45 protein-coding genes and 1 tRNA gene are annotated in these 53,493 nt (G+C 68.9%); 28 read left to right on the forward strand and 18 right to left on the reverse strand.

Annotation, left to right across the window (positions count from 1 at the left end; translation table 11 throughout):
• The coding region (locus F627_RS0113780) for a transposase (RefSeq protein WP_026332120.1) at positions 1-263 on the reverse strand (263 nt) is incomplete at its 3' end.
• A 149-nt stretch (positions 264-412) separates the two neighbouring features.
• On the opposite strand from F627_RS0113780, the gene F627_RS0113785 reads away from it, so the two are divergent.
• The gene (locus tag F627_RS0113785; protein WP_155987141.1) at positions 413-1,384 is read left to right on the forward strand and encodes a manganese-dependent inorganic pyrophosphatase; all 972 of its coding nucleotides are present in this window, start codon (positions 413-415) and stop codon (positions 1,382-1,384) included.
• Positions 1,385-1,715: 331 nt separating this feature from the next.
• Here the strand turns inward: F627_RS0113785 and guaA are convergent, their stop codons facing one another.
• Positions 1,716-3,293 (reverse strand): glutamine-hydrolyzing GMP synthase, encoded by a 1,578-nt coding sequence (gene guaA / locus F627_RS0113790; protein WP_018866383.1) that lies wholly within the window; start codon positions 3,291-3,293, stop codon positions 1,716-1,718.
• Between the two features lie 64 nt (positions 3,294-3,357).
• The gene (gene guaB, locus F627_RS0113795) at positions 3,358-4,818 is read right to left on the reverse strand and encodes an IMP dehydrogenase (RefSeq protein ID WP_018866382.1); all 1,461 of its coding nucleotides are present in this window, start codon (positions 4,816-4,818) and stop codon (positions 3,358-3,360) included.
• A 193-nt stretch (positions 4,819-5,011) separates the two neighbouring features.
• Between guaB and F627_RS0113800 the strand changes: the two genes are divergently transcribed.
• The gene (locus F627_RS0113800) at positions 5,012-5,785 is read left to right on the forward strand and encodes a DUF4197 domain-containing protein (protein WP_019584380.1); all 774 of its coding nucleotides are present in this window, start codon (positions 5,012-5,014) and stop codon (positions 5,783-5,785) included.
• 11 nt (positions 5,786-5,796) lie between these two features.
• Positions 5,797-7,206 (forward strand): exodeoxyribonuclease VII large subunit, encoded by a 1,410-nt coding sequence (gene xseA, locus F627_RS0113805; RefSeq protein WP_019584381.1) that lies wholly within the window; start codon positions 5,797-5,799, stop codon positions 7,204-7,206.
• 273 nt (positions 7,207-7,479) lie between these two features.
• Here xseA and proB read toward each other — a convergent pair whose 3' ends face one another.
• The 4 genes from proB to rplU form a co-directional block, all read right to left on the reverse strand.
• Positions 7,480-8,598, reverse strand: a complete 1,119-nt coding sequence (gene proB / locus F627_RS0113810) for a glutamate 5-kinase (RefSeq protein WP_038035280.1) — start codon at positions 8,596-8,598, stop codon at positions 7,480-7,482.
• Between the two features lie 11 nt (positions 8,599-8,609).
• On the reverse strand, positions 8,610-9,680 hold the full coding sequence (cgtA, locus tag F627_RS0113815; RefSeq protein WP_018881249.1) for an Obg family GTPase CgtA: 1,071 nt from the start codon (positions 9,678-9,680) through the stop codon (positions 8,610-8,612).
• A 362-nt stretch (positions 9,681-10,042) separates the two neighbouring features.
• Positions 10,043-10,303, reverse strand: a complete 261-nt coding sequence (rpmA, locus tag F627_RS0113820) for a 50S ribosomal protein L27 (RefSeq protein WP_018867867.1) — start codon at positions 10,301-10,303, stop codon at positions 10,043-10,045.
• Between the two features lie 29 nt (positions 10,304-10,332).
• On the reverse strand, positions 10,333-10,644 hold the full coding sequence (gene rplU / locus F627_RS0113825) for a 50S ribosomal protein L21 (RefSeq protein ID WP_017941885.1): 312 nt from the start codon (positions 10,642-10,644) through the stop codon (positions 10,333-10,335).
• Between the two features lie 275 nt (positions 10,645-10,919).
• Between rplU and ispB the strand changes: the two genes are divergently transcribed.
• From ispB to F627_RS0113860, 7 genes are all read left to right on the forward strand, one after another.
• Entirely contained in the window at positions 10,920-11,888 is a 969-nt protein-coding gene (gene ispB, locus F627_RS0113830) for an octaprenyl diphosphate synthase (RefSeq protein ID WP_018867868.1), read from the forward strand.
• A gap of 79 nt (positions 11,889-11,967) precedes the next feature.
• A tRNA-Pro gene (locus F627_RS0113835) sits at positions 11,968-12,044 on the forward strand.
• A 102-nt stretch (positions 12,045-12,146) separates the two neighbouring features.
• Positions 12,147-12,797, forward strand: coding sequence for a guanylate kinase (gmk, locus tag F627_RS0113840; RefSeq protein WP_018867869.1), 651 nt, complete (start codon positions 12,147-12,149; stop codon positions 12,795-12,797).
• A 61-nt stretch (positions 12,798-12,858) separates the two neighbouring features.
• Positions 12,859-13,134 carry a DNA-directed RNA polymerase subunit omega gene (gene rpoZ, locus F627_RS0113845; protein ID WP_018867870.1) on the forward strand — a complete coding sequence of 92 codons (276 nt, stop codon included), beginning with the start codon at positions 12,859-12,861 and terminating at the stop codon, positions 13,132-13,134.
• Positions 13,135-13,147: 13 nt separating this feature from the next.
• Positions 13,148-15,322, forward strand: coding sequence for a bifunctional GTP diphosphokinase/guanosine-3',5'-bis pyrophosphate 3'-pyrophosphohydrolase (gene spoT / locus F627_RS0113850; RefSeq protein ID WP_026280229.1), 2,175 nt, complete (start codon positions 13,148-13,150; stop codon positions 15,320-15,322).
• Positions 15,323-15,400: 78 nt separating this feature from the next.
• A complete protein-coding gene (locus F627_RS0113855) occupies positions 15,401-16,477 on the forward strand; it encodes an SO_0444 family Cu/Zn efflux transporter (RefSeq protein ID WP_019584382.1) in 1,077 nt (358 codons plus the stop codon).
• On the forward strand, positions 16,477-17,139 hold the full coding sequence (locus F627_RS0113860; RefSeq protein WP_019584383.1) for a class I SAM-dependent methyltransferase: 663 nt from the start codon (positions 16,477-16,479) through the stop codon (positions 17,137-17,139). Before F627_RS0113855 ends, F627_RS0113860 begins: the two co-directional genes overlap by 1 nt.
• A 631-nt stretch (positions 17,140-17,770) precedes the next feature.
• Here F627_RS0113860 and F627_RS17365 read toward each other — a convergent pair.
• Complete coding sequence (locus tag F627_RS17365) at positions 17,771-18,175, reverse strand: hypothetical protein (protein ID WP_369771500.1); 405 nt, start codon at positions 18,173-18,175, stop codon at positions 17,771-17,773.
• Positions 18,176-18,323: 148 nt separating this feature from the next.
• Here F627_RS17365 and F627_RS0113875 point away from each other — a divergent pair, with 148 nt between their 5' ends.
• The 3 genes from F627_RS0113875 to F627_RS0113885 all read left to right on the forward strand — a co-directional run bounded on the left by F627_RS0113875 (position 18,324) and on the right by F627_RS0113885 (position 21,700).
• Complete coding sequence (locus tag F627_RS0113875; protein ID WP_019584386.1) at positions 18,324-18,905, forward strand: hypothetical protein; 582 nt, start codon at positions 18,324-18,326, stop codon at positions 18,903-18,905.
• Positions 18,905-19,429 carry a cytochrome c gene (locus F627_RS0113880; RefSeq protein ID WP_018875592.1) on the forward strand — a complete coding sequence of 175 codons (525 nt, stop codon included), beginning with the start codon at positions 18,905-18,907 and terminating at the stop codon, positions 19,427-19,429. Before F627_RS0113875 ends, F627_RS0113880 begins: the two co-directional genes overlap by 1 nt.
• Positions 19,430-19,621: 192 nt before the next feature.
• The gene (locus tag F627_RS0113885) at positions 19,622-21,700 is read left to right on the forward strand and encodes a bifunctional diguanylate cyclase/phosphodiesterase (protein ID WP_196800288.1); all 2,079 of its coding nucleotides are present in this window, start codon (positions 19,622-19,624) and stop codon (positions 21,698-21,700) included.
• 46 nt (positions 21,701-21,746) lie between these two features.
• Here the strand turns inward: F627_RS0113885 and F627_RS0113890 are convergent, their stop codons facing one another.
• Positions 21,747-24,506: a cation-transporting P-type ATPase gene (locus tag F627_RS0113890; RefSeq protein ID WP_019584387.1), complete on the reverse strand. Its 2,760-nt coding sequence runs from the start codon at positions 24,504-24,506 to the stop codon at positions 21,747-21,749.
• Positions 24,507-24,594: 88 nt separating this feature from the next.
• Positions 24,595-25,137, reverse strand: coding sequence for an outer membrane beta-barrel protein (locus F627_RS0113895; protein WP_018875589.1), 543 nt, complete (start codon positions 25,135-25,137; stop codon positions 24,595-24,597).
• Between the two features lie 294 nt (positions 25,138-25,431).
• Between F627_RS0113895 and F627_RS0113900 the strand changes: the two genes are divergently transcribed.
• Both F627_RS0113900 and F627_RS0113905 read left to right on the forward strand, forming a co-directional pair.
• On the forward strand, positions 25,432-25,746 hold the full coding sequence (locus tag F627_RS0113900) for a high-potential iron-sulfur protein (RefSeq protein ID WP_018867881.1): 315 nt from the start codon (positions 25,432-25,434) through the stop codon (positions 25,744-25,746).
• A gap of 235 nt (positions 25,747-25,981) precedes the next feature.
• Positions 25,982-29,203, forward strand: coding sequence for an EAL domain-containing protein (locus tag F627_RS0113905; protein ID WP_019584388.1), 3,222 nt, complete (start codon positions 25,982-25,984; stop codon positions 29,201-29,203).
• A gap of 27 nt (positions 29,204-29,230) precedes the next feature.
• Here F627_RS0113905 and F627_RS0113910 read toward each other — a convergent pair whose 3' ends face one another.
• Entirely contained in the window at positions 29,231-29,944 is a 714-nt protein-coding gene (locus tag F627_RS0113910) for a hypothetical protein (protein ID WP_019584389.1), read from the reverse strand.
• Between the two features lie 84 nt (positions 29,945-30,028).
• Here F627_RS0113910 and F627_RS0113915 point away from each other — a divergent pair, with 84 nt between their 5' ends.
• The 3 genes from F627_RS0113915 (at position 30,029) to F627_RS0113925 (ending at position 32,400) form a co-directional block, all read left to right on the forward strand.
• Positions 30,029-30,670, forward strand: a complete 642-nt coding sequence (locus F627_RS0113915) for a TetR/AcrR family transcriptional regulator (RefSeq protein ID WP_019584390.1) — start codon at positions 30,029-30,031, stop codon at positions 30,668-30,670.
• Positions 30,660-31,220: a carboxymuconolactone decarboxylase family protein gene (locus F627_RS0113920; protein WP_019584391.1), complete on the forward strand. Its 561-nt coding sequence runs from the start codon at positions 30,660-30,662 to the stop codon at positions 31,218-31,220. The genes F627_RS0113915 and F627_RS0113920 overlap by 11 nt, the downstream gene beginning before the upstream one ends.
• Positions 31,221-31,308: 88 nt before the next feature.
• On the forward strand, positions 31,309-32,400 hold the full coding sequence (locus F627_RS0113925) for a DUF3524 domain-containing protein (RefSeq protein ID WP_019584392.1): 1,092 nt from the start codon (positions 31,309-31,311) through the stop codon (positions 32,398-32,400).
• On the opposite strand, the gene mltF is transcribed toward F627_RS0113925, so the two are convergent.
• On the reverse strand, positions 32,387-33,853 hold the full coding sequence (mltF, locus tag F627_RS0113930; protein ID WP_018878038.1) for a membrane-bound lytic murein transglycosylase MltF: 1,467 nt from the start codon (positions 33,851-33,853) through the stop codon (positions 32,387-32,389). The genes F627_RS0113925 and mltF overlap by 14 nt on opposite strands.
• Before the next feature lie 270 nt (positions 33,854-34,123).
• Here mltF and F627_RS0113935 point away from each other — a divergent pair, with 270 nt between their 5' ends.
• The 3 genes from F627_RS0113935 (at position 34,124) to F627_RS0113945 (ending at position 35,993) form a co-directional block, all read left to right on the forward strand.
• Positions 34,124-34,375 (forward strand): GlsB/YeaQ/YmgE family stress response membrane protein, encoded by a 252-nt coding sequence (locus F627_RS0113935; protein WP_018879795.1) that lies wholly within the window; start codon positions 34,124-34,126, stop codon positions 34,373-34,375.
• A 3-nt stretch (positions 34,376-34,378) separates the two neighbouring features.
• Positions 34,379-34,567 carry a DUF3185 family protein gene (locus F627_RS0113940; RefSeq protein ID WP_018867889.1) on the forward strand — a complete coding sequence of 63 codons (189 nt, stop codon included), beginning with the start codon at positions 34,379-34,381 and terminating at the stop codon, positions 34,565-34,567.
• 127 nt (positions 34,568-34,694) lie between these two features.
• Positions 34,695-35,993, forward strand: coding sequence for an OmpP1/FadL family transporter (locus F627_RS0113945; protein WP_018879794.1), 1,299 nt, complete (start codon positions 34,695-34,697; stop codon positions 35,991-35,993).
• Positions 35,994-36,032: 39 nt separating this feature from the next.
• Here the strand turns inward: F627_RS0113945 and F627_RS0113950 are convergent, their stop codons facing one another.
• Entirely contained in the window at positions 36,033-36,989 is a 957-nt protein-coding gene (locus F627_RS0113950; protein WP_042835279.1) for a matrixin family metalloprotease, read from the reverse strand.
• Positions 36,990-37,136: 147 nt separating this feature from the next.
• Between F627_RS0113950 and F627_RS0113955 the strand changes: the two genes are divergently transcribed.
• Positions 37,137-37,562, forward strand: coding sequence for a DUF3617 family protein (locus F627_RS0113955; protein ID WP_018867892.1), 426 nt, complete (start codon positions 37,137-37,139; stop codon positions 37,560-37,562).
• A gap of 347 nt (positions 37,563-37,909) precedes the next feature.
• Here F627_RS0113955 and F627_RS0113960 read toward each other — a convergent pair whose 3' ends face one another.
• Positions 37,910-38,509: a DUF938 domain-containing protein gene (locus tag F627_RS0113960; RefSeq protein ID WP_019584394.1), complete on the reverse strand. Its 600-nt coding sequence runs from the start codon at positions 38,507-38,509 to the stop codon at positions 37,910-37,912.
• A gap of 96 nt (positions 38,510-38,605) precedes the next feature.
• Between F627_RS0113960 and F627_RS0113965 the strand changes: the two genes are divergently transcribed.
• Complete coding sequence (locus F627_RS0113965) at positions 38,606-39,451, forward strand: bifunctional nuclease domain-containing protein (protein ID WP_018867894.1); 846 nt, start codon at positions 38,606-38,608, stop codon at positions 39,449-39,451.
• A 22-nt stretch (positions 39,452-39,473) separates the two neighbouring features.
• On the opposite strand, the gene pgi is transcribed toward F627_RS0113965, so the two are convergent.
• Complete coding sequence (gene pgi / locus F627_RS0113970; RefSeq protein ID WP_019584395.1) at positions 39,474-41,117, reverse strand: glucose-6-phosphate isomerase; 1,644 nt, start codon at positions 41,115-41,117, stop codon at positions 39,474-39,476.
• Positions 41,118-41,246: 129 nt separating this feature from the next.
• On the opposite strand from pgi, the gene glgA reads away from it, so the two are divergent.
• The 5 genes from glgA to F627_RS0113995 all read left to right on the forward strand — a co-directional run bounded on the left by glgA (position 41,247) and on the right by F627_RS0113995 (position 49,092).
• Positions 41,247-42,734, forward strand: a complete 1,488-nt coding sequence (glgA, locus tag F627_RS0113975; RefSeq protein ID WP_018875577.1) for a glycogen synthase GlgA — start codon at positions 41,247-41,249, stop codon at positions 42,732-42,734.
• A gap of 81 nt (positions 42,735-42,815) precedes the next feature.
• Complete coding sequence (gene ppc, locus F627_RS0113980) at positions 42,816-45,656, forward strand: phosphoenolpyruvate carboxylase (RefSeq protein WP_019584396.1); 2,841 nt, start codon at positions 42,816-42,818, stop codon at positions 45,654-45,656.
• A 108-nt stretch (positions 45,657-45,764) separates the two neighbouring features.
• Positions 45,765-46,037, forward strand: coding sequence for a PP0621 family protein (locus F627_RS0113985; RefSeq protein WP_018867898.1), 273 nt, complete (start codon positions 45,765-45,767; stop codon positions 46,035-46,037).
• Between the two features lie 11 nt (positions 46,038-46,048).
• Entirely contained in the window at positions 46,049-47,686 is a 1,638-nt protein-coding gene (locus F627_RS0113990; RefSeq protein ID WP_018867899.1) for a PAS domain-containing sensor histidine kinase, read from the forward strand.
• A complete protein-coding gene (locus F627_RS0113995) occupies positions 47,683-49,092 on the forward strand; it encodes a sigma-54 dependent transcriptional regulator (RefSeq protein ID WP_019584397.1) in 1,410 nt (469 codons plus the stop codon). The genes F627_RS0113990 and F627_RS0113995 overlap by 4 nt, the downstream gene beginning before the upstream one ends.
• Before the next feature lie 22 nt (positions 49,093-49,114).
• Here F627_RS0113995 and F627_RS0114000 read toward each other — a convergent pair whose 3' ends face one another.
• From F627_RS0114000 to F627_RS0114010, 3 genes are all read right to left on the reverse strand, one after another.
• A complete protein-coding gene (locus tag F627_RS0114000) occupies positions 49,115-49,336 on the reverse strand; it encodes a hypothetical protein (RefSeq protein ID WP_018867901.1) in 222 nt (73 codons plus the stop codon).
• Between the two features lie 162 nt (positions 49,337-49,498).
• Positions 49,499-52,012 (reverse strand): ATP-dependent helicase HrpB, encoded by a 2,514-nt coding sequence (gene hrpB, locus F627_RS0114005; protein ID WP_019584398.1) that lies wholly within the window; start codon positions 52,010-52,012, stop codon positions 49,499-49,501.
• Between the two features lie 9 nt (positions 52,013-52,021).
• Complete coding sequence (locus F627_RS0114010; protein WP_019584399.1) at positions 52,022-53,215, reverse strand: efflux RND transporter periplasmic adaptor subunit; 1,194 nt, start codon at positions 53,213-53,215, stop codon at positions 52,022-52,024.
• Positions 53,216-53,493 lie beyond the last annotated feature (278 nt).

Raw genomic sequence — 53,493 nt, forward strand, 5'->3', positions numbered from 1 at the left:
AACTGGCCGTTGCGGTCCCGGGGGACCCGCAACTCCAGCTTGCCCACGCGCGTGATCAGGGTGCGCGGGTAGTACCCGGCTCGGTAGCCCAGGCGGCCCTCGGTGCGCTCGCCCGGTGCCGCCTGGAGCTGGTCGCTCATCTCGGCTTCCAGAACCTGCTGGACCGCCTCGCGCACCAGCGTGCGCATCAGTTCCTCGTCTGTCCCCAAAAGCGCTCGCAGTGACGTGCGATCCGCAGTAGCCTGGCTCTTGTGAGTGGTCATGGTCTCGCCCTCCTTGAGGGGTTCAGGTGGTCGCTAACCAACCCGAATACCATGGCCGCTCACCTCCTGCCAGCTTCTGCACACAACTCAGCACACTACTATTAATCATTGTTTCCCTGGTGCAACCCGCTCGGATGTCGGGAGGTAACGTGGCATCGACAGTCCATGTGATAGGACATCGCAACCCGGATACGGACAGCGTGTGTTCGGCGATCGCCTATGCAGAGCTCAAGCAGCGCCTCGGCCATGCCAACGTGCGCCCGGCGCGGGCCGGCGAACTCAATGCCGAGACGCGCTTCGTCCTGCAGTCCTTTGACGTTCCCGTACCGGAGCAGCTGGCAGATGCGACCGGACAGGAACTGATCCTGGTCGACCACAACGAACGGGCCCAGGCGGTGCCGAACATCGAACACGCCACGATTCACGAGATCTGGGAACACCACCGCCTCGGGGATCTGCGGCCGCCCACCCCGATCGTGTTTCATTGCGAACCGGTCGGGGCGACGGCCACCCTGATTGGCGAACAGTACTTCCTGCACGGCCTTGAGCCGTCGCGTGCCATGGCGGGGATGCTGCTCGCGGCGATCTGGTCGGATACCGTCAACCTCCGCTCGCCCACTACCAGCGACAAGGACCGGCACATGGTCGCGCGTCTGGAGCCATTGGCCGGCGTCGATGCGGCCTTCGGGGAGGCGATGATTCGCCTGCGCTCCGAGTCGGTGGCCGCGCGCCCGGCGGCCGACCTGATCCGGGAAGACCACAAGGAGTTCGAGTTCGCGGCGGGCCGCGTCGGCGTCGGCCAGATCGAGGTCCTGGACCCCGGCATCCTGGCGCCCCGCAGCCACGAGATCCGGGAACAGATGCGCGCATTGCGCGAGAGCTCCGGACTCCTGCAGATCATCCTGATGGTCACCGATATCACGGCCGGCGCAAGCGAGCTATGGGTCGAGGGGGAGCGTCTGGATCTCTTCGAACGCGGTGTGGGTCCGCTGCGGGATGGCGCCCTGCACTTCCCCGGCTGCATGTCGCGCAAGAAGCAGGTCACCCCGTTGCTGGAACGGGCATTCAGCACGCCGGATGCGACCGCGAACCCGAATGCGCAACCCGCTCAGCGCCACTGAAGCCTCAGTGCTTCCCGGCGCAGCCAAACTCCAACAGTGCCAACAGGCAGAAACAGCACCTGCATCACCATTGAAGTCAGCCGCAACATCGCGGGTCAGGGGCAGGACACAGGAGCGGAGCGTCAAAGGTTTCCCAGGTAGCACAAGGACACCACGCAGGGCACCTGTTCGTTCAAGCGGTCAGATGGGCGGCGGCTGTTGTCGATGCAGGCGTCCGAGGATCAACTCCGAAGCCGGAACCTCCTTGTCTGAGATCGACCAGCGCCCGGCCACCGGTTAGAGGCGCCACCACGGTAGATCCGGCCGGGACGCGATGGCCAGGTCAGGCCCGTTATTCCCACTCGATGGTGGCCGGGGGCTTGCCGGAGATGTCGTAGGTCACGCGCGAGATACCGGGGATCTCGTTGATGATCCGGCGCGAGACGTGGTCGAGGAAGTCGTACGGCAGGTGCGCCCAGCGGGCGGTCATGAAGTCGATGGTCTCCACCGCACGCAGCGCGACCACGTAGTCGTAGCGCCGGCCGTCGCCCATCACCCCGACCGACTTCACCGGCAGGAACACCGCAAACGCCTGCGAGGTCTTGTCGTACAGATCGGCCTTGCGCAGTTCCTCGATGAAGATCGCATCCGCCCGGCGCAGCAGGTCCGCGTATTCCTTTTTCACCTCGCCGAGGATGCGCACGCCCAGGCCCGGCCCGGGGAACGGGTGGCGATAGACCATCTCGGTGGGCAGACCCAGCTCGACGCCGATCTTGCGCACCTCATCCTTGAACAGCTCGCGCAGCGGCTCCACCAGACCCAGCTTCATGTTCTCCGGCAGCCCGCCCACGTTGTGGTGCGACTTGATCACATGCGCCTTGCCGGTCTTGGAGTCGGCCGACTCGATCACGTCCGGGTAGATCGTGCCCTGGGCCAGCCATTGCACGTTGTTCAGCTTCGCGGCCTCCTCGTCGAACACGTCGATGAACAGCCCGCCGATGACCTTGCGCTTGGCCTCCGGGTCCTCGACCCCGGCGAGCGCACGCATGAAGCGGTCCTCGGCATCCACGCGGATCACGTTCACGCCCATGTGGCGGGCGAAGGTCGCCATCACGTGGTCGCCCTCGCCCTCGCGCAGCAGTCCGGTGTCCACGAACACGCAGGTCAGCTGGTCGCCGATCGCCTTGTGCAGCAGCGCACCGACCACCGAGGAGTCCACCCCGCCGGACAGGCCCAGCACCACGTGGTCGTCCCCGACCTGTTCGCGCACCCGCGCGGCCATGTCGTCGATGATGTTGTCGGCGGTCCACAGCGCCTCGCAGCCACAGATCTCGTGCAGGAAGCGTTCGATGATGCGCTGGCCCTGGGTCGTGTGCGTGACCTCGGGATGGAACTGCACGCCGTAGAAGCCGCGCTCCGGGTCGGCCATGCCGGCGATCGGCGCGGAGTCGGTGGAGGCCATCAGGCGAAAGCCCTCCGGCATTTCGGTCACGTGGTCGCCATGCGACATCCACACGTCCAGCAGGCCGTAGCCCTCCGGTGTGGTGTGATCCTCGATGTCGCGCAAAAGCGGGGTATGACCGCGGGCGCGCACCTGGGCGTAGCCGAACTCGCGACGCTCGGAGGGCTCGACCCGGCCGCCCAACTGCGCGGCCATGGTCTGCATGCCGTAGCAGATCCCCAGCACCGGCACGCCCAGCTCGAACACTGTGTCCTCGGCGCGCGGCGGCTGGTCGATATTCACCGACTCCGGGCCGCCGGACAGGATGATCCCGGTGGGATTGAACGCGCGGATGTCCGCCGCCGGCATGTCCCAGGCGTGCACCTCGGAGTAGACCCCGGCCTCGCGCACGCGGCGGGCGATCAGCTGGGTGTACTGGGAGCCGAAGTCCAGCACCAGAATGCGGTGGGCGTGAAGATCCTGGGTCATGAGGTCATCCGCTATACCGGCCGGACGGCCGGTGGGGTATCGGGACCGGGCCGTGACGGGCCGGTCAGTCCATTCGGTAGTTCGGGGCTTCCTTGGTGATCGCCACGTCGTGCACGTGGCTCTCGCGCATGCCGGCGGCGGTCACGCGGACGAAGTGCGGCTTGGTCCGCATCTCTTCGATGTTGTGCGCGCCGACATACCCCATGGACGAGCGCAGCCCACCCATCAGCTGGTAGATGATCGCGACGATCGAGCCCTTGTACGGCACGCGACCCTCGATGCCTTCGGGCACGAACTTGTCGGCCGATGCGTTCGGGTCCTGGAAATAGCGATCCGAGGAGCCCTGCTGCATCGCGCCCAGCGAGCCCATGCCGCGATAGATCTTGTAGGAGCGGCCCTGGTAGAGCTCGACCTCGCCCGGGGCCTCCTCGGTCCCGGCGAACATCGAACCCAGCATCACGCAGTCCGCGCCCGCGGCGATCGCCTTGGCCAGGTCCCCGGAGAAGCGCACGCCGCCGTCGGCGATCAGCGGCACGCCGGTGCCCTGGAGCGCCTCGGCCACATCCGAGATCGCGGTGATCTGCGGCACGCCCACGCCGGCCACAATGCGGGTGGTGCAGATCGAGCCCGGCCCGATCCCCACCTTCACGCCATCCGCCCCGGCCGCGACCAGGTCCTTCGCGGCGGCGGCGGTGGCGATGTTGCCGCCGACCACCTGCACGTCCGGGTAGTGCTTCTTCACCCAGGCAACGCGGTCGAGCACGCCCTGAGAATGACCGTGCGCGGTATCCACCACCAGCACATCCACCCCGGCCTCGACCAGCGCGGCCACGCGCTCGTCCGTGCCATCGCCCACGCCGACCGCCGCGCCCACGCGCAGGCGGCCGCGCTCGTCCTTGGAGGCATTGGGATGCTCGGTGGACTTCTGGATGTCCTTGACGGTGATCATCCCGCGCAGCTGGAAGTCGTCGTTGACCACCAGCACCTTCTCGATGCGATGCTTGTGCAACAGTTCCAGCACCATCTCGCGGTCGGCCCCCTCGGGCACGGTCACCAGTCGGTCGCGCGGGGTCATGATCTCGGTGACCGGCGCCTCCATCCGCGTCTCGAAGCGCAGGTCACGGGAGGTCACGATGCCGACCAGATCGTTGCCATCCACCACTGGCACGCCGGAGATGTGATTGGCCTCGGTGAGCTCCACCACCTGGCCGATAGTGGCGCCCGGGCCGATGGTGATCGGCTCGCTGATCACGCCGCTTTCGTATTTCTTGACCTGCCGGACCTCGGCCGCCTGGGCCTCCACCGACATGTTCTTGTGGACGATACCGAGCCCGCCCTCCTGAGCCATCGCGATCGCCAGGCTGGCCTCGGTGACCGTATCCATCGCCGCCGACACCACCGGGGCGGAGAGCGTGATCTCGCGGGTGATCCGGGTACTCAAATCGACATCGCGCGGAACGACATCCGAATGTCCCGGGATCAGCAGCACGTCATCAAAGGTAAGGGCTTCACCGAGTATCCGCATGCACCACTCCAGGACAGGCCCGCCGGGACGCAGGGGGAGGAAATCCCGGGGGTAGATAAATAGCCCTTCAGTATAGAATTCGCACTCTCCCGCGACAAGCGCACACAGGCCTGCGAAGGGCGGATCGCAGACGCTGCCGGAGCACCCTGATAGGATGCCGGTTCACTCCGGACCCTCCGCCAGGCGAGAACCCATGCCCGAACGCGCGCCCCCGGCCCGCATCACCCGCCGCTCCGCGCTGGCCCTGCTGCTGGCCCCCGGCCTCGGCCTGGCCACCGCGTCCAGCGCCCAAGCCGACTGGTGGCGCTTCGGCCAGGACATGTTCCGCTCGCTGATCACGCGTCCGCCGGAGTTCTCCGGGCTGTCCACCTCGGAGCTGATCGAGGCCGTCCACGAAGCACTGGTCATCGCGACCCACGCGGCCTCCGAGACCCTCAGCCGGCGCAACGGCTTCTACGGCAATCCCGACGTGCGCATCCCCCTGCCCGAGGTACTCGCGACCACCCGGCGCTCCCTGGGGCGCCTGGGTATGGCCGCGCCGCTGGACACCCTGGAGGAGCGCATGAACCGCGCAGCCGAGGACGCCGTCTGGCAGGCACGGGAGCCCTTCATCCGGGCCATCTTCGCCCTCGACCTGGACAATGCACGGAGCATCCTGCTGGGCGACGAGGACGCCGCCACCCGCCATCTGGAGGCCCACATGCGCCCGCGCCTGACCGATGCCATGCGCCCGGCCGTGGAGAACAGCCTGGACGCCGTGGAGGCCCTGACAACCTATCGCGAACTGGAGGCGCGCATGCGCGACATCCCGTTCCTCGCGAACGTGCGTCTGGACCTTGCCGAGCATGTACTGGAACACACGATGGACGGCCTGTTCCATGCCATGGCCGAGGAAGAGGCCCGACTGCGGGTCGACCCGGTCGGGCGCGGCACCGACGTGTTCCAGCGCGTCTTCAGCCGCCTGTAAGCGAGGGCCGCATGAGCGATACCCCGGTCTTTTCCGTCACCGAACTCAACCAGTGCGCCGACGGGCTGCTCCGCGACGGCCTCGGCGTGGTGCGCGTCGAGGGCGAAGTCTCCAACCTGCGCCAGTATGCCTCGGGCCACCAGTACTTCTCGCTGAAGGACGAGAACGCCTCGGTGAACTGCGTGCTGTTTCGCGGCAAGGCGCGCCAGGCGGCGCGTTTTGCCGACGGCGACGCGGTCCAGATCCGCGGGCGCGCCGGGATCTACGGCGCCCGTGGCCAGTTCCAGATCATCGTCGAGGCCCTGCAGCCGGCCGGCGAGGGGCGCCTGCTGGCCGCCTTCCAGCGGCTCAAGGAGAAACTCGCCGCCGAGGGCCTGTTCGACGCCGAGCGCAAGCAGCCGCTGCCCGCCTGGACCCACCGCCTGGGCGTGATCACCTCCACCCAGGGCGACGTGCGCCACGACATCGAGCGCACCCTGGCGCGGCGCTTCCCGCTGCTGCTGCCGGTCACGCTTTACCCCACCGCCGTCCAGGGCGCGCAGGCCGCCGGCCAGATCGTCGCGGCGCTGGAACAGGCTGCGGCCGAGGGCCGGGTCGACGTGATTATCCTCGCCCGTGGCGGCGGCTCGCTGGAGGACCTGCAGGCCTTCAACGAGGAGAGCGTCGCACGCGCGATCGCCGCCTGCCCCATCCCGATCGTCACCGGCGTGGGGCACGAGACCGACACCACCATCGCCGACTTCGTCGCCGATCTGCGCGCCTCCACGCCGACCGCCGCGGCGGAGGCCGTCAGCCCGGATGCCGCCACCCTGCGCCACCAGCTGGCGCGGGCCCGCGAACGCCTCACCGGCCTGCTAGGCCAGCGCATCGCGCGCCACCGGCAGACCCTCACCGCCCTGCACACCCGCCTGGAGCGCCGCCACCCCAGCCAGCTCCTGGAGCGCAATGCCCAGCGCCTGGACGACCAGCGCGAGCGCCTGAACCGCGCCTGGTCACGCCTCGAGGAACGCGCCCGATCGCGGCTGCAGCGCGCCCAGTTGCGCCTGGCCGGGGCCTCGCCCGGCAACCGCCTGACTGCCGCGCGCATGCGTCTGGAGCACCTGCGCCAGCGTCTGGCCCGGGTGCGCCCCGACCACGACATCACCCAGCGGCGGGAGGCCCTGGCGCGGCTCCAGCGGCAACTGGAGTGCGCCACCCGGCAGGCGCTCGCCACCCGCCAGCGCCACCTGGATGCCACCGCGCGCCAGCTCCGCTCCCTGGACCCGGAGGCGGTACTGGAACGCGGCTACGCGATCCTGCAGACCCCCGAGGGCGAGGTCCTGCGCCGCGCGGACCAGACCGCCCCCGGCCAGCACCTGCGCGCACGCCTGGCGCGCGGCCGCCTGGACCTCGACGTCACCGCCACCCAAACCGACGACTGAAGCGCGCGACCTCCTGGTCTTTAACCACGGAGGCCCTGAGCCCGTAGCAGGGCCCCGTGAGGCGCGGGGTCATCCCGGGCCGCAGCGCGGCGCAGAGCCGGGATGGCGATCGGCTCGGCACACGCAATACACCGTGGGAGCGTGCTTGCACGCGAAGCCCCTGCCCGCGTCCGACTCTGGCAGGGGCTTCGCGTGCAAGCACGCTCCCACAGGGGGTGCATGGAGCCCCGCCGAGGGCGGCTGGGTACGAACGCGTACGCGCTCGCAGGCGAATCAGGATAGCAGGACGAGATTGTCGCGGTGGATCAGCTCCGGCTCCAGCAGGTAGCCCAGCTCCGCCTCGATGCGGTCGGCGCGCTGGCCGCGGATGCGCTGGATCTCGCTGGCCCCGTAGTTGGTGAGCCCGCGCGCCACCGCGACCCCGTCCGGGTCCAGGCAGGTCACCACCTCGCCGCGGCGGAAATCGCCCTCGACTCCGACCACCCCCACCGGCAGCAGGCTGCTGCCCGACTCGCGCAACACGCGCGCGGCCCCGGCATCCAGCTGCAACTGCCCGCGCGAGTGCAGCTGATCCGCCAGCCAGCGCTTGCGCGCCGCCAGGGGTTCGCGGTCCGGCTTCAGCCAGGTCCCCAGCGGCTCGCCCTTCAGCACCCGCCCCATCACCTGCGCCTCGCGCCCGGAGGCGATCACGGTATGCGTACCGGAGCGCGCCGCGCGTTCGGCGGCCAGCAGCTTGGTCGCCATGCCGCCGCGCCCCAGGCGCCCGAAATCGGCGGCCACGTAGTGGTGCAGCTGGGCATCCGAGGCCCGGCCTTCGGCGATCAGGCGGGCGTCCGCATGCTTGCGCGGATCGCGATCGAACAAGCCATCCTGGTCGGTCAGGATCAGCAGCAGGTCGGCCACCACCAGGTTTGCGACCAGCGCCGCCAGGGTGTCGTTGTCCCCCAGCCGGATCTCCTCGTAGGCCACCGTGTCGTTCTCGTTGACCACCGGGATCGTGCCCATCTCCAGCAGCGCCTGCATGGTGCTGCGGGCATTCAGGTAGCGCGAGCGATCGGCCAGATCATCATGGGTCAGCAGGACCTGGGCCGCGTGCAGGTCGTGGCTGGCGAACTCGCGCTCGTAGGCCTGCACTAGCCCCATCTGGCCGACCGCCGCGGCCGCCTGCACGTGATGCAACTGGTGCGGCCGTTCGGTCATGCCCAGCCGCCGCATGCCCTCGGCCACCGCGCCACTGGAGACCAGGATCACCTCCAGGCCACGGCGGCGCAGCGCCGCGATCTGGTGCGCCCAGGACTCCAGCGCCGGGCGGTCGAGCCCGGCCCCATCCGCGGTGATCAGGGCACTCCCGATCTTGACCACCACCCGGCGGATCGCCGGGAGCGCACGCATGTCCCCCGCGGTCACGCGGGGTCCTCCGGGTTGGCGATCGCGTCGCGCCGGCCGGCCTCGGCCGCTGCCTGCGCGGTCTCTTCGACATGGCGCATCACGGCCTGGAGCAGGGCATCCACGCCCTCGCCGGTCGCGGCGGAAATGGCGAACACCGGACGTTCCGACCCCTGATCGGCGCGCACCCGCTCGACCAGGGCCGCCAGATCCTCGGGGTCCAGCAACTCCTTCTTGTTCAGCACGATCCAGCGCGGCAGTGACGCCAGCTGGTCGCTGTGGTGCTCCAGCTCGGTGATCGCGGTGCGCAGATCCACCAGCGGGTCGGCCTCCGGGTCGGGCGGCGCCACATCCACCACGTGCAGCAACAGCCGGGTGCGCGCCAGGTGCTTGAGGAACCGCGTGCCCAGGCCGGCCCCCTCGGCCGCGCCCTCGATCAGCCCGGGGATGTCGGCGATTACGAAGCTCTGGTTCACACCGATGCGCACCACGCCCAGCTGCGGGATCAGGGTAGTGAACGGATAGTCGGCGATCTTCGGGCGCGCGGCGGAGGCGCGCGCGAGCAGCGTGGACTTGCCCGCGTTCGGCAGCCCCAGCAGCCCGACATCCGCCAGCACCATCAGCTCCAGCGACAGCTTGCGCAGCTCGCCCGGCGTGCCCGGCTTGCTCTGGCGCGGCGCCTGGTTGGTGGAGGACTTGTAGCGCGTGTTGCCAAGCCCGTGGAAGCCCCCCTGCGCGACCAGCAGCCGCTGGCCCTCGTGGGTCACGTCGCCGAGGATCTCGTCGGTCTCGGCATCACGCACCTGGGTGCCGACCGGGACCGGGATCTCCAGGTCCTCGCCGGAGGCCCCGGTGCGCTGGCGCCCCATGCCGTTCTCGCCACGCTGGGCATCAAAGCGGCGCTGATAGCGGAAATCGGCCAGGGTGTTCAGACCCTCGTCACCGACCAGCCACACCGAGCCGCCATCGCCGCCGTCACCGCCATCTGGGCCGCCGAACGGGATGTATTTCTCGCGGCGAAAACTGACACAGCCGTTTCCGCCGTCACCGGCCTTCACCGTAATGGTGGCCTCATCGATGAACTTCATTGCTTGCTTCCCGCAGTACAGAACAAAAAAAGCCCCGTCGAACGGGGCTTTTCGCGAACGCTTCGCTAGGGAGACGCTGATTGAATCGCACGTCCGCGCTCGAGTCGCTTTTGCGTGCGAACAAGGCGCGGTGACCGCCGTGCAGTCATTCTGCACAAGGGAGCCGCAACGCCGTTCCCGCGCGAAAGCGGCCGAGCCCCTGCTTTCAATGGCTTGTGGGGTTGGTGCCCCCTGTTCCCCGATCCTGCGTTGCGCCGCTTGCGGGTAGAACCACTACCCGCTGCACGACGCGCCTTGTCTCGGAAAACAGGGGGCACCAACGCGGACGTGCGATTCAATCAGCGTCTCCCTAGCCGGCCGGCTTACTGCTGCGGCTGGACGCTCACGAAACGACGGTTGTGCGGACCACCCACCTTGAAGACGACCTGGCCGTCGACCTTGGCGAACAGCGTATGGTCCTTGCCGCAACCCACGCCCTCGCCGGGATGATACTGCGTCCCGCGCTGACGAACGAGGATGTTGCCGGCGCGCACGACCTGACCGCCAAAGCGCTTCACGCCAAGGCGTTTGCTCTCGGAATCGCGCCCGTTGCGGGTACTCCCGCCTGCCTTCTTATGTGCCATGGTTCAGTTCTCCTGAATGCCTGCGCCGATCAGCCGGCGATGCCGGTGATGCGCACGGTGGTGTAGTGCTGGCGGTGCCCCATCTGCTTCTGGGAATGCTTGCGCCGCCGGAATTTCATGATGTGGACCTTCTTGGCGCGGCCATGGTCTTCGACCTTGGCGGTGACCTTGCCACCGTCCACCAGCGGGGCCCCGACGCGGACATCGTCACCCGCACCGACCATCAGCACCTGGTCGAATTCGACCTCGGAACCGGCCTCGGCCTCGAGCTTTTCGATGCGAATCACGTCGCCTTCGGCGACGCGGTACTGTTTACCACCTGTTGCGATGATCGCGTACATTTCCCTGGGACTCCGTTGCGATACCTTGTGTGGACCAGCCGACGGGACTGGTCTCGCGAAAGGGCGGAAATGCTAGCAGCGCTTCGCTTGCGGGTCAATGCCGGGACCAGCCTGCCCCCGGCGCGCGCGAACGACGGGGACGCCGGGGGACGAGCCGCGCCCGCACCCGCACCCGCACCCGCACCCGCACCCGCGCGAGCTTGTACATTCGGTGGCGTTTCCCTAGCATGCCTGCGCCCCTCCCGACCACTCTCAGAGCCCGCTTGCCTACCCCCATGTCCATTGACGCGATCCGAGAACTGGCGGCCGACGACATGCAGGCCGTCGATCAGTGCATCCGCGAGCGCCTGAGCTCGCCGGTGGTGCTGATCAACCAGCTCGGGCACTACATCATCCACTCGGGCGGCAAGCGCCTGCGGCCGCTGCTGGCCACGCTGTCCGCGCGCGCCTGCCACGTGCAGGGCCAGGACCCCGTGACGCTGGCGGCGGTGGTGGAGTTCATCCATACCGCGACCCTGCTGCACGACGACGTGGTCGACGCCTCCGAGATGCGCCGCGGGAACGAGACCGCCAACCACATCTTCGGCAACGAGGCCGCGGTGCTGGTGGGGGACTTTCTCTACTCGCGGGCGTTCGAAATGATGGTCGAGGTCGGCTCCATGCGGGTGATGGAGATCCTCTCCCACGCGACCAACGTGATCGCCGAGGGCGAGGTGATGCAGCTGATGAACTGCCACGACGCCGACGTCGACGAGCAGCGCTACATGCACGTGATCCAGTCGAAGACCGCCAAGCTGTTCGAGGCGGCCTGCCAGCTGGGCGCAATCCTGGGCGAACGCCCGCAGGCCGACGAACAGGCGCTGGCGCGCTACGGCATGCACCTGGGCACCGCCTTCCAGCTGATCGACGATGTCCTCGACTACTCCTCGGATGACGAGGTCACCGGCAAGCGCATGGGGGACGACCTCGCCGAGGGCAAGCCCACCCTGCCGCTGATCCACGCCCTGCGCGTCGGCACACCGGAGCAGCAGGCGATCGTGCGCCAGGCCATCGAGGACGGAGGGCGCGACCGGGTCGACACGGTGCTGCAGGTGGTGCACGGGACGGACGGCCTGGCCTACACCCGGTCCCGCGCAGAGGCGGAAACCGACGCCGCGATCGAGGCCATCTCCACCCTGCCCGACTCGCCGCACCGCCAGGCCCTGATCGACCTTGCCCGCTTCGCCGTCGGGCGCAATCACTGACGACCGCGCCCGGCCTGATTTTCATCCTGCGGGGGCATGGACACGCCCGGAGAGGCTCGGCATAATAGCGGGCTCGGTTCGGAGTGTAGCTCAGCTTGGTAGAGCACTGCCTTCGGGAGGCAGGGGTCGAAGGTTCGAATCCTTTCACTCCGACCAACCTTCTTCTTTGACCCTGGCTACCCGCCTGTGGCTCGCCGCAAACGGCCCGCCCGGGAGACCGCCAGGTCCCGATCACGTTCAGGTTCCGCGGACACATCCATGACCGCCAGCACCCCGGCCGCTCGCGGCACCCTCTATATCGTTTCCGCCCCGTCCGGCGCCGGCAAGACCAGCCTGGTCGCGGCGCTCCTGGAGACGGTGGAGGCCGTGGAGGTCTCGGTCTCGCACACCACGCGCAAGCCGCGCGCCAGCGAGGTGGACGGGCAGCACTACCACTTCGTCTCCGCCGAGACCTTCCTCGGCATGATCGAGGACGGGCAGCTACTGGAACACGCCAAGGTGTTCGACAACTTCTACGGCACCGCGCGCGCCAGCGTCGACGAGCGCCTGGACGCTGGCGTCGACGTGATCCTGGAGATCGACTGGCAGGGCGCGCGCCAGGTGCGCGCGGCGGTACCGGACGCCCACTCCATCTTCATCCTGCCCCCCTCGCGCGACGAGCTGGAGCGCCGCCTGCGCGGCCGCGGCCAGGACGAGGAGGACGTGATCCAGCGCCGCCTGCGCGACGCCGAATCCGACTGCACGCATTTCCGCGAATACGACTACACCGTGGTCAATGCCGATTTCGACGAGGCCGTGCGCGATCTGGCCTGTATCTTCCGCGCCAATCGTCTGCGCACGGTGGAGCAGGAGACGCGGGCCGCACCCACGATCGGGAATCTGTTGGCGGCGGCGCCGGGGTCGGCGTAACATGCTAGTGAACTGCGGCTGTGCCGCATGGATTTCAAGAATTTACTGACCGGAGTATCCGATGGCACGCGTTACCGTCGAGGACTGCCTCGAAAATGTCGAAAACCGCTTTCAGCTGGTGCTGATGGCCGCCCGCCGGGCCCGCCACATCGCCCACGGCAAGGAAGCGCGGGTACCCGAGGACAACGACAAGCCCACGGTGATCGCCCTGCGCGAGATCGCCGCCGGCGTAGTCGGTCCGGAGGTGTTCGACGAACACGACGAACGGCCCCAGAACCAGATGCTGGACTTCAGCACCATCCGTCATCTGGAACAGCTGGAAGCCGACGAACGCTAGGCGAGGGTTTTCAATGGCCGCTGGGCAGCCAGCCGCGCCCGGGGCCGTTTCGGCGGCAACGGGTGATTCGACCCGATTCCTGATCAGCGATTTGTGTTCCGAGCTCGAGGCCTATCTCGAGCCGGAAGAGGTCGAGGAGGTCTATCGCGCCTATCTCCTGGGCGCGGAATCCCACGAAGGCCAGACCCGCAAGACCGGCGAACCCTACATCTATCACCCCCTGGCCGTGGCCCGCACCATGGCCGAGATGCGGATGGACCACCAGGCGATCTGCGCCGCCATCCTGCATGACGTGATGGAGGACACCGCTACCAGCAAGGACCGCATCCACGCCGAGTTCGGCGAAGAGGTCGCGGAGCTGGTGGACGGCGTCTCCAAGCTCACCCACCTGCAGTTCCAGTCCAAGGCCGAGGCGCAGGCGGAGAACTTCCGCAAGATGATGCTGGCGATCACCCGCGATATTCGGGTGATCCTGATCAAGCTGGCCGACCGCCTGCACAACATGCGCACCCTGGGCGTGATGCGCCCGGACAAGCGCCGGCGCATCGCCAAGGAAACCCTGGAGATCTACGCCCCCATCGCGCAGCGCCTGGGCATGAACGCCATGCGCCGCGAGCTGGAGGCCCTCGGCTTTTCCGCCAAACACCCGTGGCGCGCGGCCGTACTGGAACGCGCGGTGCACCGTGCCGGCGGCAACCGCCGCGAGCCCATGCGCAATATCGAGCAGGCGATCTGCTCGCGCATGGAGGCCGCCGGCATCGTCGGGCGCATCTCCGGACGCGAGAAGGGGCTGTACAGCATCTACCGCAAGATGCGCGACAAGCACCACTCGTTCGAGGAGGTGTTCGACGTCTTCGCCATCCGCATCATCGTCGACGACGTCGATACGTGCTACCGCTCCCTGGGCGTGGTGCACAACCTCTACAAGCCGGTACCGGGTCGCTTCAAGGACTACATCGCGATCCCCAAATCCAACGGCTACCAGTCGCTGCATACCATCCTGTTCGGCCCGCAGGGCGTGCCCATCGAGATCCAGATCCGTTCCACCGAGATGGATCGCGTGGCCGAGAGTGGTATCGCCGCGCACTGGCAGTACAAGGCCGGGGGCGAATCCACCCGGACCGCCCAGAGCCGCGCGCGCGAATGGCTGAAGGATGTCCTCGAGATCCAGAACAGCGTGGGCAACTCGATCGAGTTCCTGGAGAACGTGAAGGTCGACCTGTTCCCCGACGAGGTCTACACCTTTACCCCCGGTGGCGACATCATGGTCCTGCCGCGCGACGCGACCCCGATCGACTTCGCCTACGCGGTGCACTCCGACGTCGGCAACCGCTGTGTGGCGGCCAAGATCGACCGTCAGCTGGCGCCGCTGTCGGTGCGCCTGCAAAGCGGCCAGACGGTGGAGATCGTCACCTCCCCCGGCGCGCGCCCCAACCCGGCCTGGTTGTCCTTCGTGGTCACCGGCAAAGCCCGTACCGGCATCCGCCACTGCCTGAAGTCGATGCAGTCCGAGGAGGCCCGCACCCTGGGCGAACGCCTGCTGGAGAAGGCGCTGGAGTCGCTGGACACCAGCCTGCCGCGGATCTCGCCGGCACGCCTGGACCAGATGCTGGACGCGATGCAGCTGAAGGACCTGGACGCACTGCTGGTCGACATCGGCCTGGGCAACCGCATGGCCTCACTGGTCGCCCGCCAGATGGCCGGCAGGGACGCCCCCGAGCCCGCGGCCGACGAGGCACCCACCACCCTCGCGGTCAGCGGTACCGAGGGCCTGGTGCTGAACTACGCCCGGTGCTGTCACCCGATCCCGGGTGACCCGATCATCGGCCAGCTGAGCGCCGGCCGCGGCCTGGTGGTCCACCGGGAAAACTGCCGCAACGTCCTGCACGAAAGCCGCGACCGCAGCGACCGCACCATCACGCTGGAATGGTCGCACGAGCCATCCCTGCAGTTCACCGCCGCGGTGCGCACCCGCACGGCCAACCGCCGCGGGGCCCTGGCCGACATGGCTGCGGTCATCGCCGACCATGGCTCCAACATCGAGCACATCTCCTTCAACGAGCAGGATGGCCACTCCACCGCGATGACCTTCCTGCTGACCGTGCGCGATCGCCAGCACCTGGCCCAGATCATGCGCGGTCTGCGCCGCCTGCCCGACGTCCTGCGCATCTCGCGCCAGCGCGGCTGACGCCCGAGACCTCGGCCGAACCGTCCGCCCGCGGGCGGGCTTCTTGCAGTTGCCCCCGCCGCGACGGAACATCGGGCCATGATCCTCGACATCCTCAGGCAGACGCTGAGTGTCGCGTTGACGGCGGCGCCCTGGCTGCTGCTGGGCCTGCTCGCGGCCGGCGGCGTCAAGGCACTGATTCCGGAGGCTGCCCTGCAGCGCTGGCTGGGCGGCTCGGGAATTCCCGCCACCGCGCGGGCCGCCGTGGTCGGCGCCCCCCTGCCCCTTTGCTCCTGCGGGGCCATCCCGACCGCACTGGCCCTGCACCGCGGCGGGGCCGGGCGGGGCCCCACCACCGCCTTCCTGATCGGCACGCCGGGCGTCGGCGTCGACTCGCTCGCCATCAGCTATGCCCTGCTGGGCCCCATGATGGCCGTGGCCCGGGCCCTGGGCGCCATTGTCACGGCCATCACCACAGGCCTGCTGGTGGGCCGCACCCGCTCCGCGACCGAGCGTCCCGACCCAACCCGGGGCGAACCCGACAGCTGCGGCGGATGCTGCGGGACCGACGACGGCTGCGCCACACCCGAGGCCCCGGAGCGTTTGTCCGCACGGCTGCGAGCGGGCCTCGCCTATGCCTTTGACGACGTGCTCGACGATATCCGCCTGTGGCTGGTGATCGGCCTGCTGGTCGCCGGCGCCCTGCTCGCCCTGGTCCCGCCGGCCACGCTGGCCGCCTGGGGATCGGGCCTGCCGGCCATGCTCGTAATGGCCGTCATCGGCATCCCCATGTACCTCTGCGCGACCGCCGCGACACCGATCGCCGTGGGCCTGATCGCGGCCGGGGTCTCCCCCGGCACCGTGCTGGTGTTTCTGCTCGCCGCGCCGATCACCAGCCTGGCGACCCTGGGCGTATTCCGCCGCGAACTGGGCACGCCGGCGCTATTGGTCTACCTGACCGGAATCGCGGTCACCACCATCGCGCTGGGGCTCGCCCTGGACGCCGGCCTCGCCCGTACCGGGGTCGACGTCGCCACGCAGATGGGCACCGCCGGCGAGATGCTGCCCGCCTGGCTCGAGTGGAGCGCCCTGGTCATCCTGATCGTCCTGGCCACACCGGTCCTGCGCCGATGGCTGGACCGTCTGATCCCTCACCCACAACCCCGGAGCGCGTGATGTCCAATCGTTCCATCGGACTCGATGGCCCCCTGTATGACTACCTCCTGGAGCACTCGCTGCGCGAGCCGGAGATACTCGCCGAGCTGCGTGCCGAGACCGCGAACCTGCCCGAGGCCAACATGCAGATCGCCCCGGAGCAGGGGCAGTTCATGGCGCTACTGGCGCGGCTCATGGGGGCGCGGCGCTATCTGGAGATCGGGACCTTCACCGGCTACAGCGCGCTGGCCATCGCGCTGGCCCTGCCGGAGGACGGCGCGGTCGTCACCCTGGACAAGAGCGCGCAGTGGACCACCACGGCCCGGCGCTACTGGGAACGCGCCGGGGTCAGCGGTCGCATCCGACTCGAGCTGGGCGAGGCCCGCAACACGCTGCAGGCGCTGGAGGCCGACGGCGAGACCGGCCGCTTCGACCTGGCCTTCATCGACGCGGACAAGACCGGCTACCCCGACTACTTCGAGCACTGCCTGCGCCTGGTCCGTGCCGGCGGCCTGATCCTGGTCGACAACACCTTGTGGCATGGCAGCGTCGCCGACCCGGACGACACGCGCGAAGACACCCGCGCGATCCGCGCCTTCAACGATGCCCTGCACCACGACGAACGCATCGACCTCTCGCTGGCCCCCATCGGCGACGGCCTGACCCTCGCCCGCCGCCGCTGAACCAGCCGCAAGTCTCGATTCACCACAGAGCGCACGGAGTACACAGAGGGGGCTTCAAGGCTGAAATCAAGGGCCTGTTGATTCACCACGAAGCGCACGAAGGCACGAAGAAAATCCTTTTGATGTAAGCGTTCCTGGTGGCGAACGGCTTTGTTCCAGCCCGCAGGTCATCCTTAAGGAAACACTGATTAATGCACGCGCTCGCGCTCGAGTCGCTTTTGCGTGCGAACAAGGCGCGGTGACTGCCGTGCAGTCATTCTGCACAAGGGAACCGCAACGCCGTGCGCGCGCCCGTTTTTGATCAACAACGGGCGGCCGATCCCCGTCTTTCAATAGCTTGTGGGGGTTGGCACCGCAGGTTCCCCGATCCTGCGTTGCGCCCCGAATCCATCGAAAACGGGCGGGTAGAACCACTACCCGCTGCGCGACGCGCCTTGTCTCGGAAAACCTGGGGTGCCAACGCGAGCGTGTGCATTAATCAGTGTTTCCTTAACAATCACCCCAAACCCATGTCCTTCTCCGGGATCTCTGCGCCCCCTGTGGTCGACCCGCTGTTGCCCTCGCCCTTCTTCGTGCCTTCGTGCACTTCGTGGTGAATATTCTTTTCCCTGCGCATATCCTCCACGAAGCGTTACAGGCAGAGGCCGCTGTCGGCGAGGCCGCGGCGGCAGATGGCGCGGCGCTCCACCGCGCGCACCACCCAGCCGGCCTCCGCCTGCTCCAGCTCCAGGCGGAATTCGTAGGCCTCGACGGCATCATCACGCAGCCCGGTCAGGCGGACCTCCGCGCGTTCCGGGCGCGGCTGGTCGATCTCCAGCCCCGCGTAGTCGACGGCCAGGCCGGATTTCCAGCCACTGGCCGCGAACCACTCCATCACCGCGGCACCCGGCATCACCCTCGGCTCAAGCGATGGCACCGCCTGGGCCTCGAAGGCCGTCGGCGCGGGTTCCCATCCTTCGGGCAACCCCGCGGACGTGCCGTCATCGCCCGGATCCGGGGTCGACGTGGCGCAACCCGCCAGAAGCAGCGCCAGCACACCCCCTGCAACCTGCCTTCTCCAGTACATCACGTGGACTGCCTCGCAAATCATCCGCTCCCTGGAAACATACCGGAGCGCGAAACGTCCTACCATGAGAGATCAACATCATTGGTCAGCCGCCCCGCGGCACCCCGGAGGACCCGACATGAACCTGCTCGAAGTGCGCCCCATCCTGCTCGCCGGGCTGTGCGGTCTGATGCTGGCCGCAAGCCCCCTGTATGCCGCCGATCACGACACCCACGCAGGGGACGAACCCACGGCCACCGACGAATCGGATGCCGCCCTGGAGGACGATGCCACCGCCAGCGAGATGGAGGAACTGCGCGAGTCCTGGGCCGAGACCCGCGAGGAACTCCAGGAGGAAGGCGAGGAGGCCGGCGAGGCCACCCGCTCCCGTACCCGCGAGACCCTGGACGCGATGGACCGCGAACTGAGCCGCCTGGGCAACAACATCCGCGAGGGCTGGGACGACCTGAGCGACGCCACCCGCGAGCGCCGCGAACGCGCCTATGACGGCCTGGTCGAGGAACGGGACCGCCTGGCCGAATGGTCGGGCGAGATGCGCGAGCGCTCCTCCGGCGCCTGGGGCGGGATCCGCGATGGCGCCCGCGACGCCTGGGGCGGCATCCGTGACGGCTCGCGCAAGGCCTGGGGCTCGGTACGCGACGCCTTCCGCGGGGACGACGCGCCGGCCGACGGCACCGGCGAGCCGGACGTTCAGGACTGATGCCGGACCCGCGTACCCTCCGCGCCGGTTTCGCCGGTGCGGTGCTGCTCCTGTCCGCTGCCACGCTGGCGGGCTGCGACGGCTTCGGCGGGGCCTCCGGCACCCCCGACCACCTCGAACGCACCACCGACCCGGAGATCCTGCAGCGCGGGGAACGGCTCTATCAGGAGCACTGCATCGCCTGCCACGGGGCCCAGCGCGAGGGCGCCGAGAACTGGCGCCAGCGCAACCCGGACGGTACCCTGCCGCCGCCCCCGCTGGATGGCAGCGCCCACACCTGGCACCACCCCTATTGGCAGCTGAAGGACATGATCCGTTATGGCGCCGAGGCGCGCGGCGGCGCCATGCCCAGCTTCGAGGACACCCTGTCGGAGGCGGACGTCGAGGCGATCATCGCCTGGCTGCAGTCACACTGGCCGGACGAGATCTTCGAGGCCTGGAAACGCTACGACCGCAACCATCCCACCCAGGCGGACTGGGAGGAGGCCATGGGCGAACCCTGGGTCACCCATCCCGACGAATGATGCGGCGCGCATGCCGGGGCCCTACAATGCGCACGGAATGGCACGGGCCACGGAGGCGTCTTTCGGATGAGACGCCACCGCGCATACCGGCTGGCAAGGGACGCAGCGCAATCATGACGGCCGGGAGTGGCCCATGCAGTACACCCAGACGCGCAGGCCTCGGACGCGCACAATTTGCCTCGCCCACGGGGGGTGCGCGTGAACCGACGCGCGCGCGACTTCGCGACGGATAGCGAACGCGACCGCCTGCAGACCCTGGTCGAGCAGGAACGCGCGGCTCGCCGCCGCGCCGAGACGCTGGCCGAGACCCGGCTGCAGGACGTCTACGCGAAGCAGCAGCAGATCGAGCTGCTCAACACCATTGCCTCCACCGCGAACCAGTCCGACTCCATCGCGCATGTACTGCGCGCGGCGCTGGCCGCGATCGGACGCTACCTGGACTGGCCGGTGGGGCATGCCTACCTGGCCCGACCGAACCAACACAGTGGCCACAGCCAGCTAGACCCCACCGGCATCTGGCATCTCGCCTCTGCTGAGCCCTTCACCGCCTTTCGCGACAGCACCGAGAACACGAGCTTCGGCCCCGGCGAGGGGCTGCCCGGCCGTGTGCTGGACCACGGCGAGCCCGCGTGGATCGAGGATCTCGCGGCGGACGACAACTTCCCGCGCGCGCCTCAGGCGACGGCCAGCGGCCTGCACTCCGGCTTCGCCTTCCCGGTCATGGTCGGCCACGAGGTGGCCTGTGTCCTCGAATTTTTCGCCACCGAGCCCACCACCACCGACCCCGACCTGCTCTGGCTGATGTGGCAGATCGGCGTGCAGCTCGGCCGCGTGATCGAGCGCAACCGCCACGAGGAACGCCTGCTCCACAACGCCTCCCACGACCAGCTGACCGGCCTCCCCAACCGGCGCTTGTTCCACGACCGGCTGGCGCACGCGATCGCCCGTGCCACGCGAGAGCCCTTCAACCTGTTCGCGGTGCTGTTCGTGGACATCGACCGCTTCAAGGTCGTCAACGACAGCCTGGGCCATCCGGCCGGCGACGAGCTGCTGGTACGCGTGGGCCAGCGCCTGCTGACCGCGCTGCGCCAGAACGACACCGTCTCGCGCCCCAAGGGGGACGAGACCAATCGCCCGGACGATACCCTTGCGCGGCTGGGTGGCGACGAGTTCACCATCCTGCTGGAGGGCCTGCACGAGCCGGTGGATGCCCTGCGCGTGGCCGAGCGCCTGCAGGCCGTGCTGCACGAGCCGTTCTCCCTCGCCGGGCAGGACGTCTACGTCACCGTCAGCATCGGCATCGCGACCCGGCCCTACGGCCAGAGCTGCCCGGTCCAGGGGCCCGGCGAACCCGACGACCCGGCCCGTCCGGCCACCCCGGATGACCTGATGCGCGAGGCGGACATGGCGATGTACCGCGCGAAGTCACTTGGCAAGGCCCGGTGCGAGTTCTGCGACCCGGGCATGCAGACGCAGGCCCTGCAAAGCCTGGCGCTGGAGACCGACCTGCGCCTGGCGGTGGAACGCGGCGACTTCCGCGTCCACTTCCAGCCCATCATGTCGCTCGGCGAGGAGCGGATCACCGGCTTCGAGGCCCTGGTACGCTGGGAGCGCAACGGGGAACTGGTGCCGCCCGATCATTTCATCCCGATCGCGGAGGACACCGGGCAGGTGCACCTGATCGACATGCAGGTCCTCTACACTGCCTGCCGCCAGCTGGTGGAGTGGAACGCGGACGGGGCGAGAACGCCCCTGACCATCAGCACCAACCTCTCCGCCCGTCAGCTCACCCGCCCGGAACTCGTGGGGGACGTGCAGACCATCCTGGAAGGCACCGGCGCCCCGGCCGCGCAGGTGCGCCTGGAGATTACCGAGACGGCCACCCTCGGCAACCTGGACGAACTGATCGAGACCCTGCACCGGCTGAAGGCCCTGGGCATCAGCCTGGCGATGGACGACTTCGGCACCGGCTACTCCTCGCTCAGCTACCTGCACCGCCTGCCACTGGATATCCTCAAGATCGACCGCAGCTTCGTGGCCGGCCTGGATCGCGACGAATACAGCCAGCGCCTGGTGCAGACCGTGATCCACATGGCCCGCAATCTCGGGCTCGAGGCCGTGGCCGAGGGCGTGGAAAGCCACACCCACGCCGCCACGCTGCGCGCCCTCGGCTGCTCGCTGGCGCAGGGCTATTACTACTCGCCCCCGGTGGACGCGACACAGGCAACCGCCCTGCTCGGCGGGAAACTGCCGGCCCGGCCCGCCCACTGAGCCGGGGCTACGGGAAACGCGCTCTGCCCGACCCGCGCGCGTTCGGTCAGACGGCGCGCGGCAACACCCCGCGCCGGCGTGCCAGCACCTGGCGCACCACCAGCTTTTCCAGTTCCACGATCACGAACACCGCCAGGCCAAAGGCCAGGATGCGCGCCCAGTCGTCCGCGCCGATGGCGGTGGTCCCGAACAGGGTGTGCATTACGGGCACGTAGGTGAACGCCAGCTGCAGCAGCACCAGGACCCCGATGGCCAGCCACATCGCGCGCGAGCGGAACAGCTCGCCGCCCGGCAGCACCGGTTGATGGATCAGACGCAGATTCAGCAGGTAAAAGGCCTGCCCGGCCACCAGGGTATTGATCGCCACGGTACGCGCGACCTCGTCGGCCACCCCGGCCAGGGTCTCCATGTAGACGAAATGCCCGAAGGTCCCGGCCCACAGCAGCAACGCCACGAACGGGATGCGCCAGAGCAGGAACCCGGACAACAGGGGCGTGTCCGGCGCCCGTGGCGGGCGCTGCATAACACCCGGCTCGGCCTTCTCGAAGGCCAGCGCCATGGCCAGGGTCACCGAGGTCACCATGTTGACCCACAGCACCTGCACCGGGGTGAGCGGCAACGCCAGCCCCATCAGGATCGCCATCATGATGGTCAGCGACTGCCCGGCATTGGTCGGCAGCATATGCAGGATGGCCTTGCGGATGTTGTCGTAGACCGTCCGGCCCTCCTCCACCGCATGCGCGATGGAGGCGAAATTGTCGTCCGCCAGGACCATCTCGGAGGCCTCCTTGGCCGCCTCGGTCCCCTTGCCTCCCATGGCCACGCCGACATCCGCCCGCTTCAGGGCCGGGGCATCATTCACCCCGTCGCCGGTCATCGCCACGATACGCCCGCCCTGCTGCAGGGCACGCACCAGCCGCAGCTTGTGTTCCGGCGAGGTGCGCGCAAAGACGTCCGTACGCTCCGCGGTTTCGGCCAGCGCCGCCTCGTCCAGGGCATCCAGCTCGTGACCGGCCCGCGCCTCGGCATCGCGGCCCAGGCCCAGCTGCTCGCCGATCGCCCGGGCGGTCGCCAGGTGGTCGCCGGTGATCATCTTGACGTCGATTCCGGCCGCGCGGCACTCGGCCACCGCGCGGATCGCCTCGTCGCGTGGCGGGTCGATGATCCCCAGCAGGGCAAGCAGGGTAAAACCACCGGCCTCGACATCATCGAAACGCAGCTCGCCGTGATCGGGTTCGGTGTCGCGCACGGCCACGGCCAGCAGGCGCTGACCGCGGGCCGCCACAGCCTCCATGGCGGCGTGCCAGCGCTCGGTATCCAGCGCCTCGCGGGTCTCGCCATCCACCTGCTGCTCGCTGCAAAGCTCCAGCACGCGCTCGGGCGCCCCTTTCAGGAAGATGCGGGCGTGACCGTCGTGGTCGTGGTGCAGGGTCGCCATGTAGCGATGATCCGAGTCGAACGGGATCACGTCGGTGCGCGGCAGGCGTTCGCCTTCCAGGCGCGGGTCCAGCCCGGCCTTTTGCGCCAGGGTAATCAGGGCGCCCTCGGTCGGGTCGCCCTCCATCACCCAGTCGCCATCCTTCTGGTAGAGCCGGGCGTCATTGCACAGCAGCCCCGCCCGCAGCACCTCGCGCAACAGCGGGTCCTCGTCCGGGTCCAGATCCCGTTCGTCCTCGGAGAACTGCCCCTGCGGCGCATAGCCCACGCCGCTGACGAGGATCTCCCGGGTGGCCGTGCGCAGGGTCTGCGCCGTCATCTCGTTACGGGTGAGCGTGCCGGTCTTGTCGGAGCAGATGGCCGAGACCGACCCCAGGGTCTCCACCGCCGGCAGACGCCGGATGATCGCATTGCGCCGCGCCATCTTCTGCACCCCGATGGCCAGCGCGATGGTCATGATGGCGGGCAGGCCCTCGGGGATGGTGGACACCGCCAGGCTCGCCGCCGCGAGGAACATCTCGTCCAGCGGATAGCTCCGCACCCAGTAACCGAAGGCGAAGGTCGCCGCCGCGATGACCACGATCACCGCGGCCAGCCAGCGGCCGAACTGTTCCATCTGCCGGACCAGCGGCGTCTCCAGCCCCTCGACCTCGCCGAGCATGGTGGAGATGCGCCCGATCTCGGTATGCTCGCCCGTGGCCACGACAACGCCCGCACCGCGGCCAAAGGCCACCAGCGTCCCGGAGAAGGCCATGCCGCGCCGGTCCCCAAGGTCGGCCTCCCGTTCCACCGTGGCGGTATCCTTCTCGACCGCCACCGACTCGCCGGTCAGGACCGCCTCTTCCAGGCGCAGGTTCTTGGTCTCGAACAGCCGCAGGTCGGCGGGCACCCGGTCACCGGCCTGCAGGTGCACGATATCGCCGGGCACCAGCTCATCGGCCGGGATCTCGCGACGCTCGCCTGCGCGCGTCACCACCGCGCGCGGGGACAGCATGCGACGGATGGCATCCAGGGCCTTCTCCGCCTTGCCCTCCTGGACGAACCCGATCAGCGTATTGATCAGGACCACGGCCAGGATCACGCCGGTATCCACCCAGTGCCCGAGCAGCGCCGTCCCCAGCGCCGCGACCAGCAGGATGTAGATCAGTACGTTGTGAAAATGGCGCAGGAAGCGCCGGACTACGCCCGCCCGCTCCGGCGGACGCAACTGATTGGGGCCAAAGTGCGCCAGACGTTCCTCGGCCACGACCGCCGACAGCCCCTCGCGGTCGGAGCCCCAGTGCTCCAGCGCATCATCCGCGGACCGGCTGTGCCAGGCGGGGGCCTCCCGGTTGTCACCCGGATCGGTAGGGTCGGGGGTATCGGTCATGGGCAACGCCCTGCTGTGTCAACGTCGCCCTATCGTCGCCCGGCGCCCGGGGGCCGGCAAGGCCCCGGACGCCGGGCAACCCGCCGGATCAGAACTGCATGCCCACCTTGCCCATCACGCGCATGTTGTCGGCATCGGCGCGACGGCCGTCGAAGCGGTCACTCTCGGTGAACTGGTAACGCGCCTCCAGCCCCAGGAACCACTGCCGGTCCAGCTGGTACTTCAGGCTGCCACCCAGCTGGGCCGCCCACAGGCCATTGCGGTCGTCATCCAGCTTGGCCCGCACGTAGCCGATGCCGGGACCAAAGCCCAGCGACAGCCGTTCGTTCGGCTCGAACATCCAGTGGCTGTTCACCTCGGCGCTGGTCATCTTGAGCGGGTCGTCGCTGTAACGGCTCACGCTCAGATGATGGCGCAGCACGCCGGTGGCCGGCTGGAACAACTGACAGTTGGCGCCGATCTCGACCCCGTAGGCACCATCGCTGCTGGCATCCGACAGGTCCGGCGAGACCACACCGCCCAGCAGTGCCACGCTGGGCTCCATGCCGCGATCCACCGCGCTGGCCTGGGCCACCGGCATGGCCGCCAGCGCCCCCAGGGCGAACATCACCATCGTCTTACGGTACTGCATCGGGCACCTCCTGATTCGAATGAATAAGCAAACTCTAATGGTAGACCAGCCTGACGCGATCTTCATCACATCAGGCAGGACCCGGCGCCCGACATGGAATTTTTCCCGGCCCCGGTGCATCCCCTCTGCCGAACCACGACCGCCGGAAGGCTTCGGGGATCCCCGCAAAAATCGAGGGAACCCTCAAGGGCCCGAGGGCTCGAAGGGGTTGAGCCCGCACGTATCCAGCGTGCGTCGTTCGCTCCAACTGGCAACAAGAAGAACCATCCATTCAGAAAGCAAACGGAGGACCTCATGTCCGATCAACCGAATGCGAACCGTCGTAAGTTCCTGCGCCAGGCATCCGCTGCCGTGGCGGCCATCCCGGTCGTCAGCATGGTGGGCATCTCCTCGGCCAAGGCCGATACGAAAGCCGAAGACGGCCACGCCCACAACTACGTGAACGATGCGGCCGACGCCGACCACGCGGACTACTCCGAAGGCGAGAAGTGCAAGAACTGCGCCTTCTGGGGCGGAGGTGATGACCAGTGGGGTCAGTGCTTCCACGCCGACTTCCAGGGCGTTCAAGTGAACGCCGACGGCTGGTGCGACGAATACGTCGGAGCCTGATCCCGGCCCGCATATCCGGTCCGCGCCCGCGGGCCGGATACTCCCTCTCATGGCCCTCCCCGGCCATGGCTTGCATCCCCGCCACACAACCCCGCAAGCTAGACACCTGATTTCGTAGACCGGCTCCGGCGGGCTCCGCCCTGTGGCCGAAAGGAAACTGCGTGTCCGACCCATTGACCCGGCTGACCCGCATCCCCGCCGGTAAGGCACCCGCCAATGCCAGCGGTTGCCACTGATGGATCTCTCGCTCGCCGGATTCACCGTCCTGTACCTGGTCTATGGCCTGGCCTTCTTCTCCCTTGGCGTAGTCGCTTTCGTCCTGCCCCGCGGGGACGGATCCCTGCCGTTCGCCCGACATTTCTGGCTGCTGGGTCTGTTCGGCCTGATCCATGGCGCCTACGAATTCCTCCAGGCCGCGGGCTTGCACTATCCGGCGGCGCGCGACCCGTGGCTCAATGCCACCTGGCAACTGCTGTCCTACCTGCCGCTTCTGGAGTTCGGGCGCCGCGCCCTGCTCGCGAGTCCATCGCGCCTGCGCCTTGACGCCCTGTGGCTTTACCCGCTGATCGCCGTCGCGGTGCTCCTGCTCGTCGGTATGGCCGAGGACCCGGCGCGCGGGCTGGCCAACGGCGGGCGCTACCTGGTCGGCCTTCCGGGGGCCGTACTGTCCGGCCTGGCGTTCTTGCTTCTGCTGCGGGGGTCCCTCCAGCGCACCGCCGACGCCGACGATCATGCCAGCCAGTACCCGGCCCTGGCCGTCCTCGCCCTGGCCTTCCTCGGGTACGCCCTGATCACGCCGTTTCCGGGCACTGTCGACCCGGCTCTGCCCGAGTGGCTGCCGACCCATGCCGACTTCCTGGAGGCAAGCGGACTACCGGTGCAACTGCTGCGCATGTTCGCCGCCCTCCTCGCCGTCATCGGGATGATGACCCTGACCCGCTCGCTGGGCACCCAGCAGGGCGACGACCTGCTGCGGGTACTCGACACCATCGACGGCTTCGTCTATCGCTGCCGCAACAACCCGAACTGGGACGTGATCAACGCCGAGGGCGCCCTGGAGGAGCTCACCGGCTACTCGCGCGAAAGGTTCTTCGCCGAACGCCTCAGCTTCAACGATCTGGTGCACCCTGAAGACCGCGACCGGGTCTGGCGCGAGGTATCCGAGGGATTGCAGCGGACCGGCCAGTACCAGATTCAGTGGCGCCTGATCGGACGCAATGGCGGGGAGCGCTGGGTGTTCGAGCGCGGCGCCGGGATCTTCGACGATCGCGGGCGCCTTAAGTACTTGCAGGGGCATGTTATCGATGCCGACGAACTGGTCACCACCGGCGAGACCCTGCGGGCCCGGACCGACGAACTCGAATCCTTTCGCTCGACCCTGGACCTGACTCTGGACGCGGTCTTCCTGTTCGACGTCGAGACCCTGCGCTTTATCTATGTCAATCAGGGCGCGGTGGACCAGACCGGCATCCCGCGCGAGGAACTGCTCGAACTCCACCCCTATGACATCAAGCCGGACTACCCCGAGCCGCGCTTTCGTCAGCTGATCGAGCCGCTGCGCCGCGGCGAGCGTGACCAGTTCCGCTTCGAGACCAGCCATCGCCATCGCGACGGCTTCGAGGTACCGGTCGAGATCTCCCTGCAACTGGTCGCCCCGCGCGGCGAGACCGCACGCTACGTGGCGATCTCGCACGACATCACCCAGCGCAAGCGCAACGAGGAGGCCCTGCTCCAGGCCCTGTCCGAACTGGAAGCCTCGCGCGACGAGCAAACGCGCCTGCTGGAACTGACCCGGCGGGAGCAGGGGCGCATGGCCGCGCTGCTCTCGGCCATGAGCATCGGCATCCTGTTCGAGGACCGCAACGGCCAGGTGGAATACGTGAACCCGGCCTTCCGGCGCATGTGGGCCATCGACAGCGAGGTGGAGCTCGTGGGTCGCCCCTCGCGCGAGGTACTGGAACACTCCACCCACCGCTTCGCGCGACCGGATCATGCCTCGCGCCACGTGCTGCACGTGCTGGATACCCACGAGATCAGCGAACGCTTCGAGGTCGACCTGTACGACGGGCGCATCCTCACCCAGGTCTCCTACCCCGTCCACGACACCGACGAGCGTTCCATCGGTCGACTGTGGCTGTACGAGGACGTGACCCACGAGCGCCAGACCGCCCAGCAACTGGTCTACCTCGCAGAACACGACGCGCTGACCGGCCTGTACAACCGCCATCACTTCCAGAAACGCCTGGAACACGTGATCCACAGCGAGCGGCGGCGCAACGGGCGCTTCGCCCTGCTGTACTTCGATCTCGACGAGTTCAAGACCATCAACGACACCTTCGGCCACCGGGCCGGGGATACCGTGCTGGTGCGCGCCGCCGGCGAGATCGCCGCGCTGGTGCGCAGTCAGGATATCTTTGCCCGCCTGGGCGGCGACGAGTTCGCGATCCTGGTGGATCGCGAGTCGGAGCAGGAGCCGATCGAACTGGCCGAACGCGTGGGCCGCGCGATCTCGGCGATCCCGTTCCGCTTCCGCGGCCAGAACTACCGGCTCACCGCCAGCATCGGCATCGCCCACTTTCCGGAGCATGGCGACAACGTCGAGGACCTGGTGGCCCACGCCGACACCGCGATGTACCAGGCGAAGGACCTGGGCAAGAACACCTGGGCGGTATTCGACCGCAGCCGCAATACCGCCGAGCACATGCTGGAGCGGATGTCCTGGAGCCAGCGCATCGGCACCGCGCTGGAGCAGGGACACTTCGAGCTGCATTACCAGGGGATCTACGCGGTCGGCGATGGCCACCTGCACCACATGGAGGCCCTGGTGCGCATGCGCGACCCGGCGTCCCCGGAGGAAATCGCCATGCCCGGCCAGTTCATCCCGATTGCCGAGAAGACCGGGCAGATCCTCGACATCGATCGCTGGGTGATCCGCGAGAGCATCCGCCGACTGGCCGGGGACCCGGCCATCCCCGGGATCGCGATCAACATCTCCGGCCGCAGCTTCGACGAGCCGGGACTGCCGCAATACATCGCCCACCAGCTGGAACAGCAGGGGGTCGAACCGCGACGGCTGATCATCGAACTGACCGAGACCGCGGCGGTCTCCGAGATGCAGGATGCCCAGCGCTTCATCGAGGCGTTGCAGCACACCGGCTGCACCGTCTGTCTGGACGACTTCGGATCCGGGTTCTCCACCTTCGCCTACCTCAAGTACCTGGGCGTGCAGATCCTGAAGATCGACGGCATGTTCGTGCGCGACCTGCCCAACAACCGCGACAATCAGGCCTTCATCCGCGCGATGGTCGACGTCGCCCGGGGCCTCGACAAGCAGACCGTCGCCGAATGCGTGGAAGACGGCCCGACCCTGGAGATGCTGGCCGAACTGGGCGTGGACATGGCCCAGGGCTACCACCTGCACCGCCCGTCACCGGAGCTCCCCACCGCCCGTACATGAACACTCCGAAGGGGTGCGCACGCCCCCTCAGTCATCCGTGATGGGCAGATACTCGTCGCGGCCCGCGGCCGGCTCCTCGAAGCGAAACCCCACCCCCGCAGGGGCGACCCGGAACACGCCCCGCGCGCGGACCCAGCCCTGATCCAGCACCGTGGCATCCACCCGTTCGAACAGCCGCTGCAGTGCGCGCGCGGTCGCGGCGCGGCGGGGGTAGTCCAGCCCGTGGCATTCCCAGGCCTCGCGCGCGCCCGCCGCGAGCCCCCAGCCCGTCTCCACGAACCCGGCGATCCACAGCGCGCGCAACACCCCGTCGCCCCATTGCTCGCGCAGGCGCGCCATTCCGGAGCGCGGATCCGGCGCCGCCTCCACCACCGCCATCAGCGACGCGGGCAGCAGTTCGCGCCAGTCATCACTTTCGAAGGCGCCCGTCAGCAGGTCCTCGTCGATGATCTGCACGAAGTCCGGCACCGGATCGGAGCCAGTACGTTCCGCCAGCTGAATCAGCGCCCCCGCCTCGTCGGTATAACCGGACAGGGCGAAACCGCACAGGTGATGGTCGACGATGTCGTGCACGAACACCGAGGTCGGGATACGCTCGCCGGTATACGGGGTCGCCGCGATGACGTCCGCGCCCCGCCCCGGCAGATCCAGCTTCCAGCCACGCACACCAAAGCCATCCTCCCAGGTGTCCGCGTACTCCGCGGGAATGGATACGCCGGCAGCGTCAGTGGCTGCATGCATGTCGCGAATTCGGGACATCGGCTTGGGCCCTCCTGGGCGATTGCTCCTTGCACTTTACCGACCGGTCAACTAGCGTGCAAAGACATGGAGACAACCACCCCCCATCACACCCGACACGACAGCCGCGAGGACCTGCTCAAGGCCGCCCGCGAGCTGATCGTCGGACGCAGCTACACCAGCGTTGGGATTGCCGAGATCTGCGCCCGAGCGGGCGTTCGCAAGGGCAGCCTGTACCACTTCTTCCCCGGCAAGGAGGCGCTTACCCTGGCGATGCTGGACGCCCTCTACGCGGACTTCGAGCGCGAGGTGCTGATCCCGGGGCTCGCCGGCGCCAACGGCCTGCACGCCCGGATCGAGGCGTTCGTCCATGCGATCCACGCCTTCGAGGCCCGCATGCAGGCGGAATCCGGCCAGCTGCCCGGCTGCCCCTTCGGCAACCTGGCCGTGGAGATGGGGACCCACAACCCGCCCCTGCGCCGGGCGATTCGGGGGCACCTGGACGCCGTCACCGCCCATTTCCGTTCCGTATTGGACGAGGCCGTTCAGGACGGCGAACTACCCGGCGATACCAACACCGAGGCGCTGGCCGAACAGTGGCTGGCCCTGATGGAAGGGATCCTGGTGATGGCCAAGGCCGACCAGGACCCGGCGACGGTCCTGCGCCTGGGCCCGGCGCTGGTCACACTCCTGACCCACTCGCCCCCGGAGGTACCCCATGCGCGATGAACGCTTCCCCCTGCACGACGCCGCCAGCGCCCCGGAGGCGCAAGCCGTATTTGACCGGGCCGAACAGACCTTCGGCATGGTCCCCAACCTGATCCGCAAGATGGCCAGCGCGCCGGCCCTGGCCGAGGCCTACCTGGCGCTCAACGACCTGCTGCAGAAGACGTCGCTGAGCCCCACCGAACAGGGCGTCCTGCTGCTGACCGTCAGCCGCTACCACGAATGCGACTACTGCATGGCCGCGCACAGCATGACGGGTCGCATGACCGGCGTACCCGACGACATCATCGCCGCGCTGCGCGAGGACCGCGTGATCGGGGACCCCAAACTGGAGGCCCTGCGCCAGTTCACCCGCGCCATGCTCGAACAGCGCGGCTGGGTTGACGAGCCCACCCAGCAGGCCTTTCTGGACGCCGGGCACACTCCCGCGCAGATGCTGGAGGTCATCCTGGCGATCGGCCTGAAGACCCTGTCCAACTACACCAACCACATCGCCGGCACCCCGGTCGACGCGCCCATGGCCAGCGAACGCTGGAGCGCAACCGCGCGTTGACCGCGCATGCCGTAGCCGATGATGCGATTGCGGCATGCACCGCGCAGCGGCAAGGTAGGGCCTCTCTCCCGACCGCCAGCCCGCCTGCATGCCGCCACGCTCGCGCATCCTCCTGCTCTCCGCCTACCGGGCCGACAGTCACGCCGCCTGGGTCGACTGGCTGACCACGACCTTCGGTCAATTCGACTGGGAGGTGCTGGAACTGCCCGGGCGGCACTTCCGCTGGCGCATCCGCGGCAACCCGGTCTCCTGGCTGGACCGGCTCGCGGGCGTGGAGGCCGATGCGGTCATCGCCACCTCGATGGTAGACCTGGCCACCTTGCGCGGCCTGCATCCGTCACTCGCCCGGCCACCCACGCTGTACTACGTGCACGAAAACCAGTTCGCCTACCCCGTCGGCCGCGACCAGGTGGATTCCGTGGACCCCCAGATGGTGCAGATCTACGCGTCACTGGCGGCGGACCGCGTGGCCTTCAACTCCGCCTTCAACCGCGACTCGTTCCTGGACGGCATGGACGCCCTGCTCGCCCGGATGCCGGATCATGTCCCCGACGGCCTGCGCACCCGGCTGCAGGCACGCAGCGAGGTCCTGCCCGTCCCGGTCGCGCCACCCGCCCCGGCGGGCGCCGCGCGCGATCCGGGCCTGATCCTGTGGAATCACCGCTGGGAGTACGACAAGGCGCCGGAGGTCTTCACCGAGGCGCTGCTACGGCTGCGGGAGACCGGCGTGGACTTCCAACTCGCCCTGCTGGGGGCGCGGCCCGCGCAGCCCCCCGAGGCCCTGCAGCGACTGCGCGCCACCCTGGGGGAACGCATCGTGGCGGATGGCAAGCTGCCGCGCCGGGAATACGAAGACCTGCTGGGCCGCGCGGGGATCGTCGTCAGCACCGCCCTGCACGAGTTCCAGGGACTCGCGGTACTGGAGGCCACGGCCGCCGGGGCGACGCCACTGGTCCCGGATGCCCTGGCCTACCGCGAGCAATATCCAGACACTTGCCGCTATCCCGCCGGCGATGGCGCGGCCCTGACCGAGCGCCTGCGACATTGGCTGCAACAGGGAACGCCGCCGGCACCGGACGTGCGCGCCTGGCTGCCGGCTCGGCTGGAACCGCGCTGGCAGCAGGCGCTGGATGCACTGGTCTCGGGCAACGCCCGCCGGCCCGGGATCAGTCGCGCCTGACCACGATCCGGTCGGACGGGAGCTCGTCCTCGGCCACGAAGACCGGGCGGATCACGTCGCGGTAGTTGCGAATGCGCTGCACGTAGTACACCGGCTGGTAGCCGCGAGCGTAGCCGAAGCGCAGGTTCTGGTAGTAGCGCTCCTCGGTCAGCAGCGGCAGGGTCTCGCGCATGTCGGCCCAGCGATCCGGATCACGCCCCAGCTCGCGCGCCAGCCGGCGCGCATCCAGCAGGTGCCCGCGGCCGATGTTGTAGGCCGCCAGCGCCAGGTAGGTGCGGTCGGGCTCGTCAATGTCGTCGGGCAGCAGTTCGTGCTGGCGCTGCAGGTAGCGCGCCCCGCCGTCGATGCTCTGCACCGGGTCCAGGCGATCCACCCCCAGGGACTCGGCCGTGCGCTGCGTCAGCATCATCAGGCCGCGCACACCGGTGGGGCTGCGCGCCTCCGGATCCCAGTGCGACTCCTGGTAGGCCAGGGCCGCCAGCAGATCAGCCGGCAGATCGGTGCGTTCGGCCGCCTCCTCGAAATACGGCCGATACTGCGGCAGGCGGTCCTCGATGCGCCGGTTGAGCGCCCGCAGGTCGACAAAGTCGAACTGATCGATGTAGGCGTAGTAGCGCTCGTCCACGAGTTCGCGCAGTTCCCGGCCGCCATCACCTTGCATCCAGTCGCCCGCCAGTTCAGCCAGCGCCTCCTGGTCCGGCTGTACGTACCAGCCCAGGGTGCGCGGCTCGGACAGATCGAAGGCAATGTCGAGATGCGGGAAGGAGCGGCGGTTGTAGCGCACGATATGCGAGTCGGCCACGGTGCAGTCGATCTCCTGCCGGGCGACCTGCGCCATCAGCCGCTCGGTACCGATCTCGCGGACCTCGAACCCGGCCGCTTCCGGAAGCACTTGCTCCAGGGTCTCCACGTAGCTGCTGCCGGCCGAGACCACCAGATCCACCGAGCCCAGGTCGTCCGCCGATTCAGGCATGGCATCGAAGTCGCGATGGCAGACCACCTGCTCGGTGATCTCCATGTACTCCGGGCCGCGTCGGAAGCGCTCGTCCCGCGAGGCGAGATGGGTCAGCCCCGCCGCGGCCATATGCGCCTCGCCAGAGGCCAGCGTCTCGAGCACACCGGAGACCGATTCGGCCATGACCCACTCCACCTGCCAGCCATGCGCCTGGGCAAAGCCCTCGACCAGATCATGCTCCGTGCCCGCCGCTTCCAGATGCTGGTCAAAGTACCAGGTGGTGGGGGCATTGCGGGTCACTACGCGCAGCGTGCCGGTCTCCTCCACCGGCGCCAGCCGCTCGCCGGCGCTGGCATTCGAGACCATCGAGTCGGATTGCCCGTCCTCGGCGCCACAACCCGCGAGCAGCACCAGCAGCGCGGCGGGCAGCAGCGCGCGGCCCTGTCCGCGGGATGACGGGCGCCAGCCCGCGGCGGCGCGATCATTCGGTTCATGCATTCCGGTTTCCTTCCCGTCGACAGGCCGCTCGGATTGGCTGACCCCGTCCATGACGGATCCATGAATGTCCGATACAGAGACTAGGGTTTTGCGGAATGGTTCTCAAAAATACCCACGACGAAGGGGTTGCCATCCCTTGCGGAGGCCACCGCTGATGGGCGGCCCAGCCGCGTGCCCTGTACAGTCGAACCCTTCGCCACCGTGCTTTTCGGGGAACGCAGCGACCTCGGCACACTCCAACACTCCGTTACCCGCAAGGAGCGCGACATCATGGCCATCGAATCCCTTCTCCTCCTCCTGCTCATCGGCGGCATCGCCGGCTGGCTCGCCGGACTGCTGGTGCACGGCTCCGGGCAGGGCATCCTGCTCAACATCGTGGTCGGCGTGATCGGGGCCTTCCTCGGCGGCTGGCTGTTCACCCAGCTCGGGGTCCAGGCCGGCGGGCTGATCGGCAGCCTCGCCGCCGCCACCGTCGGCGCCGTACTTCTGCTGGGCCTGCTCCGGCTGATTCACAAGGCCTGACCGATGACCCAGATCCTTGGAATCATCCTGCTGGTCGGGGGCCTGATCGCCGCTATTGTGGGCCTGCAGGATGCCTTCGGCATGCGCGAGCGCGCCGCGCGCCTGATCCTCGGCCGCTTTACCCGGCGCACCCTCGCGCTGCTGGTGGGCGGCGGCGTCGCCGCACTGATGGGCCTGATCCTGGTGACCTGACCGAAAAACGTGATGCGGTTGGCATCGTCTCCCCGGAATCGGTAGTGTCCGCTGCGGGGAGTCCGCGTCGCGTGCGCCAGACCGACCGCGGCCTCCCTCCAGAACAAAACAACCAGGGGGAGACCGCATGACCTTGAAGCCTTCGCGCCGTCTGGCGCTTGCCGCCGCCGTCAGCACCGTCCTGTTCGCCACACCCACGACCCTGCTGGCCGCGGGCTTTTACCTGCAGGAGCAAGGGGTCTCCGGTCTCGGCCGCGCCTATGCCGGCGAGGCCGCCATCGCCTCCGATGCCAGCACCATCTACTTCAACCCGGCCGGCATGACCCGCCTGGAACGCAACGAGGTGCAGGCAGGCGTGTATCTGCTGGCCCCCGAGGCCAAGGTCAGGCGCAGCAGCTCCACCATCAATGGAGCCCCGTACGAGGGCCGCGACGGCAACAACCCCTACGACCCGACCCCGATCCCCAACCTGTACTGGGCAGAGCAGTACTCCGAACGCGTCTGGCTGGGCTTTGGCCTCAGCGCGCCCTTCGGCCTGAAGAACGAATACAACGATGACTTCTTCGCCCGCTACGACTCGCTGGAATCCGACCTGCAGGTGCTGAACCTGCAGCCCAGCATCGCCTTCGACCTGACCGACCGCATCTCCATCGGCGGCGGCCTCGACCTGCAGTACGCCGACGCGACCCTGCGCAGCGCCATCCCCGGCGGCTTCCCGCCCACGCCCGCCAGCGATGGCGAATTCAAGCTCGAGGGCGACAACTGGGATATCGGCTTCAACATCGGGATGCTGTTCGATCTGGGCGATGACACCCGCCTCGGCATCCATTACCGCGACGGCATCACCCACACCCTGAGCGGCACGGCGACCATCACCGAGCCCGCGGGCGGGCCTGTCTCCGTGCTGCCCGGGCAGGCCGACCTGAAGCTGCCTGATATCGCATCCATCGGCATCCGCCACCGCTTCAATGACCGCTGGACCGGCCTGGCTCAGTACACCTGGTTCAACTGGTCGAACTTCGACGAGATCCGCATCCAGCTGCCGCAGGGCAACGAACAGGTGCTGGAACAGAACTACCGCAACAGCTACGCCCTGGCGGTCGGAGCCGAGTACGAAATGAACCCGCGCTGGACCCTGCGCGGCGGCATCCAGTATGACCAGACCCCGACCCAGACCGACGGCCGCAGCACACGCACCCCGGATGGTGACCGCACCTGGTTCTCCGTGGGCGCCACCTTAACCAGCAGTGACCGCTTCACCTTCGACTTCGGTTACAGCTACATCCACATCGGCAGCGAGGACCTGGACGTCACCCGGGGCTTCGATTCCAGCGGGGATGGACAGGCGGATACCTTTGTGAACATGCAGGGCACCACCTCGGGTCACGTGCACGTACTGGCCGCCGCCATGCGTTACCACTTCTAGCACCGATACCGGGGCCGGGCATTCGCCCGACCCCGGCGATCACCGCGCAAGCTCCACGTCGCAGGCCGCCGCCAGCGCGCGACGGTCGGCCTCGCTCAGGTCGCGCCGCCCGGCGTTGGCCTCCCCCAGCATCGCGTGCATTACGGCCGCCGGGTCGTCCACGTGATCGATCCCCAGGGCATGGCCCAGCTCGTGCGCCAGCGTCAGGCGCAGCTCGTCCGCGTCGCTCGCCTTGAACACGGTGATCGAGCGCCGCGCCCCGTGCTGCTCGTACACCGCCATGTCGAAGGCCCCGGTCGTACCGATCTCGCGGTTGAGCTCCGCGACCCGCTCGTTGAACCCATCGATCTCGCGCTCCAGTGCCCGGATGTCGCGGTTGAGCTCGTCACGGCGCTGTTCCAGCGTGCGCCGGCGCTGATCGAGGTCGTCACCCGCGCGGTCCAGCGCCCGGCGCTGCCGCTCCAGACGTTCGCGATTCCCCGCGCTGTGCGCCATGCGACCGGCATTCCAGGCGGCCACCGCCTGCTCGTATTCGCGCTGGCGCGCCTGAAAATCCTCGAGATGACGCTGATAGCCCGCGGCATCCGCCGCCAGCGCCGAGTGGCGATGATCCAGGCGCTCCTCGCGCTCGGCGATCCCCCGCTGGAGGCGGTCCAGTTCCGCGCGGGCACGGTCCCGGCTCTCGGCTCCTGCCTGGCGCTCGTCGAACACCAGCCGCACCGGCATACCCTCGCCTTCACGCTGGCGGAAGAGCACGTCCGGCGTCTCCCCGTCCCACATCCGGACGGCCGCATCCAGGGCCATCTGCACCGCGTCGCGCTCCAGGCGGAAGCGCGGATCCACGCCCGCCAGGTGCAGGGCGACCGGCACCTCGCAGCGCGGCGCGGCCAGGTGCGCGTGCCCACCGGACGAGCCCGGCAACTGCCCCTCCTGCCACAGCACACCCCCCAGCGCGAGCGCGCCGACACCCCCGACCAGCCACAACGGCAATGCCATCGCGTTTCCTCCGAGTGAATCCTTGTAGAACCACTGATCAATGTTTCCTTAAGGTGCCAGTGCGCGGTCGCGGAAACCAGCGTTTGCCCCGTCATGGCGGGGCAGGCACCATTGAACGATCGCCTTACCCCGTTTCAGGAGACTGTCATGCTGCGCATCCTTTTCGCCGCCCTGCCCCTCGTGGCCCTGCCGCTGGCCGCCCAGGCCGACACCCCGAACATCCAGCCGGGCCTGTGGGAAAACCAGAACACCATGATCATGGAAGGCATGGGCAACATGCCGGACCAGACCGAGACCACGACCGAGTGCGTCACCCAGGAAGACATCGATCGCGGCGAAAGCATTATCGAGGCGCCGGAGGGCTGCACCCTGGATCAGATGGACATGACCGCCGAGCGCATGGACTACACCATGAGTTGCACGGACCCGCAGGGCGGCCAGATGCAGATGGAGGGCAGCATGCGTTTCATGGGCGATCGCGCCGAGGGCGAGATGACCAGCGAGATGGACACCCCGATGGGCCCGATGAACGTGCGCATGGAAATGCGCGGCCAACGCATCGGCGACTGCTGACCCCCCCTGTATTCACCACGAAGCACACGAAGACACGAAGAAGGGCCAGGTCAAGAGCCTGTCTACCACAGAGGTCACGGAGGACACAGAGAGATAAAGGGGGCATATAGGGCGGGCGGCTGACCCTGATCGCCGCTCGCCCTATTTCAGCTCAACGGGATGGCAGGCTGTTCCGGAGCAAGCGGGAAGCAGTTCCTGGTCCCGATCTGATCTCAACGGATCATTCCATTGCCCCTCCCCTTGAAGCCTTTCGGATTTCTCCGTGGTCTCTGTGCACTCCGTGGTCAATCCGACTTTGAATTTCTTCGTGCCTTCGTGTGCTTCGTGATAGCCACGCCCTGAAAGAGCTACGTCCTGCGCCAGAGGAGGATCTGGTTGTTGGCGGGGAGGTCAATGACCGCCTCGGGTGCGAGACCGGCGGCGGTGGCGAGCGCGTCCAGGTGGGCGCGGTCGCGCACGCCCATGCCCGGGTCCTGCGCCCGCAGCATCTGGTCGAAGCGCGCGTTGGATTCGGCAGTGTGGGCGCCGTCGTGGGCGAACGGGCCATACAGGGCGAACAGCCCGTCCGGCGCCAGCACCCGAGCCACGCCGGCGAACAGCGCCTCGACCGCCGGCCAGTGCATGATGTGCACGGTGTTGGCGCTGTAGACGTATTCGAACGGCCTCTCCGGCCAGGGGTCCCGCAGCACGTCCAGTGGCCGTGCCGGCCGCAGGTTGGGCACGGCGGCATCGCGCCGCCAGGCCTCTACACCGGGCAGATTCTCGGCCACATCACTGGGATGCCAGTCCAGGTGGGGAAGCGCCGCGGCGAAGTGCACCGCGTGCTGCCCCGTTCCGGCGCCAATCTCCAGCACCCGACCGTGGGCAAGAAAGCGCTCGCGCAGCACCTCCAGGATCGGCGCGCGGTTCTGTTCCGCCGCCGGGGCATAGGGCTTGTCACTGGCCATCGTATCCATCCATCCGGAAAAGCAGGCCGGGTATTCTGGACGCCTCGCGAGCGCACTGCCATGATCGGGAGACACCTTTTCCCAGGCACCCTGCCGATGCCCCGCTCCCGGTTATCCCTGCCCCTCGTACTCGTCCTGCTGCTGGTTCTGGCCAGCGATGCCCTGGCGCGAGAGATGGCCACTGATCCGGATCGCCTGCTGCCGGTCGAGCTGGCCACCGTCGGGGTGGACGCCAACTCCGGCGCCCCCATCGCGTTGCTGCGCCACCCGGCCTCCGGCGAGGTGGTGCCCATCGTGATCGGCACCGATCAGGCCCGCGCGATCCTGCTCGCGATGCACGAGGTCCCGCTGTCGCGCCCGCAGACCCACGATCTGATGATCGACCTGCTGGAGCAACTGAACGCCCGCCTGGAGCGGGTGATCGTGGACGGCCTGGAAAACGGCACCTATCTCGGCTGGCTGGAGGTGCGTGTGGCCGGCGACGACGAGCCGCGGATGATCGACACCCGTCCCAGCGACGCGCTCGCCCTGGCCGTTCGCAGCGGGGCGGCGATCCACGTCGCCCCGGAGATCCTCGAGGCGGAGGTGCCCTTCGACTACACGCCGCCGGGCGAGGACGAGGTCGTCACCGCCCTGGGCATCACCGTAGTCGAGGCCCGCGACGACCTGCGCGAGGCCCTGCAACTGCCCGACGAACCCGGCGTTCTGGTCAGCCGCGCGACCGGGCGGGCCGCCACCGCGGGACTGAGCCACGGGGCCCTGATCCTGGAGGTGAACGGCCGCGTGCCCGCCACCCCGATGGACTTCCTCGAGGCGGTCTCGGCTACCGCCGATGGCGCGGAGGCCGAGATCCGCTTCTGGCTGGACGGCGACACCCGGACGATCACCCTGCCCACGGACGTCCCCGCTATCGAGGAGTCCGACGACGCCCTGACCGTCTGAGCCAAGTCGGAACGGACGTGAGTCAGTCCCCCTGCGGTAACCGCGGGCGCAACCAGTCGAGCGTGGCGGTGGTCGCGGGATCGTGTGCGGCGGGTGTCGCCCCCGGCTCCAGATCCGCGAGGATCTGGCCGGCCAACTGCTTGCCCAGCTCCACCCCCCACTGGTCGAAGGCGTTGATACCCCACAGCGTGGCCAGCACGTAGATCTTGTGCTCGAACAGCGCGATCAGCGCGCCCAGCGTGGCCGGGTCCAGGCGTTCCAGCAGGATCAGCGTGCTCGGCCGGTTGCCGGGGAAGCTCCGGTGCGGCGCCAGGGCGTCGATCGCCTCCGGCGACTGTCCCGCCGCCGCCATCTCCGCGCGCACCGCGCCCTCGTCCTTGCCCGTCGCCAGCGCCTCCGCCTGCGCGACCAGGTTGGCCATCAGCAACGGATGCTGCGCCGGCAGGTCGTGCTCGGGGCGCGCCACGCCAATGAACTCGGCCGGGATGAAGCGCGTGCCCTGATGCAGTAGCTGAAAGAAGGCATGCTGGCCGTCGGTCCCCACCGCGCCCCAGACCACCGCGCCGGTGTCGTCCGTCACCACCTGGCCGTCCAGCCCCACGCGCTTGCCCAGGCTCTCCATCTCCGCCTGCTGCAGGTACGGGGGCAGCAGCGACAGGCGTTCGTCGTAGGGCAGCACTGCGCGCGACTGCGCGCCCAGCAGATTCTGGTTCCACAGATCCACCAGCGCCATGCGCACCGCGGCGTTCTGCGCGATCGGCGCGCGCCGGACGTGCTCGTCCACGGCGTGCGCGCCGCCGAGGAAGGCACGAAAGCCGTCCATGCCCAGCAGCAGTGCCACCGGCAGCCCGATGGTGGACCACACGGAGTAGCGCCCGCCGACCCAGTCCCAGAAACCGAACATGTTGTCCGGGTCGATGCCGAATTCGGTCACCCGCTCGCGCGCGGTGGACACCGCCACGAAGTGGCGCGCCACGGCCGAGTCGTCCGGTGCATGGCGCAGCAGCCAGGCGCGGGCCGCGCGGGCGTTGGTCAGGGTCTCCTGGGTGCCAAACGTCTTGGAGGCGACGATGAACAGCGTGGTCTCCGGGTCGGCCTCGCGCAGCACGGCGGAGAGGGCCGCGCCGTCCACGTTGGAGACGAACTGGACCGCCAGCGGCGCGCCTTCGGCCGTCGCCCGCGCATGCGGCGCCAGCGCCCGGCAAACCATGCGCGGCCCGAGGTCGGAACCGCCGATGCCAATGTTCACCACCCGCTGGATCGGACGTCCACTGTAGCCCCGGTGGGTACCGTCGTGGACCTGTTGCACGAAGGCCTCGACCCGGTCCAGCTGGGCATGCACCTGGGGCACGACATCGTGGCCATCCACCTCGCAGCGCGCCTCGCGCGGCAGACGCAGGGCGGTGTGCAGCGCCGCCCGGCCCTCGGTGGTGTTGACCCGTTCGCCGGCGAACAGCGCGCGCAGCGCCTCCGGCACCTCGCAGGCCGCGGCCCGCTCGAAGAGCGCATCCCAGGCCGGGGCGTCCAGGCGCTGACGCGTCCAGTCCAGGCGCATGCCGGCGATTTCCTGCACATCCCGCTGCACCCGGTCGGGATCGCGCGCGAACAGATCGCGCAAGGTCTCGCCCTCCAGCCGGCGGGCCTCGACCCGCAGGGCACTCTCCATCCCCGTATCCCGTCCTGTCGTCATTCCATGCCCCCGCTTGTCCTGTTCCCCAGAGTGCCGCCCGGCCCCCTGCGTTACAATCCATAGAAACCATCCGGCGCCGCCGGTTCCGTTCCCGGGGAACTCTTCATGCGCATCCTGTTCGCCAGCAGCGAGGCCTACAGCCTGGTCAAGACCGGCGGGCTCGCCGATGTCAGTGCCAGCCTGCCCGCCGCCCTGCGCCGCCGACGCCAGGATGTGCGCCTGGTCCTGCCCGGTTATCCCGAGGCCTGCCGCAACCTGGTGGATGCCACACCGCGCCCGGGTCCGGACAACGCCCCGTGGCAGCTCCTCGAGGGCCGCCTGCCCGGCACTCGCGTGCCGGTCTACCTGATCGACTGGCCGGAGTACTTCCAGCGCGCCGGCAATCCGTACAGCGCCAGCAACGGCATGGACTGGCCGGACAACGCCCAGCGCTTCGCCGGTTTCGCCCGCGCCATCGTCGCCCTCGCGCGCGACGAGGCCGGGCTGGACTGGACCCCGGAGCTCATCCACCTGAACGACTGGCAGACCGGCCTGGTGCCGCTGCTGCTGGACCCGGAGCGCACCGGCATCGAGCGCCCGCGGACCGTATTCACCATTCACAACCTGGCCTACCAGGGCCTGTTCCCGGCCAGCACCTTGCAGGAGCTGAACCTGCCCGCGGACCTGTGGCACCCGGAGGCGCTGGAGTTTCACGACCAGCTGTCGTTCATGAAGGCGGCCCTGGTCTTTGCCGACGCCATCACCACGGTCTCGCCGACCTATGCCCGCGAGATCCAGGAGCCAGCCTCCGGCATGGGCCTGGACGGCGTGCTGCGCGCCCGCGCCGCGGACCTGCACGGCATCCTCAACGGGGTCGACTACCGCGACTGGGACCCGGCGCGCGACCGCCATATCGCCGCGCGCTACAGCGCCGACGACCTCGCCGGCAAGGCCGCCAACAAGGCCGCGCTACAGACCCGCCTGGGCCTGGAACCGGACCCGGACATCCCGCTGCTGGGCCACGTGGGCCGCATGGTCGAGCAGAAAGGGGTAGACCTGCTGCATGCCGCCTGCACCCCGCTGCTGGAGGCCGGGCGCATCCAGCTGGCCCTGGTCGGCTCCGGCCAGAAGGACCTGGAACACGCCACCGGCGCCCTGGCGCGCGCCTATCCCGGCCGGGTCGGGGTGCACATCGGCTATGACGAGCCCCTGGCCCACCAGATCGAGGCCGGCGCCGACCTGTTCCTGATGCCCTCGCGCTTCGAACCCTGCGGTCTCAACCAGCTCTACAGCCTGCGCTACGGCACCCCGCCGGTGGTCCACGCCACCGGGGGCCTGGCGGACACCGTGGTCGACGCCACACCCGATCATCTGGACGCCGGCACGGCCACGGGATTCAGCTTCTCGCCGGACAGCGTGGCCGCCCTCGGCGGCGCGCTGGAGCGCGCCCTGGGGCTGTACGCCGCCCGCGGCGACGGCCGCTGGGAACAACTGATGCGCACCGGCATGGCCCGCGACTTCGGCTGGAACGCGAGCGCCGACGCCTATCTCGCCCTGTACCGCGAACAGCTCCCGCGCCGCAGCCGGCGTGCGAAGGCCGCATCTGCGCTATAATCGCGTCCTTTTCGCGACCTCCCGACCCCAACCGGCAAGCCCAGGCAGCGGCGATCGTCGTCCTGCGCGCACAGGCCCGATATGACTCGAAGCGATCAACACGACCGATTCCTGCCCAAGGACAAGGAACTGCGCGCCCGCGTGCGGCTGTTCGGGGAACTCCTGGGCAACGTGATCCACAAGCTGGAAGGCCAGGCGGTATTCGACGCGGTCGAAAAGCTGCGCCGCGGCTTTGTCAGCCTGCGCAAGAACGAGGACCCGGACCTGCGCCGCCAGCTGATGGCGGACATCACCCACTTCGACGCCGCGCTCACCGAGCGCGTGATCCGCGCCTTCAGCATCTACTTCAGCCTGGTCAACATTGCCGAGGAAGACCTGTTCTACCGCTGGCGCCGGGCCCAGGTCTCCAGCGGCGAACCGCTGTGGACCGGCTCCTTCGACCAGACCCTGCGCCAGCTGCATGACGAGGGGGTCACCGCCGAGGAGCTGGAACGGCTGCTCAGCGAACTGCACTACCAGCCGGTCTTCACCGCCCACCCCACCGAGGCCCGTCGCCGGACCACGATGGAGAACCAGCGCCGCGTGTTCGAGACCGCCGACCGGCTGAACCAGCCCGGTCTGGGCGAGGAGGAACGCCGCCTGATCACCGAGGAACTGGAAACCCAGATCCAGATCCTCTGGCGCACCAACGAGGTGCGGGTGAAGAAGCCGCAGGTCCAGGACGAGATCAAGTACGGTCTGTTCTACTTCGAGGAGAGCCTGTTCGAGGCCATCCCGCAGTCCTACCGCTTCCTGGAAAAGGCCATCCGCCGCATCTACGGCGTCCACCCGGACGGCAGCCTGCCGGTGCGGATCCCGGCCTTCCTGCACTTCGGTTCCTGGATCGGCGGGGACCGCGACGGCAACCCGAACGTGACCCCCGAGGTCACCGAACTGTCCTGTCGCCTGGCGATGGAGCAGGTCCTGCGCGAATACATCAAGCGGGTCAACCACCTGCGCAACGTGCTGACCCACTCGTCGTTCATGTGCCAGCCGTCGCAGGCCTTCCTCGACAGCCTGGACTCCGACGCCAACATCGCGAACGCGGTGTTCCAGGGGGCCTCCGACCGCTTCGAGAGCGAGCCCTACCGGCGCAAGCTCTACATCATGCGGTATCGCCTGCGCGAAACCCTGGACACCGTGGTCCGGCGGGTACATGGCGAGGCCGCGGTGCTTCCGACCAACAGCGCCTATACCGACGCCCAGGCCTTCCTGAGCGACCTGAAGCTGATCCGCGACTCGCTGATCAGCCACGGCGACCGCAATATCGCCAGCGGCGCGCTGACCGATCTGATCCGCCTGGTCGAGACCTTCGGCTTCCACCTGCACCACCTGGACGTGCGCCAGGAATCCACCGTGCATACCGACGCGATCGCCGAGATCCTCGGCCAGCTGACCCCGGACACCGACTACGCCGCCCTGGACGAGACCGGCCGCCAGCAGGCCCTGAGCGACCTGATCGCCGCCGAACAGCTGCCGGAACTGGACCGCGACGCCCTGGGCGAAGGCACCCGCGAAACCCTGCGCGTGTTCGAGGTGATCCAGGGCATGCGCCGCGAGGTCGGTCCGGATGGCATCGGGACCTACGTGATCTCCATGACCCACGCGGCCTCGCATGTGCTGGAGGTCCTGCTGCTGGGGCGCCTCGCGGGGCTGGCCGGAGACAACGAGGATGGCAACCCCTTCTGCCACCTGCGCATCTCGCCGCTGTTCGAGACCATCGAGGACCTCCTGCATGTCGAGGACGTCCTCGAGGGCCTGCTGTCCAACCCGGTCTACGCCCGCCTGCTGGCCGCCTCCGGCAACATCCAGGACGTGATGCTCGGCTATTCGGATTCCTGCAAGGACGGCGGCATCCTCGCCTCCAGCTGGAACCTCTACGAGGCGCAGAAGAAGATCGTCGGCATCACCGACCGCTTTGGCGTGCGCTGCCAGCTGTTCCATGGCCGCGGCGGCACCGTCGGCCGTGGCGGCGGCCCGACCCATGAGTCCATCCTCGCCCAGCCCCCGGCCACCGTGCAGGGGCGCATCAAGTTCACCGAACAGGGCGAGGTGCTGTCGTACAAGTACTCCAACGTGGAGACCGCGGTCTATGAGCTGGGCATGGGCGCCACCGGTGTCATGCTCGCCTCGCGCAGCCTGATCCGGCCACCGCGCCAGGATCGCGACGACTACCGCGCCACCATGCAGGATCTTGCGCAATGCGGCGAGGATGCCTATCGCGAGCTGATCGACCGCACCGACGGTGTGCTCGACTACTTCTACGAGATCACCCCGGTGCAGGAGATCGGCTTCCTGAACATCGGCTCGCGCCCCTCGCACCGGCGCAAGACCGATCGTTCCAAGAGCTCGATCCGGGCGATCCCCTGGGTCTTCGGCTGGGCCCAGGCGCGCCACACCCTGCCCGCCTGGTACGGCATCGGCACCGCGCTGGAGCGCTGGCGTGGCGACGATCCCGAGCGCCTGGCCCAGCTCCAGCGCATGTACCAGGAGTGGCCGTTCTTCCGCTCGCTGCTGTCCAACTGCCAGATGGCGCTGACCAAGGCCGACATGCGCACCGCGGCCGAGTACGCCCGCCTGTGCAGCGACCCGGAACTGGCCGAACGCATCTATGCCCGGGTCCGCGACGAGCACAGCCGCACCGTGACCGAGGTGTTGCGGGTCGCCCAGCTGGACGCCCTGATGGACGAGACCCCCCTGCTGGCGCGCTCGCTGCAACGGCGCAATCCGTATCTGGACCCGCTCAACAGCATCCAGATCCACCTGCTGCGCGAATCCCGCGAGTTCGACGCCGAGGCCGGAGACGACGCCGACAATCCCTGGCTGTCGCCCCTGCTGCGCTCGATCAACGCCATCGCCGCCGGCATGCGCAACACCGGCTGACCCTTACGGGAGCGCGAGCTGGCCGGTCCGATGGTCCGCGACCATCATCGCGTCAGGGAAACGCTGATCAATGTGCACATTGACCAGCGTTTCCCCTAGAATCCGGTCATGCGCCTGCTGCTCCTGATCGTTGCCATCGTCGCCGTGTTCCTCGCGGTGCGCACCCTGGTGCGCTCCAGCAGCAACCGCAAGCAGGTCTCCCGCGGGGAACGCCCCGAACGCCTCAAGGAAGGTGGCGCGGTGATCCGCTGCGCCTTCTGCGGCGTGCACGTGCCGGAGGCCGAGGCCTACCGCGACGGGGACCGCCTGTACTGCTCGCGCCAGCACGCCGAGGTCGACCGCAGCCGCTCGGACGCCGACACCCACAGCGAAGACGACTGATCCCCCCGCGCATGGACGGCCAGAACGGGGCGCACACGCCGATCGACGCCGACACCCGGCGTTCCGCCTGGCTGTTCGCGCTCTACCGGGTCTTTGTCGCAGCGGTTCTGCTGCTGCTGGGACTGTTCCCGGATACCCCGCTGGGACTGCATGCGGTCGCCCCCCAGTTCTACGCGGTGATCGCCACGGCCTACCTCGCCTTCGCACTGGCCGCGGCCGGCTTCGCCTGGCGTTGCACCCACAACCCGAACACCACCAGCCTCAGCCGCATCGCCCTGATCGGGGGCGCCGGGGACGGCATCGGCCTGATCGGGCTGCTGCTCGTCTCCGGTGGGGTCGGCACCGGGATCGGCCTCCTGCTGGTCCCCGCCCTGGTCGCCGCGGTACTGCTATCCAGCGCGCGCTTCGCGCTGAGTCTGGCGGCCATCGCCACCCTGGCGCTGCTGCTGGCCGAGACGGTCAGCGCCCTGCTCCTCCATCCTGGCGAGAGCGCCATCACCCAGGCTGGCCTGCTGGGCGCCACCCTGTTCGCGGCCGGCCTGCTGGCGCGCCACTTCGCCCGCCGGGCCGGCGAGACGCGCGCCCAGGTGGAACGCCAGGAGGCCGACCTGGCGAATCTGGCCGAGCTGAATGCCCAGATCATCGCGCGCATGAGCGCCGGGGTCATCGCGGTGGACCCGGAGGGCTACATCCGCTCCATCAACGAGGCCGCCCGCCGCCTGCTGCCGCCACGGCCGGGGCGCCACCTGTCGTCGCTGTCGCCCTCGGTGGCCCGCGTCATCCGCGAGTGGCAGCGCAGCGGCAGGCCCAACACCAGCCAGCAGTTGCCGGGCGATCGCGACCAGCCGGCCCTGCGCATCCGCCTGGCGCCGCTGGGCGATCGCGGCGACCAGGGCACGCTGCTGATCCTGGAGGACGCCGCCGAGCTTCAGCGCCAGGCCCAGGCCAGCAAGCTTCAGGCCCTGGGCCGGCTGACCGCCAGCATCGCCCACGAAATCCGCAACCCGCTCGGTGCGATCAGCCACAGCGCCCAGTTGCTCGGCGAGTCACCGGACCTCGCGCCTCACGACCAGCGCCTGCTCGACATCATCAACAACCAGAGCAAGCGGGTGAACGAACTGATCTCCAATGTCCTCAGCCTGTCACGCCGGGACGCCGGCGAGCGCGAACGCCTGAACCTGCAGGAGACCCTGGACCGCTTTGCCGAGGAGTTCTGCGGGGCCCTGCAACTGCCCCGCTCCACCCTGCATGCCCGGGTGGAACCGGGCGACTCCGAAATCCAGTTCGATCGCTCGCAGCTCAACCAGATCCTGTGGAACCTGTGCACCAACGCGCGCATCCACGGCGGTCACGACGAACCCGACAGTCCGCCCATCGTGTTGCGCGGGGGCGCCGGCCAGGTCGCCCGCGTGGTCAGCCTGGATGTCATCGATGCCGGTCCCGGGATCTCCACGGAACAGGAAAAGGACCTGTTTGAACCGTTCGTCTCCGGTCGCAGCGGCGGAACCGGGCTCGGCCTGTACATCTCGCGCATGCTGTGCGAAAACAACGGGGCCTCGCTGGAGTACATCCGGACGCCCACCGGCGGCTGCTTCCGGATCCTGTTCGCTCCCCTGGAAGACGAATCGCCAAAGGAACAAGGCGCATGAGTATCCGTCACGTGCTGGTCGTGGACGACGAGCCCGATATCTGCGAACTGCTCGAGATCACCCTGGCACGCATGGGCCTGGAAGCGACCACGGCCACCCGCCTGGAACCCGCCCGCGCCCTGCTCGCCGAACGCGACTTCGACCTCTGCCTGACCGACATGCGCCTGCCCGATGGCGACGGCCTCGAGCTGGTCCGCCACATCCAGTGCGAACGCCCGGAATTGCCGGTGGCCGTGATCACCGCCCACGGCAGCGTGGACACGGCGGTGCAGGCACTGAAACTGGGGGCCTTCGACTTCGTCAGCAAGCCGGTGGACCTGAAACAGCTACGCGAACTGATCGATGCCGCGCTGCGCCTGGAGACCCGTGGTCCCGGGCCGGAAGAAGGGCCCGATGACGCGACCACGCCGGCCCGCCCCGACGACAGTCCCCTGCTGGGCCATTCCGAACCCATGCAGCGCCTGCGAGCCACCATCCACAAGCTGGCCCGCAGCCAGGCGCCGGTGTTCATCTCCGGCGAATCCGGCTCCGGCAAGGAACTGGTCGCGCGCGAGATCCATCGCCTCGGGCCGCGCGCCGAGCGGCCGTTCGTCCCGGTCAACTGCGGCGCCATCCCCGGCGAGCTGATGGAGAGCGAATTCTTCGGCCACCGCAAGGGCGCCTTTACCGGGGCAACCCAGGACCACACCGGCCTGTTCCAGTCCGCCGACGGCGGCACGCTGTTCCTCGACGAGGTTGCCGACCTGCCACTGCCGATGCAGGTCAAGCTGCTGCGCGCCATCCAGGAGCGAGCGATCAAGCCGGTCGGCGGCACCCGCGAGATCCCGGTGGACGTGCGCATCCTCAGCGCCACCCATCACGATCTCGAGAAGGCCGTACGCGAAGGGCGCTTTCGCCAGGACCTCTACTACCGACTGAACGTGATCGAGCTGAAGGTCCCCCCACTGCGCAACCGCCGCGAGGACATCGAGCGCCTGGCCGCGCGTATCCTGCGGCGCATCAGCGAGCAGTGGGAGACCGGCGATCTGGAACTGGCCCCCGATGCCCTCGCGGCCCTGCAGGGGCACGGCTTCCCGGGCAACGTCCGCGAACTGGAGAACATCCTGGAGCGCGCCGCCACCCTGTGCGAGGGTCGGCTGATCCACGCCGACAACATCGACCTTCCCGCCACTGGCCTGGGCACCGAACCCGTCATGGACCGCGCCCCGGACAGCCCGTCTGACCCCGACCACAGCGCCCGCAACGAGGCCGACCGCGCACTGGACGACCAGCTCGCCGCGCAGGAGCGCCAGGCCATCGCCACCGCACTGCAACAGACCGGCGGCAACCGTACGGCCGCCGCGCGCCTGCTCGGCCTCAGCTTCCGCCAGCTGCGCTACCGCCTGAAGAAACTCGGTATCGAGTAACGGTGGCGCGACCAGTCCGCCGCTACAGCAGATCCGCCCACTCGGTCAGGGCAAACCAGATCACGTAGCCGCCGTAGAGGATCAGAAAGATGATGCTGAGCACCGTGATCGGCCGAAACCCCTTGACGTCCACCTGGTAGGACACATCCTCCCCCTGCGCGCGGCGGCGGCGCACATCCATCCAGCGCGACACCCGCCACCAGACAAACAGCAGGATCAGGATCACGGTCAGGAACTTCAGCATCGCGGTTCGCTTCCTCGTCGGACGGCACTGAACGCGACACTACCCGAGAACGCCACCCTCCGCATTCTCTGATGACGGCCGCGCCTTTGCCCCGCAACCCTGGCGGGCAGAACGCTTGTGGGAGCCTGCTTGCAGGCGAAGCCCCCGCCAAACCCGGGCCTGCTACCCACGCCGCTTCGTATGCCGCGTCGCTGGCGCATTCCACGGATCCTCCGGCCAGGGGTGTTTCGGATAACGCCCCTTCAGTTCACGGCGCACCTCCGGATAGCCATTCTCCCAGAAGCTGGCGAGATCCTGGGTGACCTGCACCGGACGCCGCGCCGGCGACAGCAGGTGCAGCACCAGCGCCACGCGGCCGCCCGCGACCCGGGGCGTCTCGCCCAGGCCGAACAGCTCCTGCAGCTTCACCGCCAGCACCGGCGGGTCCTGCGTGTAATCAATCCGGTGGGCGGAGCCGGAAGGGACCTCGATGCGCGCCGGTGCCTCCCGCTCCAGTTGCTGCTGGTGGTCCCAGTCCAGTCGCGCGCGCAGGATCGCCGCCAGATCCAGCCGCTCCAGATCCCGGCGCCGCGTGATCCCGGCCAGATACGGCCCCAGCCACTCCTCGAGGGTCATCCGCAGCGCGTCGTCGCGCAGATCCGGAAAACCGGACTCCGGCATGGTTTCGTGCAGCAGCTGGATGCGCGCGCGCAGCTGGGTCGCCGCATCATCCCAGGGCAACAGCGCAAGGCCCTCGCGGCGCAGCCGCTCGCACCAGCGCGGGATGGTGGCGGCGGGGTCGTCCAGCGCGACCATCTGCCGCTCCACCACCAGCGTGCCGATCCGTCGAATCCGCGCGTTCTCCAGCCGCGCGCCGTCCTCCACCCAGTCGCAGCGCGTCTCGCGGTGGAAGAGTTCCGGCGCCTCCTGCTCCAGTGCGGCCAGATCCAGCGCCACCGCGCAGCGGATGCGTGCCTCGCGGTCGGCATCCGTGCAATCCACCGCGACCAGGTAGTCGGCATGCGCCAAACGCTCGCGCGCCGGCAGCCACGCGCCGCGGCCGTTCCCCATCACGAAGCGCCCGGCCACCTCGCCGCGGCGGCGCGCGATACGCTCCGGCCAGGCCAGCGCCGCCAGCACGCCCAGCGCCGTGCTTTCGTCCAGTGCCGCCTCCGTACCCGCGGGGCGCTCCCCGACTCGGGCCAGTGCCTGTTCCAGACGCCGCAGGCCGGATTGCCAGGCCCGCCCACCCGAACGCCGCGCGCGCTCCAGGCGCGCACCCAGCTCCAGCGGCGCCTCCGGCCCGGCCACACCCGGCTCCTCTACCGCCACCGCCAATTCGCAGGCCAGGCGCGCCAGCCCCCGCTCCTGGCCCCGCAACAGCATGTGCGCCAGCCGCGGGTGCGTCGGCAGGCGCAGCAGGGCACGGCCGTGCCCGGTCATCCGCCCGTCGGCATCCACCGCACCCAGTTCCGCGAGTACGGCCTGCGCGGAGGCCAAGCCCTGCGCGGGCGGCGGCTCCAGCCAGTCGAGCTCGGCCACCGCCTCGCCCCAGCCGGCCAGCTCCAGGGCCAACGGCAGCAGGTCCACCTGCTGCATCCCCGGGGTCGCGTAGTCCGGGCGCGCGACCTCGTCGACCCGCGACCACAGGCGGATCGCTACGCCGGGCTCGGTGCGACCGGCACGCCCGGCCCGCTGTTCGGCGGCGGCCTTCGAGGCCGGGAGCGTCACCAGCCGCGAGAGCCCGGTCGCCGCATCGAAGCGCGGCTCGCGGGAGAGCCCCGCGTCGATCACCACGCGCACGCCCTCGATGGTCAGGCTGGTCTCGGCGATGTCGGTCGCCAGCACCACCTTGCGCTCGCCCGCGGGCGCCGGGCGCACGGCCCGGGCCTGCTCCTGCGCCGACAGCCGCCCGAATAGCGGCGCGATCTGCGCGGGGCCGGAGGCCGTGTCCACCCCCTCACCCAGACGCGCGGCCACCTCGCGGATCTCGCGTTCCCCGGGCAGGAAGACCAGGATCGAGCCCGTCTCCACCGCCAGCGCATCCCGCACCGCCCGCGCCACGCCGTCCGCCAGCGGCGCATCTTTCGCCATCGGGGCATAACGGACCTCGACCGGGAACTGCCGCCCACGCGCCCGCAGCACCGGCACGGCATCCGCCTCCGGGCCGGCCAGCAGCCGCGCCACGGCCTCGTCGTCGAGGGTCGCCGACATCACCACGATGCGCAGCTCCGGGCGCAGCAGCCGACGCACCTGCAGCGCAAAGGCCAGCGCCAGCTCGGCCTCCGGCCGGCGCAGGTGGAATTCGTCGAAGACCACGGTGCCAACCCCTTCCAGCAGCGGGTCGCCCTGGATGCGCCGCAGGAACAGGCCATCGGTGACCAGCTCCACCCGGGTGCGATCCGAGACCTTCTGCTCGTCGCGCACGCGGTAGCCGACCGTCTGCCCGGCCGCTTCACCGAGCTGCCCGGCCATGTAGGTCGCCGCCATGCGGGCGGCCAGCCGGCGCGGCTGCAGCACGATCACGCGATCCTCGGGGCTGGAGGCGGCCAGATGCAGCGGGACGCGGGTGGTCTTGCCGGCACCGGGTTCGGCCACCAGCACGGCGGCACCGCGCGTCTGCAGCGCGGCATCCAGGGGGGTTAGCAGATCTTCCAGCGCCCGGGCCTGCGGCGCCTCATTCAACTCTGTGGCCATCTACAGCGGTCAGTTCTCGGTAACCCGCGTGCCGGCCCGCACCCGGTCCCCCGGGCGGGTGACGACACGCTCGCCCGCCTCCAGGCCCTCGAGGATCTGCGTGGCGAAGCCCGAGCGACGCCCCACCTCGACCCGGCGCGGCTCGGCACGGCCGTCCTCGACCACGAACACCGACCACTCGCCGCGGTCCCGGGACAGCGCACTGGTCGGGACCTGCAGCACGTTGTCCCCTTCCCACAGCAGGAACTCGGCCTCCACGCGGTAGCCCACCGCCAGTCCGGCCATGCGTGCCTCCACCGCGTCCAGGTCGACGATCACCGGCACGCGCTGCTCGTCCACGCCCAGCGCGGAGATCCTGGTAAAGCCGAACGGCTGCACCCGGCGTACGGTGCCCTCCAGTTCGGCATCGCGGCCCCAGTCGGTCAGGCGCACGCGCATGCCCGGCACCACGCGCACCGCGTCCATGGACAGCAGATCCACCTGCACCTCGAGGTCGTCGAGATCGCCCACGACCAGCACCGGCTCGCCGGCCCCGATCGTGCCCTCGCAGCAGCGATAGCGCTCCAGCACCACCCCCGAGGCCGGCGAGCGCACGGACAGCGTCTCGGCCTCGGATTCCGGCATCTGGCCGCTGGCGATCTCCAGCACGATCCGGGCACCCTCGATCTCGCTGCGCGCGACCTCCACCGCGGACTCGCCGGCGCGCACCGCCGAGCGCGCGCGGTCGCGTGCGGTCTCCATACGCTCCACCTCGGTGGCCGAAACGGCCCCGCGCTCGAACAGCTCCTGGTGCCGGCGGTACTCGGATTCGGCGAAGCGCGCCTCGGCCCGCAGGTTCTCGAGATTCGCCTCGGCGCTTTGCAGGCGCGACCGCGCGGCGGCGAGATTCTCGCGTGCCTGTTCGCGCGAGCGCACATCCAGTGCCGGGGTCGGCAGGGGCTCCATGCGGAACAGCGTGTCGCCGAGCGCGACCGCGTCGCCCTCTTCCAGCTCCAAGCGATGCAAGAAGCCGGCGATCGGCGCGGACACGGTAAAGGTGTCGCGCAGCCGCGTGCGGCCTTCCTCGCGTACGGTCTCCTCGAACGGGCCGGCCTCGACCGTGGTCAGCGACACCGGAACCGGCTGCGGGCGCAGCGCCCACACCAGCGCGGCCACCCCCGCCAGCACGATCAGCCCAACCGTAATTCGCTTTTTCATCGCCATAGCGTCAGTCTCGCAAATCCCGCCATCCGGCGCTTCCCCATCACCCGGTGTGGCGCAGATCGCGCTGGACGCATATCGGTTATCACCTGACTTACCGTTCATCTCAACCGTTGTGAGGCTGGTCCTGGTTCGTCCTCCGGTGTTTACGGTGCCTTCGGTCCACATACTGCCCGGCGCTGACTCGCCAGCGCGCCGCGAGGTACTTCTTTGCTCGTGCAAAGAAGTACCCAAGAAACACGCCCGACTGCCGCGACCCCGGCCCGCTGCGCGGGCCGGGG

The sequence above is a fragment of the Thioalkalivibrio sp. ALE16 genome (genome assembly GCF_000381305.1).
Lineage (GTDB): Bacteria > Pseudomonadota > Gammaproteobacteria > Ectothiorhodospirales > Ectothiorhodospiraceae > Thioalkalivibrio.

Coding starts and splice junctions, on each gene's coding strand:
- guaA (WP_018866383.1), bottom strand. CDS start 3,293: ATGACCCAGGATCTTCACGCCCACCGCATTCTGGTGCTGGACTTCGGC.
- guaB (WP_018866382.1), bottom strand. CDS start 4,818: ATGCGGATACTCGGTGAAGCCCTTACCTTTGATGACGTGCTGCTGATC.
- F627_RS0113800 (WP_019584380.1), top strand. CDS start 5,012: ATGCCCGAACGCGCGCCCCCGGCCCGCATCACCCGCCGCTCCGCGCTG.
- xseA (WP_019584381.1), top strand. CDS start 5,797: ATGAGCGATACCCCGGTCTTTTCCGTCACCGAACTCAACCAGTGCGCC.
- proB (WP_038035280.1), bottom strand. CDS start 8,598: ATGCGTGCGCTCCCGGCGATCCGCCGGGTGGTGGTCAAGATCGGGAGT.
- cgtA (WP_018881249.1), bottom strand. CDS start 9,680: ATGAAGTTCATCGATGAGGCCACCATTACGGTGAAGGCCGGTGACGGC.
- rpmA (WP_018867867.1), bottom strand. CDS start 10,303: ATGGCACATAAGAAGGCAGGCGGGAGTACCCGCAACGGGCGCGATTCC.
- rplU (WP_017941885.1), bottom strand. CDS start 10,644: ATGTACGCGATCATCGCAACAGGTGGTAAACAGTACCGCGTCGCCGAA.
- ispB (WP_018867868.1), top strand. CDS start 10,920: ATGTCCATTGACGCGATCCGAGAACTGGCGGCCGACGACATGCAGGCC.
- gmk (WP_018867869.1), top strand. CDS start 12,147: ATGACCGCCAGCACCCCGGCCGCTCGCGGCACCCTCTATATCGTTTCC.
- rpoZ (WP_018867870.1), top strand. CDS start 12,859: ATGGCACGCGTTACCGTCGAGGACTGCCTCGAAAATGTCGAAAACCGC.
- spoT (WP_026280229.1), top strand. CDS start 13,148: ATGGCCGCTGGGCAGCCAGCCGCGCCCGGGGCCGTTTCGGCGGCAACG.
- F627_RS0113855 (WP_019584382.1), top strand. CDS start 15,401: ATGATCCTCGACATCCTCAGGCAGACGCTGAGTGTCGCGTTGACGGCG.
- F627_RS0113860 (WP_019584383.1), top strand. CDS start 16,477: ATGTCCAATCGTTCCATCGGACTCGATGGCCCCCTGTATGACTACCTC.
- F627_RS0113875 (WP_019584386.1), top strand. CDS start 18,324: ATGAACCTGCTCGAAGTGCGCCCCATCCTGCTCGCCGGGCTGTGCGGT.
- F627_RS0113880 (WP_018875592.1), top strand. CDS start 18,905: ATGCCGGACCCGCGTACCCTCCGCGCCGGTTTCGCCGGTGCGGTGCTG.
- F627_RS0113890 (WP_019584387.1), bottom strand. CDS start 24,506: ATGACCGATACCCCCGACCCTACCGATCCGGGTGACAACCGGGAGGCC.
- F627_RS0113895 (WP_018875589.1), bottom strand. CDS start 25,137: ATGCAGTACCGTAAGACGATGGTGATGTTCGCCCTGGGGGCGCTGGCG.
- F627_RS0113900 (WP_018867881.1), top strand. CDS start 25,432: ATGTCCGATCAACCGAATGCGAACCGTCGTAAGTTCCTGCGCCAGGCA.
- F627_RS0113905 (WP_019584388.1), top strand. CDS start 25,982: ATGGATCTCTCGCTCGCCGGATTCACCGTCCTGTACCTGGTCTATGGC.
- F627_RS0113910 (WP_019584389.1), bottom strand. CDS start 29,944: ATGCATGCAGCCACTGACGCTGCCGGCGTATCCATTCCCGCGGAGTAC.
- F627_RS0113915 (WP_019584390.1), top strand. CDS start 30,029: ATGGAGACAACCACCCCCCATCACACCCGACACGACAGCCGCGAGGAC.
- F627_RS0113920 (WP_019584391.1), top strand. CDS start 30,660: ATGCGCGATGAACGCTTCCCCCTGCACGACGCCGCCAGCGCCCCGGAG.
- F627_RS0113925 (WP_019584392.1), top strand. CDS start 31,309: ATGCCGCCACGCTCGCGCATCCTCCTGCTCTCCGCCTACCGGGCCGAC.
- mltF (WP_018878038.1), bottom strand. CDS start 33,853: ATGCATGAACCGAATGATCGCGCCGCCGCGGGCTGGCGCCCGTCATCC.
- F627_RS0113935 (WP_018879795.1), top strand. CDS start 34,124: ATGGCCATCGAATCCCTTCTCCTCCTCCTGCTCATCGGCGGCATCGCC.
- F627_RS0113940 (WP_018867889.1), top strand. CDS start 34,379: ATGACCCAGATCCTTGGAATCATCCTGCTGGTCGGGGGCCTGATCGCC.
- F627_RS0113945 (WP_018879794.1), top strand. CDS start 34,695: ATGACCTTGAAGCCTTCGCGCCGTCTGGCGCTTGCCGCCGCCGTCAGC.
- F627_RS0113950 (WP_042835279.1), bottom strand. CDS start 36,989: ATGGCATTGCCGTTGTGGCTGGTCGGGGGTGTCGGCGCGCTCGCGCTG.
- F627_RS0113955 (WP_018867892.1), top strand. CDS start 37,137: ATGCTGCGCATCCTTTTCGCCGCCCTGCCCCTCGTGGCCCTGCCGCTG.
- F627_RS0113960 (WP_019584394.1), bottom strand. CDS start 38,509: ATGGCCAGTGACAAGCCCTATGCCCCGGCGGCGGAACAGAACCGCGCG.
- F627_RS0113965 (WP_018867894.1), top strand. CDS start 38,606: ATGCCCCGCTCCCGGTTATCCCTGCCCCTCGTACTCGTCCTGCTGCTG.
- pgi (WP_019584395.1), bottom strand. CDS start 41,117: ATGGAGAGTGCCCTGCGGGTCGAGGCCCGCCGGCTGGAGGGCGAGACC.
- glgA (WP_018875577.1), top strand. CDS start 41,247: ATGCGCATCCTGTTCGCCAGCAGCGAGGCCTACAGCCTGGTCAAGACC.
- ppc (WP_019584396.1), top strand. CDS start 42,816: ATGACTCGAAGCGATCAACACGACCGATTCCTGCCCAAGGACAAGGAA.
- F627_RS0113985 (WP_018867898.1), top strand. CDS start 45,765: ATGCGCCTGCTGCTCCTGATCGTTGCCATCGTCGCCGTGTTCCTCGCG.
- F627_RS0113990 (WP_018867899.1), top strand. CDS start 46,049: ATGGACGGCCAGAACGGGGCGCACACGCCGATCGACGCCGACACCCGG.
- F627_RS0113995 (WP_019584397.1), top strand. CDS start 47,683: ATGAGTATCCGTCACGTGCTGGTCGTGGACGACGAGCCCGATATCTGC.
- F627_RS0114000 (WP_018867901.1), bottom strand. CDS start 49,336: ATGCTGAAGTTCCTGACCGTGATCCTGATCCTGCTGTTTGTCTGGTGG.
- hrpB (WP_019584398.1), bottom strand. CDS start 52,012: ATGGCCACAGAGTTGAATGAGGCGCCGCAGGCCCGGGCGCTGGAAGAT.
- F627_RS0114010 (WP_019584399.1), bottom strand. CDS start 53,215: ATGGCGATGAAAAAGCGAATTACGGTTGGGCTGATCGTGCTGGCGGGG.